52 protein-coding genes and 1 pseudogene (2 of these 53 running past the window's edge) are annotated in these 57671 nt (G+C 64.5%); 14 read left to right on the top strand and 39 right to left on the bottom strand.

All coding sequences use genetic code 11. The features are described from left to right. Together V3W47_RS08560 and V3W47_RS08565 are read right to left on the bottom strand one after the other, a co-directional pair. Window positions 1-2709: the 5' portion of a hypothetical protein gene (locus tag V3W47_RS08560; RefSeq protein ID WP_331824782.1), read on the bottom strand. It extends 180 nt beyond the left edge of the window; 2709 of the gene's 2889 nt are visible here — the first part of the coding sequence; its start codon is at window positions 2707-2709; its stop codon lies beyond the left edge, outside the window. 2 nt (window positions 2710-2711) lie between these two features. Beyond that, complete coding sequence (locus V3W47_RS08565; RefSeq protein ID WP_331824783.1) at window positions 2712-2921, bottom strand: hypothetical protein; 210 nt, start codon at window positions 2919-2921, stop codon at window positions 2712-2714. Window positions 2922-3322: 401 nt separating this feature from the next. Here V3W47_RS08565 and V3W47_RS08570 point away from each other — a divergent pair, with 401 nt between their 5' ends. Then, window positions 3323-5224: a hypothetical protein gene (locus tag V3W47_RS08570; RefSeq protein ID WP_331824784.1), complete on the top strand. Its 1902-nt coding sequence runs from the start codon at window positions 3323-3325 to the stop codon at window positions 5222-5224. A gap of 16 nt (window positions 5225-5240) precedes the next feature. On the opposite strand, the gene V3W47_RS08575 is transcribed toward V3W47_RS08570, so the two are convergent. The 25 genes and pseudogenes from V3W47_RS08575 to V3W47_RS08695 all read right to left on the bottom strand — a co-directional run bounded on the left by V3W47_RS08575 (window position 5241) and on the right by V3W47_RS08695 (window position 32207). Then, on the bottom strand, window positions 5241-5513 hold the full coding sequence (locus tag V3W47_RS08575; RefSeq protein ID WP_331824785.1) for a hypothetical protein: 273 nt from the start codon (window positions 5511-5513) through the stop codon (window positions 5241-5243). Between the two features lie 20 nt (window positions 5514-5533). Beyond that, window positions 5534-6622, bottom strand: a complete 1089-nt coding sequence (locus tag V3W47_RS08580) for a type III polyketide synthase (protein WP_331824786.1) — start codon at window positions 6620-6622, stop codon at window positions 5534-5536. 180 nt (window positions 6623-6802) lie between these two features. Further along, window positions 6803-7474: a single stranded DNA-binding domain-containing protein gene (locus V3W47_RS08585; RefSeq protein ID WP_331824787.1), complete on the bottom strand. Its 672-nt coding sequence runs from the start codon at window positions 7472-7474 to the stop codon at window positions 6803-6805. A 123-nt stretch (window positions 7475-7597) separates the two neighbouring features. Further along, entirely contained in the window at window positions 7598-8479 is an 882-nt protein-coding gene (locus tag V3W47_RS08590; protein ID WP_331824788.1) for a hypothetical protein, read from the bottom strand. 785 nt (window positions 8480-9264) lie between these two features. Continuing rightward, complete coding sequence (locus V3W47_RS08595) at window positions 9265-9759, bottom strand: hypothetical protein (protein ID WP_331824789.1); 495 nt, start codon at window positions 9757-9759, stop codon at window positions 9265-9267. A 60-nt stretch (window positions 9760-9819) separates the two neighbouring features. After that, the gene (locus tag V3W47_RS08600) at window positions 9820-10149 is read right to left on the bottom strand and encodes a hypothetical protein (protein ID WP_331824790.1); all 330 of its coding nucleotides are present in this window, start codon (window positions 10147-10149) and stop codon (window positions 9820-9822) included. A gap of 246 nt (window positions 10150-10395) precedes the next feature. After that, window positions 10396-11448 carry a tyrosine-type recombinase/integrase gene (locus tag V3W47_RS08605; RefSeq protein ID WP_331824791.1) on the bottom strand — a complete coding sequence of 351 codons (1053 nt, stop codon included), beginning with the start codon at window positions 11446-11448 and terminating at the stop codon, window positions 10396-10398. Between the two features lie 404 nt (window positions 11449-11852). Then, window positions 11853-12416: a hypothetical protein gene (locus tag V3W47_RS08610; RefSeq protein WP_331824792.1), complete on the bottom strand. Its 564-nt coding sequence runs from the start codon at window positions 12414-12416 to the stop codon at window positions 11853-11855. Window positions 12417-12579: 163 nt separating this feature from the next. Beyond that, a complete protein-coding gene (locus tag V3W47_RS08615) occupies window positions 12580-13362 on the bottom strand; it encodes a CAP domain-containing protein (protein ID WP_331824793.1) in 783 nt (260 codons plus the stop codon). After that, window positions 13359-13946, bottom strand: a complete 588-nt coding sequence (locus V3W47_RS08620; protein ID WP_331824794.1) for a thermonuclease family protein — start codon at window positions 13944-13946, stop codon at window positions 13359-13361. The genes V3W47_RS08615 and V3W47_RS08620 overlap by 4 nt, the downstream gene beginning before the upstream one ends. Window positions 13947-14103: 157 nt before the next feature. Further along, window positions 14104-15246, bottom strand: coding sequence for a hypothetical protein (locus V3W47_RS08625; RefSeq protein WP_331824795.1), 1143 nt, complete (start codon window positions 15244-15246; stop codon window positions 14104-14106). Then, entirely contained in the window at window positions 15218-16603 is a 1386-nt protein-coding gene (locus tag V3W47_RS08630) for a type IIL restriction-modification enzyme MmeI (RefSeq protein ID WP_331824858.1), read from the bottom strand. The genes V3W47_RS08625 and V3W47_RS08630 overlap by 29 nt, the downstream gene beginning before the upstream one ends. Window positions 16604-16612: 9 nt before the next feature. Beyond that, a pseudogene (locus V3W47_RS08635) lies at window positions 16613-18676 on the bottom strand (DNA methyltransferase); the annotation flags it as partial. 107 nt (window positions 18677-18783) lie between these two features. Continuing rightward, window positions 18784-19650, bottom strand: a complete 867-nt coding sequence (locus tag V3W47_RS08640) for a hypothetical protein (RefSeq protein WP_331824796.1) — start codon at window positions 19648-19650, stop codon at window positions 18784-18786. A 178-nt stretch (window positions 19651-19828) separates the two neighbouring features. Beyond that, a complete protein-coding gene (locus tag V3W47_RS08645; RefSeq protein ID WP_442877213.1) occupies window positions 19829-20791 on the bottom strand; it encodes an IS4 family transposase in 963 nt (320 codons plus the stop codon). A gap of 325 nt (window positions 20792-21116) precedes the next feature. After that, a complete protein-coding gene (locus V3W47_RS08650; RefSeq protein WP_331824798.1) occupies window positions 21117-23900 on the bottom strand; it encodes a hypothetical protein in 2784 nt (927 codons plus the stop codon). Next, entirely contained in the window at window positions 23890-24834 is a 945-nt protein-coding gene (locus V3W47_RS08655; protein WP_331824799.1) for an SIR2 family protein, read from the bottom strand. The genes V3W47_RS08650 and V3W47_RS08655 overlap by 11 nt, the downstream gene beginning before the upstream one ends. Before the next feature lie 200 nt (window positions 24835-25034). Further along, window positions 25035-25790 (bottom strand): DUF6710 family protein, encoded by a 756-nt coding sequence (locus V3W47_RS08660; RefSeq protein ID WP_331824800.1) that lies wholly within the window; start codon window positions 25788-25790, stop codon window positions 25035-25037. A gap of 201 nt (window positions 25791-25991) precedes the next feature. After that, window positions 25992-27149 carry a beta/alpha barrel domain-containing protein gene (locus tag V3W47_RS08665; RefSeq protein WP_331824801.1) on the bottom strand — a complete coding sequence of 386 codons (1158 nt, stop codon included), beginning with the start codon at window positions 27147-27149 and terminating at the stop codon, window positions 25992-25994. A 463-nt stretch (window positions 27150-27612) separates the two neighbouring features. Further along, window positions 27613-28014: a DUF2227 family putative metal-binding protein gene (locus V3W47_RS08670; RefSeq protein ID WP_331824802.1), complete on the bottom strand. Its 402-nt coding sequence runs from the start codon at window positions 28012-28014 to the stop codon at window positions 27613-27615. A gap of 3 nt (window positions 28015-28017) precedes the next feature. Beyond that, window positions 28018-29070, bottom strand: coding sequence for an acyltransferase family protein (locus V3W47_RS08675; protein WP_331824803.1), 1053 nt, complete (start codon window positions 29068-29070; stop codon window positions 28018-28020). Further along, entirely contained in the window at window positions 29067-30041 is a 975-nt protein-coding gene (locus tag V3W47_RS08680; RefSeq protein ID WP_331824804.1) for a hypothetical protein, read from the bottom strand. The genes V3W47_RS08675 and V3W47_RS08680 overlap by 4 nt, the downstream gene beginning before the upstream one ends. Further along, on the bottom strand, window positions 29978-30817 hold the full coding sequence (locus V3W47_RS08685) for a hypothetical protein (RefSeq protein WP_331824805.1): 840 nt from the start codon (window positions 30815-30817) through the stop codon (window positions 29978-29980). The genes V3W47_RS08680 and V3W47_RS08685 overlap by 64 nt, the downstream gene beginning before the upstream one ends. After that, the gene (locus tag V3W47_RS08690; protein WP_331824806.1) at window positions 30810-31199 is read right to left on the bottom strand and encodes a hypothetical protein; all 390 of its coding nucleotides are present in this window, start codon (window positions 31197-31199) and stop codon (window positions 30810-30812) included. The genes V3W47_RS08685 and V3W47_RS08690 overlap by 8 nt, the downstream gene beginning before the upstream one ends. Before the next feature lie 189 nt (window positions 31200-31388). Next, window positions 31389-32207, bottom strand: a complete 819-nt coding sequence (locus V3W47_RS08695; RefSeq protein WP_331824807.1) for an Abi family protein — start codon at window positions 32205-32207, stop codon at window positions 31389-31391. A 425-nt stretch (window positions 32208-32632) separates the two neighbouring features. On the opposite strand from V3W47_RS08695, the gene V3W47_RS19685 reads away from it, so the two are divergent. From V3W47_RS19685 to V3W47_RS08705, 3 genes are all read left to right on the top strand, one after another. Beyond that, complete coding sequence (locus V3W47_RS19685) at window positions 32633-33403, top strand: metallophosphoesterase family protein (RefSeq protein WP_442877212.1); 771 nt, start codon at window positions 32633-32635, stop codon at window positions 33401-33403. Between the two features lie 61 nt (window positions 33404-33464). After that, window positions 33465-34319 carry a site-specific integrase gene (locus tag V3W47_RS08700; RefSeq protein WP_331824808.1) on the top strand — a complete coding sequence of 285 codons (855 nt, stop codon included), beginning with the start codon at window positions 33465-33467 and terminating at the stop codon, window positions 34317-34319. Between the two features lie 169 nt (window positions 34320-34488). After that, window positions 34489-34614 carry a hypothetical protein gene (locus V3W47_RS08705; protein ID WP_331824809.1) on the top strand — a complete coding sequence of 42 codons (126 nt, stop codon included), beginning with the start codon at window positions 34489-34491 and terminating at the stop codon, window positions 34612-34614. Window positions 34615-34838: 224 nt separating this feature from the next. Here V3W47_RS08705 and V3W47_RS08710 read toward each other — a convergent pair whose 3' ends face one another. The 8 genes from V3W47_RS08710 to V3W47_RS08745 all read right to left on the bottom strand — a co-directional run bounded on the left by V3W47_RS08710 (window position 34839) and on the right by V3W47_RS08745 (window position 47560). Beyond that, window positions 34839-35711 carry an HNH endonuclease gene (locus V3W47_RS08710; RefSeq protein ID WP_331824810.1) on the bottom strand — a complete coding sequence of 291 codons (873 nt, stop codon included), beginning with the start codon at window positions 35709-35711 and terminating at the stop codon, window positions 34839-34841. A 26-nt stretch (window positions 35712-35737) separates the two neighbouring features. Next, the gene (drmB, locus tag V3W47_RS08715; protein WP_331824811.1) at window positions 35738-37618 is read right to left on the bottom strand and encodes a DrmB family protein; all 1881 of its coding nucleotides are present in this window, start codon (window positions 37616-37618) and stop codon (window positions 35738-35740) included. Then, window positions 37608-41504: a helicase-related protein gene (locus V3W47_RS08720; RefSeq protein ID WP_331824812.1), complete on the bottom strand. Its 3897-nt coding sequence runs from the start codon at window positions 41502-41504 to the stop codon at window positions 37608-37610. Before V3W47_RS08720 ends, drmB begins: the two co-directional genes overlap by 11 nt. Then, entirely contained in the window at window positions 41501-43117 is a 1617-nt protein-coding gene (locus V3W47_RS08725; RefSeq protein ID WP_331824813.1) for a DISARM anti-phage system protein DrmE domain-containing protein, read from the bottom strand. The genes V3W47_RS08720 and V3W47_RS08725 overlap by 4 nt, the downstream gene beginning before the upstream one ends. Further along, the gene (locus V3W47_RS08730) at window positions 43114-44103 is read right to left on the bottom strand and encodes a hypothetical protein (RefSeq protein WP_331824814.1); all 990 of its coding nucleotides are present in this window, start codon (window positions 44101-44103) and stop codon (window positions 43114-43116) included. The genes V3W47_RS08725 and V3W47_RS08730 overlap by 4 nt, the downstream gene beginning before the upstream one ends. 85 nt (window positions 44104-44188) lie before the next feature. Beyond that, window positions 44189-45505: a DNA cytosine methyltransferase gene (locus tag V3W47_RS08735; protein ID WP_331824815.1), complete on the bottom strand. Its 1317-nt coding sequence runs from the start codon at window positions 45503-45505 to the stop codon at window positions 44189-44191. Window positions 45506-45571: 66 nt separating this feature from the next. Next, the gene (locus tag V3W47_RS08740; RefSeq protein WP_331824816.1) at window positions 45572-45889 is read right to left on the bottom strand and encodes a hypothetical protein; all 318 of its coding nucleotides are present in this window, start codon (window positions 45887-45889) and stop codon (window positions 45572-45574) included. 450 nt (window positions 45890-46339) lie between these two features. Then, entirely contained in the window at window positions 46340-47560 is a 1221-nt protein-coding gene (locus V3W47_RS08745) for a DUF3732 domain-containing protein (protein ID WP_331824817.1), read from the bottom strand. 90 nt (window positions 47561-47650) lie between these two features. On the opposite strand from V3W47_RS08745, the gene V3W47_RS08750 reads away from it, so the two are divergent. Beyond that, complete coding sequence (locus V3W47_RS08750) at window positions 47651-47932, top strand: hypothetical protein (protein ID WP_331824818.1); 282 nt, start codon at window positions 47651-47653, stop codon at window positions 47930-47932. Window positions 47933-48205: 273 nt separating this feature from the next. Then, complete coding sequence (locus tag V3W47_RS08755) at window positions 48206-48478, top strand: hypothetical protein (protein WP_331824819.1); 273 nt, start codon at window positions 48206-48208, stop codon at window positions 48476-48478. 93 nt (window positions 48479-48571) lie between these two features. On the opposite strand, the gene V3W47_RS08760 is transcribed toward V3W47_RS08755, so the two are convergent. Both V3W47_RS08760 and V3W47_RS08765 read right to left on the bottom strand, forming a co-directional pair. After that, window positions 48572-49753, bottom strand: coding sequence for a ZIP family metal transporter (locus tag V3W47_RS08760; protein ID WP_331824820.1), 1182 nt, complete (start codon window positions 49751-49753; stop codon window positions 48572-48574). Then, window positions 49750-50901: a multicopper oxidase domain-containing protein gene (locus tag V3W47_RS08765; RefSeq protein ID WP_331824821.1), complete on the bottom strand. Its 1152-nt coding sequence runs from the start codon at window positions 50899-50901 to the stop codon at window positions 49750-49752. The genes V3W47_RS08760 and V3W47_RS08765 overlap by 4 nt, the downstream gene beginning before the upstream one ends. A 246-nt stretch (window positions 50902-51147) precedes the next feature. On the opposite strand from V3W47_RS08765, the gene V3W47_RS08770 reads away from it, so the two are divergent. The 8 genes from V3W47_RS08770 to V3W47_RS08805 all read left to right on the top strand — a co-directional run bounded on the left by V3W47_RS08770 (window position 51148) and on the right by V3W47_RS08805 (window position 55892). Beyond that, window positions 51148-51813, top strand: a complete 666-nt coding sequence (locus V3W47_RS08770; RefSeq protein WP_331824822.1) for a metal-dependent transcriptional regulator — start codon at window positions 51148-51150, stop codon at window positions 51811-51813. 179 nt (window positions 51814-51992) lie between these two features. Then, the gene (locus V3W47_RS08775; RefSeq protein WP_331824859.1) at window positions 51993-52370 is read left to right on the top strand and encodes a (2Fe-2S)-binding protein; all 378 of its coding nucleotides are present in this window, start codon (window positions 51993-51995) and stop codon (window positions 52368-52370) included. 283 nt (window positions 52371-52653) lie between these two features. Continuing rightward, a complete protein-coding gene (locus tag V3W47_RS08780) occupies window positions 52654-53274 on the top strand; it encodes a DoxX family protein (RefSeq protein WP_331824823.1) in 621 nt (206 codons plus the stop codon). Window positions 53275-53395: 121 nt separating this feature from the next. Further along, entirely contained in the window at window positions 53396-54340 is a 945-nt protein-coding gene (locus V3W47_RS08785) for an aldo/keto reductase (RefSeq protein ID WP_331824824.1), read from the top strand. Then, window positions 54337-54549, top strand: coding sequence for an SDR family NAD(P)-dependent oxidoreductase (locus tag V3W47_RS08790; RefSeq protein WP_331824825.1), 213 nt, complete (start codon window positions 54337-54339; stop codon window positions 54547-54549). Before V3W47_RS08785 ends, V3W47_RS08790 begins: the two co-directional genes overlap by 4 nt. A 30-nt stretch (window positions 54550-54579) precedes the next feature. Then, window positions 54580-55101, top strand: coding sequence for a winged helix-turn-helix domain-containing protein (locus tag V3W47_RS08795; RefSeq protein WP_331824826.1), 522 nt, complete (start codon window positions 54580-54582; stop codon window positions 55099-55101). Beyond that, entirely contained in the window at window positions 55098-55607 is a 510-nt protein-coding gene (locus V3W47_RS08800; RefSeq protein WP_331824827.1) for an IS630 family transposase, read from the top strand. Before V3W47_RS08795 ends, V3W47_RS08800 begins: the two co-directional genes overlap by 4 nt. Continuing rightward, window positions 55608-55892 carry an SDR family NAD(P)-dependent oxidoreductase gene (locus V3W47_RS08805; RefSeq protein WP_331824828.1) on the top strand — a complete coding sequence of 95 codons (285 nt, stop codon included), beginning with the start codon at window positions 55608-55610 and terminating at the stop codon, window positions 55890-55892. 93 nt (window positions 55893-55985) lie between these two features. On the opposite strand, the gene V3W47_RS08810 is transcribed toward V3W47_RS08805, so the two are convergent. After that, window positions 55986-56879, bottom strand: a complete 894-nt coding sequence (locus tag V3W47_RS08810; RefSeq protein ID WP_331824829.1) for a C39 family peptidase — start codon at window positions 56877-56879, stop codon at window positions 55986-55988. A 164-nt stretch (window positions 56880-57043) separates the two neighbouring features. Continuing rightward, a protein-coding gene (locus V3W47_RS08815) for a peptidoglycan D,D-transpeptidase FtsI family protein (protein ID WP_331824830.1) crosses the window boundary here: on the bottom strand, window positions 57044-57671 show its end. 725 nt of this gene lie beyond the right edge of the window; 628 of the gene's 1353 nt are visible here — the last part of the coding sequence; its start codon lies off the right edge, out of view; its stop codon occupies window positions 57044-57046.

Genomic DNA, 57671 nt, shown 5'->3' on the forward strand with positions numbered 1-57671 from the left:
CAGCACCCCATAAGCGGCGCACAGGACGCTCGGGATCTCCGTCTCCCGCAGGTCGGCGGCCCAGGCGTTGTCGATTCCCGGCAGGAAGTCTGTGGCCTGGCCGAGGAGCTTGCGAATGGCGAGGATATTTCCCGTCCGGGTGGCTCGCCGCAGCTCGTCGATGTCGGTGCGGACCTCGAACTCGTCGTTGTACTTGTACCGGCGGGTGCCGTCCTGCACGACTGGGGCCTGGAGACCGGTGGCCTTGGTCAGCGACTGGCGCACGGTGGACAGTGCGTTGCGGTGGTCGCCTTTTCTCTCGCCGATCAGGATGCGTTGCAGCTCGCTGGCCGTGGCCGGGGGAACAAGGGCCATCAGGGCCATCAGTTCCTGGGCGCGGGTGACGTTGCTGCCGATCAGTGGCAGCGGCTCGCCGTCGAGCGTGACCGTCAGAGCCCCCAGCGTCCTGATGTAGAGCCGGTGCCGCTGATCCTGCACCTGGGCGAACGCCAACTCCTGAAGTTCCGGCACGAACCAACCCTGCCGCACGGCCTCACGGAGGACCGGGCGCATGACGGCGAGATCGGGGGAAAGGTAGCAGCGGCTTTGCTGCTTGCGGTGGAGTTCCATGAAGGCGCGAATGTGTCCCTCGGTCAGCGTGTCCTGTTCATAGGCAATCAGGGCACAGTACAGGTCGGCCCGGGCTGCCCATTCGCCAATCTCACCAGCATTCGTGGGTACGGCCCGGAAGTGCGGGACAGCCTCCTCCATATGTCCTTGTGCGTAGGCGCGTTGCCCCTGCTGGAACCGGATCAGCCCGGCCAGCGTGGAATTCTCTTTTAGTTGCGGGTGCAGTTCCAGCAGGCTCTCGGCGAGCCCGAGGTGACGGTCAGCATCCACATGTTGGAATTGGGCACGCAAGGCCTCCGAGAGGAGAAGTTCAGCCAGGTACTGCCGGTCGGGGCGGCCACTGATGCGCGCGCGCTCTACCGACTTCATGAAGTACCCTGCGGCCTCCTCAGTCTTGCCTTCCTTCAAGCACACGCGGCCCAAAGCGAAGTACACCGACGTGAGGGACCGCGCCTGCTGCTCCTCGGCAATGTTCAAAGCGCGCCCCAGCAACTCTTTCGCCAGCGTCAGTTCGTCTCTCGCTGTATGGAGGATGGCCGCATTCAGCAGCGGGATGGGCAGCCGGCCCACCATGCCCAGACGCTCGAAGATCAGGTGGGCCTTCTTCACGGCGTTCATCGCCTCGTCCACCTTCGAGAGGCGCAGGTACGAGACGTTGAGCCCGATCATGGCGATGCCCAACGCTTTTTCCGCGTTGTGCCGCTCAGCGAGCCGCGCCGCTTCGAGCAGGAGGTCGAGCCCTTGCTCGGAGTGGCCTACCTCGCGCAGAATGTTGCCCTCAGTCGACAGCAATTCCAGTCGCTGCTCGACGCTGTACTGCTCCAGGTGTTCTTTGGCCTCGCCGATCAACCCCTTTGCGTCGAGCAGGCGCGCCTGGAGGAACAGGCCGTGGGCGAGAGCCGGCAGCACCTGGACGCGAGTCTCTGGCCTTTGGGCAAGCATCTGGAGGTACGTCATTCCCGCCTGAAGTTGTTCGGTCTCGATGTGTGCGAGGCCGTAATGTAGCGCGAGGACGGGTGACCGGGTGACGACCTCTTTCGGGAGCTTGTCCAACACCTGGCGCATTACCAGGAACTGGCCGCGGCTCATGAGGGTCGGCACGGCCCGCTCCGCCATTTGTGTCGCTTCGTCGGTCAAACCGACGTTCAGCAGCAATTGGAAGGCGTGCAGGGGGCGCTCGCTCGCAAGCGCACGCTCGGCCGCCTGACGGTAAGCCTGTTGCCATTCTTTCTCGTCCCGGCGCAGGTGCTCCTCGAGTACCCCCAGGACTACCTCGTGGGGGTTGAACCCACCCTGGCAGTTTTGCAGCAGTGGCCACCGCGCCATGAGCAGGGTGCCCAGCCAGTTGTCCGGAGCCTGCAATCTCAGGGACTGTGGGAGGTAGTCGGTCCAGGTGTCGTACGGGGCCAGGTGCGTCAGGACCCGCTGGAGGTCACGCGGCAGGGCCCGCAGCAGGCCTCTGATCAGCTCGGCGGCCGACTGCCCGTACGCGCCGGTGACGGCCAGCGCGACGCCAAGCGGCCAGCCGTGCAGTTGCTGAAGTGTGGCCGGATCGAGTGCATGGGGCGCGCCCGCCGTCAGTAGGCGCAGTTCGTCGTCGTCGAAGGCCAACTGCTCTGGGCCAATGACCCTGACATGCCCGGTGGCCACCAGGTACGGCACCTCGAAGGAGTCGAGCGTGCGCCCCGCAATGATCACGCGGTGCTGTGCCGGGAGCGTCCGAATCAACTCCACCAGCCACGCCTCGCTGTCCGCGCGCAGACGTTCGGCGTGGTCGACCAGGAACAGGGCGGGGGGCAACTTGTCCAGTGCCTTGGAGGCCCGTTTGGCAGGCAGCGTCTGCTCACCGTTGCCCTCGTGGAGTTCCCGCGCGACATCAGGATGCGCGCCAGAGAGCGCTTCGGCAATTTCCCCGACCAGGCTGTGGGCATCCCCCTCGATCTCACGCAGATCGAGGCAGAGGCAGAGCTTGGCCGCGTCAGCGGCTTGGACCATCAGGATGGTCTTGCCGTAACCCGACGGACCGAGCAGCAAGACCACACGCGGTGGATCTTGTTGCCAGAGTGCGCTCAGGAGACGCTCGCGTGGGACCAGCTTCATAGCTAGGTTCTCGGCCACCCGCAGTCGCCCCAGGCATGTCCAGCGGGTACATCCCGCACGGCGAACGCGCCACCGACCAGACCGGAGAACAGCAGGGCGAAGAGCATCATTCCCACATACCCAACGCCGATCAGGGCGGCCAGTCCGGCAGCAGCCAGGGCGAGCAGCGTTGCCAGGACGTACCGGGTGAAGTCCAGAGCGACAAGCGTCAAGATCGTCAAGAGCAGTGTGAGGCGAGCGGCGCGAGAGGCAGGTCTCCAACGAGCCAGCAGCGCACGCCAGCCGCCCCAGGGGCGAAACAGCGGCCGCAACGCTGACGTGAGCGTGGATAGAGCCATGTCCTAGAGTTTAGGGAGTGTGCTGTTACCGCTGTTACCATGCGCCAGGACGCGTTTTTGAGCTTGAGCCTATCGCAGGGTAGGGCTTCTGTCTAGCCAAACCTATAGGGGCAGCCGCATTGCCAGAGTCTACCGCGATACCCATCTCTGACCGCGTCCACCAAGCGAAAAATTGTGCATTATCCCCGAATACGGCGCACGCGTCTCCTGCTAGGCTCAGCGACATCCCGCTCTGCTTTCGTCTCTCTGTCGTTGCCCCTCGAAGAGGTGAGCGTATGCGCTTTGAACAGAGTCTAGAACATCAACTAGAGCTTCTGGATTTTGATTATGGCAAAGTCATTCAGCAAATTAAGGCAAGGGAATTAAAGGGGCCACTTACCGTGGAAGAGGTAGGGCTTATGGGCATTAGTCAGTTTCGCCTGGGCCTCTTTCGAGAAGCCAAGCAATCGTTAGGGTATGCAGCTGACCATGGGAATACAGAGTGCGCGATTGAACTGTGTGGTTGCCGATTCGCCCTTTTTGAGTTTACAGAAGCTCTTGAGACGCTGCACCTGTTGCGCTCCGATTGCCACGGTTTTTTACATGGCATGGTCCTGAGGTGGACTGCAATCTTAGAGTGCTTTATGGGCAATGCCACTTACGGTGTTGGTTTGCTCACGCGGGCCTACCGTGAGTTTCAGGCTGTGGGGAATAAGCGGGGAATGCAAATCGCCGCGAACATGCTCGGCGCGACCCTGCTTCTCTCCGGTGACTATCAAAAAGCAGAATATTATATTAAGCACAGTTTTGATCTGTCCGATCCCAGCAAAGAGCAGGCTCTTTGGGTAGACACCAGCCTCAAGCTTTTCATGGTGTACGCTTACACTGACCGTGTTGCTGAGGCGGGACGCACGCTGCATGAGATGCGCCGGTACGTCGCCCACGTGAGCAACCGGGCGAGCTCCTACTTTGGACTCACGCTCAAGCTGTGCGAGACCGTCATGAGCCGCTTAACAGGAAATCGCCTGACCTTTGCGACGAACCTCGTCAAGCTGCAAATGATCTTGAGCGACAAGTCACAGCGGCATGTTGAAGGCTTGGTATGGGTCGGTCCCCTGCTCCTCGACTCGATCAGCAAAATGGGGCAGCACGGCATAGCTCACAAGCTGATTGACAAGATGCTGCCCGACCCGAGCCTGCGCCCGACCAGCGTGCGAATCATCGAGGCGGTGATTTGGCTGCGTAAGGGCGGCTATATCGCCGCGATCAACAAGCTGGAACAAACGCTGGAGGCTGCCCGGGAGGGTGGGCAGCGCCTAGAGGTCATCCGTTGCCATCTGTACCTGGCCGACGCCTTCTACAAGGCGGGTGCCCCTGCACTCGCTGTCCCGCACTTGGCCGAAGGGCTCTCTGCCCTGATCCGGTGGGGAGGGAACTTCATCGTTTACGACGATCTGGACACTATGAAAAGCGTCCTGCTGTACGGACAGTCTCAGCCGGAGACGGCCGAACTGCTTCGGGTGATCCGGGGCAAGGCGCCTGCACCGCCTCAGGACCAGGCCCTGTACCTCCGCACCCTTGGCCGCATGGAAATCAAGGGGAAGGGACAGGCCATGAAATGGCGCCTGGACGAGAGGGAAGTGCTCCTCATCCTGGCCTATCTCACCTTGCGGCCAAACGAAACCATTGAACAGATCGCCGAGTCGGCCCTGTCGGAGAAGTGGTTGGAGTCCCCGGAGACGGCGAAGGTCTACGTGCGGCAGGTCATCATGCTGCTGCGCCAGCAGTTCGGCAAGGATCAGCTTTTGGCCTCGCAGGAGCGTAAAAACACCCCGGCCCGCTACCGCCTTTCCGACAATCTCAACCTGAAACTGGACGTGGATGCCGCTTATGAGGCGCTGGCACGGGGTGATCTGGAGGGCATGTTCGAGCTGTATCAGGGACCTTTCGCCGCCCGAAGTGATTCCGCCTTCGCCCGCGAGGTCAACGACAAGCTTGAGGGGGCGGTGTACCAGGCCCTGCTGTCGGCTGCGAACGCAGCGCAGGACGCGGAGGCGTTCGCCACCGTGGGCCGCTGGGTACGGCAGATGATTAGTCTCGTGCCCGAGAACCCGGAAGTCGCTGAGCTGGCGAGGCGCCTTGACAAGCAACTGGCGCCGCTCGCGGAGGCGAGCGGCGCCCTGGACAAGATTATATAGCAGTGGCCTGGCAGCCTTACACCCGTGTGATCGCCACGCTGTCGTCATAAATTCGCGGGCTTACACCCTCCTCCACGACCAGATGCACCCAGTCCATGAGGGCATAATCCGTCAGCCACTGTTTGAAGGCCTTCGGAAAGGCTGCCTCGGAGTACACCGAGAACTGGCGGCGGCCGTCGTGCTCTTGGATGGGAAACGGCTGCAAGTTCGCCTCGACCGCCTTGGCATAGGCGGCCTCCAGCGCGGACAGGTCGCCATCTGTGGATTGATAGGCCAGGATGAGGTGCATAGGCAAGGGTACTCCTTTGTTTACCAGCGGATGATAACGCCCTCGGCGGCAAATCCCGGCCCCAGGGCAAGCAGGACCGAGTTGGTGCCCGGCTGCACCTTCCCCTGCTGGAGCAGGTGTTGGAGCACGAACAGTACCGTGGGGCTCGACATGTTGCCGTAGTGGCGCAGGATGTGGGCCGACGCCTCGATGCTCGGTCCATCGGCCTGTAGCGCCTCCTCGTAGGCGGTGAGAACCTTCGCCCCTCCCGGGTGGAGGACCCACATGCCCACGTCTTCCTGAGTCATGCCGTGCTCGGCCAGGCCGTCCCGAATCAGGCTCCCCAGTTCGCCCCGGAGGAGGGTGGGGATACTGCTGGCGAAACGCACCCGCAGGCCCTCCGGCACCACGTCCCAGCCCATCACGTCATAGGACTCGGGCAGCAACCGCGAGAACCCGCCCACGATCTCCGGGCCTTCCTCATGCCCCAGCACCACGGCCGCCGCACCGTCGGCAAATAGACTCGACGCCACCACGTTGCTCGTGCTGTGATCTAGCGCGTTGAACGTGAGGCTGCACAACTCGACCGCGACGACCAGCACACACCCCTTCGGCCGCAGGGTTGCCATCTCGGCACCGCGCGCCAGGCCCGCTGCACCGCCCGCACAGCCGAGGCCCCACACCGGCAGGCGGGTAGCCGACAGCGGCAGGCCGAGGCGCTGAATCAGGTGTGCCTCGGGGCTGGGCGTGGCGATCCCGCTGCTGGTCACGACGACGACCGCCTGAACCTGCCCCGGCTCGACGCCCGCCGCCGCGAGAGCCTTACGCGAGGCCTCCTCCGCCAGGTCTAGGGCCAACTCGTGCCACTGGGCATTCCGCTCGTCAAAGGGGCGGCTGGTCGTGTACCACTCCACGTCGTTTGCCCAATGCCGCTTTTCGATGCCGGTATTGTCGTAAATCCTAAGCAGCCGTTCCCTGGAGGCGTCAGAGAGTCCGGTGAAGTGGGTGCGGGCACGGTCGCGGACGCTGCTTTGCGAGATGGCGTGGCCTGGAACAGCCGTACCGACGCCGAGGATGTGCGCGTGCATAGCGGCAGTATGGACTCTCCTTAAGGGGGTGACTGAAAGCAATGCAACTCACCCCGGCCCCCGGACGGAGGCTCCCTAGCTCCTGTTGAAAGAGGAAAAACAGTTAGAAGAAAGGATTGGACGATTTTCGCCGACACCAGCTATGGAGGGCCAGCACGGTGGATCTGTTCCCATTGCAGAACTTGGCAGAGACGATCCTCCAAGCAAGATGTTCGAGCAAACCTAGGCACCCGGCCGGTGTACTTGGCTGGCATACATCCAGCTCGCCTCCACCACGGTAAAGGTGTGGCGCCCCCCTGCGGGCAGCGTCTTCACACGGTTCCACAGGCGCCCCCTGACGATCACGCGCTGACCCCGGCCGATGTCGTGGGCGGCCAGCGGACCGTACGAGCACACGTCCACCCAGTGGACCGCCTCCCGCACCTGATCGGGAACGGCGAGACTCACGCTCATCAGCTCGGTGTTGTTCTCGATCAGGCCACGCTGCGCTGCTCCTCCGGCCCGGCCGGACACCAGGACCTGCTGGTAGCCGCTGCGTAACCGGTAGCCCCCGCCACTATCCTGGACAAGGTCGGCCGCTGGCCGCTCGATCCGGAGCACGCATGACACCTTCACCTCCACCCTGGATTTGTGGGTGATCGAGTTCTTCGTCTGCCACAGACGGCCGGTCGCGGTCACCGCCGCTCCTTTGAGAAGGTTCCCGACGTAGGGGGAATTCCGTTCAATCAAGCAGCGCTGGTAAAAGGCCATCTCGCGGACGTTCCCGTCGGAGAAACAGACCAGTTCTTCACCCGCCACGACGAACGCGAGGCAGTCCCCGCGAGGTTCGGGCGACCGTGCCACACACCCGATCAGGTCCACAACACTTCCGAATTCAGCATGGGGGGAGGGCATGGCTGCACGGTACGGTGCGGGTGGTTCCCCTGACGGCAAAAAGAAAACCCTTCAAGCTGAACCAATCGGTTCGGGCTCAAAGGGCCGTGAAAGCAACAACGCTGCTTTCACTCACTGACGCCGTCAGTGATTCGCGAAACGCCACGGCAGGTGCGTGGTTCCGACATACTCGCCAGGCAGCTTGGGGTGATGCCAGGCCATCTCCTCAGCGACGCGTTGGTCACTGTCGGGGAGGAAGTACGCGCGAGCCTGGAGGGTCGTGCCGTGAACCTGCAATGCCGCCCGAAGCTGGAAGGCAAGTGCGCGGTTGTAGGAACGTTCCAGGTTCTCTGCCAGCTCCATGATGTCACCGGGATCGGTGGGATCATACGCGTCCGCGAAACCAAATTCCTTGGCCTCACGAAGTGCGCTGGTGAAGAGGTTCATGGGCACGAGCGATTCTTCGTCGTGTCCGGTCACCAAATCACCCCCCGCGTGGTGGTCCGTGAGCTGAACTGAACCCAGAGAGTCCAACCAATCCAGCGCACGTTCCGAACGAGGATCGACCCGGAAGTCTTCGACGTGCAGCTCGCGCACTCTCGGAGAGAGGCGATCTGCTGCGGTCAGGCGAACCTCCCGCGTCTTGAACGAAACTGTCAGGGCGGGTGTGCCGACTGGTCCCAGCGCTTCGCTCCGTTCTGCCGCAAGAATGCGGACAGTCTGGAACACGGCGTTTCTTACCTTTTCGAGGTAAGCGTTGCCCTGCGCGAAGGGAACAGCTCCACGGAGTGCGCCCCGCGTGTTCGGCGCGTTCATCTGACGCTTGATCAGGCCCTCCATCCACTGACTCACCGCCGGGTTCTCCAGAGCGATGTCCGTGACGGCGTGGGTAAACACGCGGTCGGGATGGTGCTCTTTGACCCCAAGCTTCCAAACGAGCAGGGCCAGAGGTCGGAGAGAACTCCCCTCAGCCAGCAGGAAATCCTGAAAGGCCTTGAGGACGAGCAGCGGGCGGAGCAGCGTCATGGTACTGGACATGGGTGGGTCCTTTCCGCGCGGTCGAGGTGGCCTCAACCGCGCAAACGGTGAGGGCACGACAACGTGCGGAGAGGCTGCGTTTAGGGGTCGCCGGAGGAACAATCAGTCGAAACGGTGTTCGTCGAACTCGGCGAGTTGGTACTCTGTCTGGGCTTCAGCCAGCCCCTCCAGACACTCCTCGCAAAGGTTCGAACCCCTCCGCCCCGGTTGACCGCACCGCTCACATCGGAAGTGATGGTGCGCGTACAGGAACTCGCAGGCACGGGAATCAGACAGGTAGAGCTGAAAAGCATCGGGCGCGGGCAACGTCTTGGGACCGGCCTAGGCTCCTCTTCGAGCTTCCCGGTGGGAAACTCGGTGCTCTGCATCATCCGTGGGCAGAAGGGCCGGGGTACGGGTCACACGACAACGACCTCGAACTCCAGTCCGTAGACCGAGACGCGGGTGGCGGTCGAACCCGTCACCGCTGACCACGTGGAGATGCTTCGCCTGGACCCGAACCCTGGCTCCTGGACACGTCAGTGTCCACGACCAGATCGACCAAACGCAAAACAACACCTTTCTGCCTCGGCGTCTCACGCCGCCGAGGGCGTGTGAGACGCTTGGGTTGAAGGTGCCGAATGACTCTGCCGAGTCAGCAGACCAGCCAGGCTGGTTCAGAGAACACCGGGGTGAAGGTGGATTGCCCTCGGTTCAGTGTTCCCTCAGTATACGAAAGTCTGGTTTGCTCCGTCGAGCCTGTTCTCGGTGGTGAGCCCGGGGCCCTCTGCGGTTCAGGTGCTCAGCAACCGCTCGACGCGCGTCGCGGCGATCACGAGGGTGCCGTCAACGTGCCTCAGCTTGCCGATCACCTGTACGCCGTGTTCGAGCTGAAGAGAGCCGAGCCAAGGCAGGTGTTGCGGCGCCGTCAGGGCCAGCGTGGAGGGCAGGTCCGCCGCCTCGACACTGAGCCGGACCCGCAATTCGCCCTGGCGCTCCTCCGGCCAGCCGGACACCCGACCAGAGACGTTGAACATGTTGAGTGAGGGGGTGCCGGGCATCACCAGGTCGAAGGCGGAGGCCACCAGCAGCCCGCCATGTACGTGGCCGACCTGTACGAACACATGGCACTCCGGCACGACCTGCCGCCTGGCCTTATTCGCCAGCTCGTGCGTTACCAACACGTCGAGAACAGAGTCGCCCACATCGAGGGAAAAAACGAGGCCGCCAGGCGACGTCAGCACTTGCGGCGCCGACGTGACCTGGCCGATCAGTGATCCATGCAGCATGAACCGACTGTAGGGGGGGAGTGGTTGCAGCCTGCCGGACTGGCGGCGCGGAAAGGGTGTTTACCGCCGGTACGTGCGCCAGAGCACCAGGCTGGACGCGCCCAGGAACGCCAGCACGCTGACGTTCGAGACGACGCACAGGCTGCCGGTGACCAGAGATACGGCTGCGCCCCCGAGCAGGGCCAGCAGGCCGAGCGCGAGAACCGCCACGACCCCCTGAACCTCCGTGGCGACCGGGACAAAGGCCGCGAACAGCAGCAGCATGGCAAGCGGCACCAGGGCAGGCTGGGTCACCGCGAGCAGGGCCAGCAGCGCCAGTGCGGCGACGGGCAGAATCAGGCGCGTCTGCGCCTTCGCGAGAGCAGGACGCCGGAATCCGGTGATCAGCATAGGTCCCTCCTGGGAGTCAGAACTTGCCGGACCAGCCTAGGGGTGGGTGCAGGAGGTTGGCCTTCTCATTATTGCCCTCCCGTCCTGCGTAAAGTGTGGCAGTGGTGAACGTCCGGGAGAACCGAAGGATGTGCGCTCGCGTGGAAGCCTGGGCCTCGTGGAGGCCGATTGACCTGTACAGGTCAATTCCTGCTGCCAGGAGGAATGTGTGACCAGGTTCGATCAGCTTCTCGCCTGAGACCTGGCTCAATCCGCCCGTTCGGCCGCTTCCAGCGCTTCGAGCCGCACGTCCGCGTCGAGCTTGGCGTAGATCGCGCTGGTCGTCACTGAGGCGTGTCCCAGTACGTCCGAGACCACGTGCAGATCGCGGGTGGCCCGGTACAGCCGTGTCCCCGCCGTTCGCCGCAACGTGTGTGCCCCCCACAGGTCCGGCGGCAGGCCCAGGTGCTGGAAATAGCCGTTGACGATGCTCCGCAAGCCCGCCGTCGTGAGCTGCCTTCCCAGGTGCCCGCGATGAAAGGACACGATCAGGGCGGGCTGGTCGCCGGGAAGGTCACCCGCGAGGACCAAGGCCCGGCGCATCTGGAGCCAGGCCTCCAACACCTGTCCTGCTCCCGGAGGCAGGGGGATGCGCCGGGCCTTGCCCCCCTTGCCGTGGGTGACCTGCACCTCGCGCTGCCCAAGTTGCACGTCGCCCACCTGCAAGGTCACGATCTCCTGCGCGCGCAGGCCCAGGGTGGCCCCCAGAACCAGGATCGCGCGGTCGCGGGCGGCCGTGGCCGGGTCCTGCTTCCCTTCCGGAGCGGCAAGGAGGGCCCGGTACTGGGACGGCGACAGGGCGCGCTTCTTCATGTGGGCCGGGGTGGGGTCACGCGGCGCGGGCACCGCCAGCGCCGGGTTCTCGCGCACGGCGCCCGCCCAGACCAGTGCCCGGTAGAGGGCCCGCACGCCGTACAGGTAGGTGGCCACACTGCCCAGGGTCAATCCAGTCCTCTTCCCGTCCAGTCGCAGTCGCTCACGGGTATGGATGACGTAGGCTTCGAGGTCGTCCGGGGTCAGGTTCTGCACACTCAGGCGCGGAGACTGTGGCGGGCCGGTGAACGCCAGGAAGTCGCGCACGGCCACCCCGTAGTTTCTGAGGGTCTGGGGGCTGACTCCACCGGCCCGCCGCGACTTCACCCGCAGGTGGTGTCCCAGCAGATCGAGCAAGGCCTCGGCGTCCTGGGCCTGGGCCGCTCTCAGCGCCTCGCGCCGACGGTTCTCGGGGTTGGCCCACTTCGAGGCGAGGACGAGAGTCACAGGGGAGCCAGGAGGCGCGGCCGGTCGGGGTCCTGGACCAGGATGAGGGGCGCCGTCGCCAACCGACGTTCCTGGAGTTGAAGCAGGAGGTCCCAGTGAAATTCCGGCACAGGTCGCGGGCTGAGCACGCCGCATGATACTTGCGTTTATGTCCCTAAGCACAAGTAGAGGAGAGCATGACCCGGCATTGCTGCCCGCCCTTCCTCTTGTCCGCCCTGCTGTCAGGAGAGGAAGGGCGGCCAAGAACCAGGATTCATCTACCGGGGGGGTGAGCTCATCCTCGCCCCGCGTGATCCTGAGACCCGGCAAGCTGCACCGGAGTGGCGGACCCCCCGTCCCCCCCTTCAGCCACCGGCGTGTCGTTGGGCTGATCTCACGCTGCGTGGTCAGCTTGCGGGGAGAAATCAAGGTCCTGGTGTGACGGTGGCTGTGCAGACGTATTTCCCGGCATTCAACTTGCAGTGGGTGAGGCTCACGGTATAGGCCTTCCCCCCCACGACAGCCTGCGTCGTCCCGAGGTTCACGGCGGCTCCGGCTGGAACAGGGGTGGTCGAAGGTCCAGGAACCGAGGGGTTCCGGACAGGAATGTTTTCCCAGGGGATGTTCTCTATCGTCAAAACCCGCAGGGAGGTCGTGGTTGTGGGAATGGCGAACAGGACCGACACCTTGACCGGCACATTGCGGTACATGGAGATGAAGCCTGTTCTGCTGTCCAAGGTGCCACCGGCGGCGGCAACTTTGCTGGCCTTGAGCGTCTTGCCGTCCGTCGTCGTGGTCTCGAACAGATCCGTATTGAACTGAAGCTGGTTCTGATCTTCCTGAAGGGTGTACGTCAGATCACACCGAACTCCGGTGCTGACCGAATAGCAGGCCCCAAGTTGATATTGCCCATGTCCACCCTGCCAGGACTGGGCGTTCCCCACAGTGGCGCCGACCAGCAGCGCGACCATCCCCATTCGGCTTTTCATGTGCCGCCTATGGTAAGAGATGAATGGGGTGGGTGCGCGGACACGGCTCCCATCCACCACCGCACGGCGAGCGGAGAGCTTTCCAGTTCACCGTGCTGCCGACCAGGCGTGAGTGCTTCGCGCAGCAGCTCGGCGCTCGCTCAGGCCTGGCCGTGCTCCCGGGTCACGGCCGCCCGAACAGTTGCACCCAGTGAATGCCGTGGTTGCTCTGCTCGCTCGCCCAATACGCCCCGCCCATCACCTGCCACGCGGGGTCGAGCATGTTCCGGCAGTGCCCTGGGCTGGTCAGCAACCTCGCGACGGCCAGCTCCGCCGTGTTGCCTCCGTGCTGGAGGTTCTCCCCTACCCCGCCTCGAAAACCTGCCTGCGCCGCCCGATTCTCCGGGGCGCTGCCCGTGTAGGGGTCGACGTGGCCGGTGAAGTTCAGGGTCGCCAGGCGCTGGGCGTAGAGTTGCGCGGCCGCGAACAGCCGGTCGTCCCATATCAGCGGTGGAGCTGGTGGGGAGCGGACTCCGCCGCAGTTCGCGCCTCTCGCCCGGGCGGCGTTGGTGGCGGCGAGGAGCTGGCGGCCCTCAGCGGCGGCTCCTCGCAGGCCGGGAGGAATCTTCGGGTCGGCCACCACTAGGGCGTACCCACGCCCGTGGGGGGCGAGGCCGTAGGCGATCAGCCCCTGGTACGTGCCGCAGCGTTCCCGCACGGCCTGGAGGAAGGCCCCTGGCTGACCGTTCACCCGCAGGCCCTGCATCTGCTGGTAGGCGTACCCCGCCTCGGCCGCCGATGGCTTCACGGCGCCGTGCCGGGTGTAGGCCTGAGCGACGCGGTCGAGGTGGGCGCTGCGGGTGAGGGTCAGGCCGCACGAGGCGAAGGTCTGCTCCAGGGCAGGGCGGATGGACTGTGCGCCCGCGTCTCCCGTCAGGATGAGGAGGGGAATCAGGACCCGCTTCATTCGCACGCCACCCCGTCGCCATCCTGGTCCAGGTGCGGGCCGTAGCCGGGCTGCCCGCGATGCAAGGGCGTGACTCCAGCGGCGCGGGCGGCGGCGCAGGTGCGGTAAGACACGCTGCTGGAGGGGACTGGAGACCCGGCTACCCGTGGGGTACCGGCGCTCGGTGGGTTGCCCGGATTGCGCCGGTACTCCCACGGGTTCTGGTAGGTGCCCGCGTGCAGCCCCCTGCGGGCAGCCTTCGCCTTGATCTCCGCGTCGCGGTAGACCCCGCCGCCGTACTGGAGGTACGGCAACGCCCAGCCCTGCTCGACCAGCCAGCGGTTCACCTCCACTCCACCGACGGCACAAACTCCGACCATGCGGCCGTAGCGGTCGGTGTCCTGCCGCTGGCAGGTCACGTTGCGCCCCCGGAGGAAATCGGCGAGGGCGAAGGCCGCTTCTCGTCCGCAGGCGTACCGGATGCCGCCTCGCACGCAGTGCTGGCTGGATTCCGGGGCATCTACCCCGAAAAGACGGATCTTCGTGTCTCTGATCTGAAGGGTGTCGCCGTCGGTGACGGTCGGCACGCCGGAGATGGAGGCCACGGGCCCGGCCCAGGCAGTGGTCGTCAGAAGCAGGAGTAGGAACCGGTGCCGCATCATGTGACCCTACACGAGGGGTACGGGTCCCGGCGGCGAAGTTGTTCTCGTCGCTCGGGCGACAGGGTACCTGGACCAGCCATTCTCTCGGGACGTGGGACGCCTACTTGCCGGGTCGGGCTCGGGGCAGGCTCTCGTCGAACCAGGTGACGAGCTGGGGCAGCAATCCCGGTCGGAAGGCGTCGCGCACGGGCAGGACGTGCAACACGCCGTGCCGGGCGTAGTACACGCCGAGCCGCCGCACAGGAAGGTCACTGCCCCGAATCCCTGCCAGGCGGTCGAGGACCAAGTACGCGCTGAGCTGTTGTAGGTACTCCCCGCGCAGCCGCAGGTGCCGGGTGGCCTTTACCTCGATCAATATGTCGTCCACGAGTAGGTCCGCGTCCGCTCCCCCGAAACGTCCTGCCGCCGGGAAGTGGGGATTCAGGATCAGTTGCTGCTCCGCCCGGAACGCCTCCAGCGGTACCGCCCGCACCAGGGCCAGCACGTCCCGCCACGCCTCCGCCGGGACGAAACCTGCTAGGCCCTGGAAGAGGCCCGTGCGGGCGACCACCTCGTAGGAGGCCAGCACCACTGCGGCCCGGGCGTGCCGCTCCCCGAAGGGCAGGCCGTCCACGACTTCCCCAAGGGTGTGTTCCGCCTCGTCCACGGCGGCCAGCACCTGATCCCGGTTCATCTGGAAGGCCGCGTACCGGGCCACAAGCGGGCCCCGTGTGGGCAGCACCTCGGGGTGCAGGCCCTGTACCACGAAGCGCAGGGCATAGTCGAAGGCGGTGCCGACCAGGCCGGGGTCGGCGCCGAGCGGCGGGCACACCAGGGGCGCGTCGGGGGGGTGCGGCAGGGGCTGAGCCAAGGCCACCCGGATAGCCTGCCGGGCCTCCGGGGTGTGGCGGAGGTAGGCGCTCAGGCTGCCGAAGGGTGGACGGGCCGGGGGTGTCAGTGGCGGTGGCAGACAGGTGCGGTCGGGACGCGGCCTCGGGGATGAGGGCCGGTAGACCACCTGCCCCCCGGCGGCCCCGGCCGCGGCCAGGAGGGACGAGACACTGTGTTCAGCGTGTGCCAGGGTCGTGATCAGAGCACGGTAGGGCAGCAGGTCAAGTTCGTGGTCGACCAGAATCCATTCCGGCGCCCAGCTCGACGTATCGAGCCGGTAGGTGACGACGCTGCCGTGGGGCAGTTGGAAGATCGCCTGGATGGGTACCTGGTGCGGTCGGCCGTCACGCGGCGTAGCGCACCCCCGTTCCATCCGCCGCCGTCAGCCTCACCTGACCCAGCATCACCAACGTGGCGATGATTTCCTCGACCTGATTCGCCTTCGCGCCGCTGAACGCGCCGATAACCTCTCCGGCCGTGAGGGGCTGCCCCGCCTGCTGGAGGTGCTGCCGCACCGCCTGGACCTGAGCGGGCAAACTGGCCGGGAAGCGGATCTGCGGCGCCGCTTTTGCGGCAGTGGCGGCCACCGTGATCCCCAATCCACCCTGGGCACTCCGCTTGGGGTCCTGGTAGTCCGGGCGCAGGTAACGGACAGTGCCCGCCCGTTCTTCCAGGGTTCGGGCGGCATTGAGCGCGGCGAGGTTGGCCAGGATGTTCTGTTGGCCCAGGTCCGCAGGCCAGCCGTAAGCCGCTGCCACTGCCGTGTCCAGCTCGTCGTGCAGCTCCTTCAGGACGGTCACGAGGCCCTGATCGTGGGTTCGCTGCTCTCCGGCATCGAGCGGTTCCCCGCTTCTCAGTTTGGCGAGGACGTTGTACAGCCCAGTAATGGTGAGCGCCGGGTACAGCACCTGGCGTGCCTTCCGGTGGTCATCCATGTTCTGCGCAAGTTCCCGAATGCGGGCTTTCTGCACCTCGCTCGCGTCCGGGAAGGGGAACGTCTCGAAACAGGTCGTCTTGTTGTAGCGGGGCCGGTCCTCCAGGGTGCCCCCCTGCGCCAGCGACCACAGCACGTGAGACCGGCTGCTCAGCACGCCGAGCATGTACGCGTCGTCGAAGCCGAACGTCACCAGGGTGCTGTCTGGGATCACGCTGGCGTCGATGAACTGGAACACCTGGTGCTTCGCGGTCTCCAACGTCACCACGTACCGGCTCAGCCCCGCCGTGAACGCCCGGAAGACGGGGCGGGAGTGGCCCAGCACCCACCAGAACTCGCGGAAGAGGGAGTTGTTGTTCTGCTGGCGCAGGTCGTACACGTGGTTGCGTAGATACTGGTACAGCTCGGGAAATCCCGTCCGCACCTGTTCTTCCGAAAGGCCGTAGAAGTCGATCACGTGCTTCCCTCGCGTACGGCTCATCAGATCCCGCCCGTTCAGGTAGGGCCGGACGTGCCGCGTCACCTCCAGGTTCGTCTTCGCGCCGAAGGCCTCGGCCTGCTCCTCGGTAATCAGGAAGCCCGCCCCGATGGTTTTCATGCCCACGGCGCAGAGCCTCCCGTTGGCCTTCAGGGGTTGCGCGTTGGTGAGGTTCACCCCTACCTGAAGGTTCGGGTAGATCACGCCGGTCACGCTGCGGGTCTCCCCCACCAGCGTGTCCCCTTCCCCCGCCTCCTCCAGCTCGCGGGTCACGGTCACCAGCTCGCCGCTCGTCTTCCCCGCCTCACCGACGGTCATGGCGACTCGGACCGCAGCACCGTCAGTGGCGTCCACCCAGGGGTGGTCGGGAATGGCGAACACCAGCGACAGGGGGGCATCTTGATTCTGGAGGTGACCTTCAATCGCTCGGCGGTTGTAGGTCTGTGAGATGGAATTGGTGGTGATCAGCCCGAAGCGCTTCACCTCTCCCGCCCGCACGAGCTGCGCCGCCCGGTCCCACCAGCGCAGCACGAAGTCGGTGGCCTGCGGCACCTGCGGCCAGGCGGCCTGCAAGGCGTCCACGTAGCCGTCCCCCAGGACCTCGCGCATCCGCTTGGAGCCGAGAAACGGGGGATTCCCCACGATGAAGTCCGCCTGCGGCCAGGGTGCCGGGCGCGGGTTGAGGTACTCCTCGTCCTGCCGGGTGGCCGTCTCATCGGGAACCGCCTGGCCGGTCACCGGGTGGAGCCTGTACGTCATGCCGTCCCAGCGGGTGACGGGTTCGCCCGTGCTGGTGACCCTGGGACGCTTGCCATCGTAGGAGAGAACCGCGTCTCCCTGCCGAATGTTGTGGAAGGCTTGCAGGATCGGCTCCGGCGGGCTGGCCTTCCCGTGCTCGCGGGCGTAGAGCTGGAGGTACCCGATCCATAACACGAGTTCGGCCACGCTCGCGGCCCTGGGGTTGAGTTCCAGGCCCAGGAACTGTTCCGGGTTCACGCCGATGAGGGGGGCAGGTCCACCCAGGGCGACCAGGGTCTACACCACCTCGGCTTCGAGGCGCTTCATCAGCTCCATGCTGACGTAGAGGAAGTTGCCCGTGCCGCAGGCGGGGTCGAGCACCCTCGTCTCCTGAAGCTGCCCCAGGAAGCGCTCGACCAGGGTACGGGCCTTCCTGCGGGCGATGTCACTGCCCCCGCCCTTGTCGAGGGTGTTCTGCACCTCGACCTGGGTGGTCCGCCAGGTCTCGCGCAGGGGGGCGATGACGGTCTGGTTGACCAGACGCTCCACGTAGGCGCGCGGCGTGTAGTGCGCGCCCAGCTTGTGCCGCTCTTTCGGATTAAGCGCGCGCTCGACCAGGGTGCCGAAGATGCTGGGTTCGACCTGGCTCCAGTCGTGCTCGGCCGCCTGAGTGAGCAACTCCAATTGCCCCTCGGTGACGGGCAGGACCTCCATGCCCTCGAAGAGCCCGCCGTTGAAGTGCAGGACCCGCTCCTGCAAGGCCACGCTGTACCCGCCCGTCGCCATCTTGCTCCACAGTTCCTCGACGGTGGGCACGAAGGCTTCCGGCCTCCCGCGCAGGGTTTCGAGGGTCCGGCGGAACTTGTAGTCGGGGATCAGGCCGACATCCTCGGCGAACATGGTGAAGATCATGCGGGTGAGGAAGGCGCTCACCCGCTCGGAGGTTAGCGGCTTGCCCTGTATGTCGACTTGCTGCTCCAGGCTGCGACTGAGAATCGCCAGAGTTTCGGCGACCTGCCGAGTGACCCTCGCCGCGTGACGGCTGGGGTCGAGGCTGAGAGGATCAAGCCAAATGGCGCGGAGCCGCTCGCGCACCTCCTCCCGGCGCAGGTCGTCGAGCAGGATGCGGTGGGTCCGGGCCTCCGGGAAGGGCAGGTAGGCGCCGCCCGTGCGGGTGAACTCGGCGTAGACCTCGAGGGCGTGCCCGACGTCCACCACCAGGATGAAGGGGGGCCGACCCTCGGCGGCGGGCAGCAGACGCACGTAGCGCTCAGCCTGCTCACGGGCGCGGCGCATGAAGGTGTCCCAGCCGGCGGTACCTCGGGTGCCGTGTCCCTTCTTCCTCGTCTTCTTCCCGCTGGAGGCGAGCAGGACTTCTTCCTCGGCAACCTCCTTTTCCACGCCCTGTTTCGCCTCCAGGACGAAGCAGCCCCGGCGGTAGAGGTCAATGCGCCGAACGGTGCGCGGGCCCTCGTCGTGGGCTTCGCACACGTTGCGCTCCAGTACGTAGGCGTTGTCCCGGTCGTCGGGCCGGGTCGGTTCGGGTTCCGGCACATCCAGGACGCGGCACAGTTCACTGAGGAACTGACCGTAGTTGGCGCGCTCGGCCCCACCGGACCCGGCCCAGCGCTGGATGAAGGTGTCCACGTTCATGCTCGGATCGAAGTCTGGCACATGGGGGAGCGCTTGTCAGGCAAACATTCCTCAGCAAGGGACTTTGTCACACTCCCGGATGGAAATGCCGACCTTGCCACAGGAGTTCAAGGTGCAGGCTTGATGGTGTTTCCCGGCCTGGCCGGGGTCAGGAGGGTGCGTTTCAGGTGGACTGGCAAGGCCAGCGACTCGACGCTGTTCCCGTCCTCGACCAGGGCGATGGTGCTGAGGGCTGCCAGGTAAGCGTGGGGAAGGTGAGAGCCGACCATCGCCAGTCCCATGAAATGAACGAGGGAAACACGCCGTTCAGTGCGGGTGCCGTTAATGCGCTCTCCGAGAATTACCTCCGCCCGTGCGCGGTCCAACGTCAGGTCGCTGTGGGCGATGGCGTTGCGAACCGGCCGGTCAATCAACCGGAAGTACACGAAGAAGGCACCATCCTCCCCGCCGGTAAGTTGCTCGAACAGGTCCAATTTCTCGTTCAGGGTTTTCCCCAGTGTGCTCGGCTTCCATGGGTGGCCGTTGGCAACCTGCCAGCAGATGATCAAGAAGCCCAACAGGCCGCTGAGGAACTCAGCAGAGGCGAGTGTGACGGCCTTTGCTGCGACCCAGGTACTGACGACGTTCTGGGAGGTAGTCGTGCTTTTGAGGGCATGGCTGGCTTCGACCAGGGTGCGCCAGCGTTCCAACAATCGGGAGTTCGGCGCACCTGGCACGTCCTGCATCCAAGAGTGGAAGAGGGTGGCGGCCAGCTGCGGGTCCCTGGCCTTCACTCCGCGGTAGGCGAGCAAGATGCCAAGGATGAAGAGGTCGAGTACGCCACGCAGTTCTGGCAAGTCCGTTCGGTCCTCGTATACGTCCTGCACGAGTTGCAACATACGGGCACGGTCGCCCAGACCTGCGTAGCGATCCACATTTGACTCAACCAACATCTCGCGCAACTCGTTGAGCAAACGAAAATCCTCTTGATTCACGAGTGGTCCTTTATAGCTAGAGTAGAAAAGGTGGTGCCGACAAGCTCTTGAGCGATAATGCTGGTAACTGTTCGGTTGGCTCTGAATAAGGCGTACCAAGTCGGTGAGATAAATGGTACTGAGTGCGGAGCACGGTGCCTTTTAAGGAAGTCGGTGCTCTGTACCGGACATCTTTCCTTTAAACCCCGTCTGGCATGGGAAATGGAGTCCTCAGCAGCTTGATCAGGCAGGGCAACTCGGGCAGCATCCAGCGCAGCGCATTGCAAAGACGTTCCACGCCGTACCGCACAAGGCTCATGGCCGGGCGACCATGAGCCTTCACCTTGACTGGTACCTGTGCCTGGAGCCACACGCCCACCCGCAGGCAGCTCACCCACGCCAGGATGACCAGCCCGAAGAGACGTTCTAACCGTTCAGGGCGAGTGATGCCCGTGCGCTCCAGGTCAAAGCCGCGGACCTTGAGGCTCGCGAAGGTGCACTCCACGGACCAGCGCGCCCGGTACAGAACACAGGTGTCCCATACGCTGAAATCCGTTGCGATGGCCACCAGGTCCCCTGCAGGGGACCTGGTGGCGACGACTTGCATCACCTCACCGTAGACGTTGGCCCGTTCAGCCAGGCACCGCACTTCCCCAACGTTCAGATCACCGAACCACTCGTCCACGCGCAACTCGTCGATGACGGCGTTTTTTCGGATGCGGATGGCCCGTTTGATTTTCTTTCGCCTCAGAAAGCGGAACCATTCACCGCCGATGAATTCTCGGTCGGCGACCAGACCCTTCCAGCGGGACGCTGGAAGGGCCTTCAGGAGACGCGACACCAGCTGAATACACTTCAAGGTGCCGCTGTTGCCGTCGTGATCCAGGGCGGTCCAGACGAGCGGCACCGTGTATCCGTGCAACACGACGCCCAGCACCAGGAGATTCAGCGGTGCATCCCCGCGTTCCCAGGTGGTGCGATCCATACTGAGCAACAATTTCCCTGGGGGCAGCAGGGCCAACAGGAAAGCGAGGAAGACCGGCTCTGTAAGCTGAGGATCCCGGCAGCCCCGCTCCACCCGGCGTTTCTTCGCCTCAATCGAGCTCGCTCCGGGCAGGTGGGTGCACAGGTCACTCTGATTCACGCTTCGGGCCGTGACCATGGCGAAGATGAGATCGACGACACGCTGCAGCGTGTCGTGGCGAAGGAAAGGCACGCAGGCTTTGAAGTGGCGGGTCAGTTCGGTACGCTGAAGATCGGCGGGTTTTGGAGTCGTCACACACCCAAAACACCGCCGATTGTCGTGCCGGTTCGCAACCTGTCACACGTTTAGGAATTTTCCGTCCAGCACAGCTCTAGCCTGAAGATGTCCGGTACAGAGGATCCTTGCCTGACGACCAAGGGGAATTCTTAGCTTTTCATGGGGCAAACCTTTTCAGATGACACCTTACCTGTAGAAATTGGACCACTTCTCTGCGAACCGTCCTTCAAGTTCGATAATAGGGTCGAAATTCGTTAATTACTCCTAGGCCCATAATCGCTTCTACTAGTGAGTTTACCGCTTGATCCAACTCACTAGATCGTTGCTTTAGAAGCATATCTAGTATAGGACGAAAATTTAGAACTTCATGCAAGTACATGTTTTTCTGCCCAACGAAATAACGCAGGATCGTCAAAACTTCAACTGGGTACGTCGGAGCAATCTGCGTCAGACACTCGATCACTTGTGGTTGACCCTCCACCAGTGCTTCTGCGGCGATGGTCTGAAGCTCGTGGAGGGCCCACGTCTCATCGAACTTGCCGCTCGCGTACCACCAGCCGAATGGACGAAGCAGTATCTGCCGATCTGCGGGGCGCCTTTGCAACAGGGTGTCTCGAACGAACTGCCAGAGCTGCCGGGCCAAGCTCAGCGGTCCCTCGTCAACCTGCTCTTCTCGCTCCAACGTGCGACCGAGCGAACTCAACGCCTCCCCGACGGTTTCGGCGGGTGCGCGTTCCAGGAAAGTTTCAAGCAGCGCGTCCTGCTCACCGAATTGCAACACCCCCCGGACGAAAAAGATCATCAGGTGCGACCCGAAAGCCCTCTGCGTGTCTTTGCCTGTCGGCCAGCCGGGGCTGTCGGTCGCCATTTGCCGCGCATAGCGGACATAGGCGGGCCGCATCTCTCTAAAAAGCGCGCTGGAGTACTGGCTGTGCTCCAGATAGGTACTCCAGGCCGCGCCTCCCAGATGAGGCGGCGCGTCCAGGATCAACGGCCTCCAAAAGGCGGTGAACCACTCCCGTTCACGGTCGTGCAAGTAGGCGAGGAAAGGCGCAGGCGCAGCGAAGACGGCACTGGACTGTTCCATCCGGTAGTGCTCAAGCAGCGCCGTCCTGAGTCGCTCCAGAGCTGCTTGCCGGAGGTCTGGCTCTATCTCCTGCTCGTCGATGACCCAGGCCATGACCGCAACCAACGCGTGAATGGCCTGCCCGCGGGTAACGTTGATCGAGCGGGAGTAAGCGTCTCCGTAACGCTCCACGCCCGGGTCTTCCACGTCAGAGAGGGGATCATGGTCGGACAGCAGTAGGATCAACGCCTCGACGATGGGCAGCACCTGCGTTCGCCCCTGCTGGCGTGTGGCCCCGTCTTTGAGCAGGATGATCTCGATCAGGGTGCAGAGCTGGCCGCGCAGACGGGATCTTTCCCCCCGGTCTTTACGCCCCTCGATGACCGTGAGTGTCTCCAAACAGGGGGTCCACTCGACACCTGCCAGTTCCTCCTTCCGGTTCAGCAAGCCGGACAAGATGCTGCCCAGGTAGGGTGCAGGTAACTCTGCCCAGAGCGGCAGGTGCTCGTAGTAAAACCGGGGGCGGAGGCCCACATCTTGAGCCAGCCGGTGGGCGACGCCTTCGAGCCGATCTTCCTCTCGATCAAAAGCCTGACCGGTGGGCGGTGCAGGGCGCCGGAGGAGGCGCTGGAGTTCGGGAGCGCTCAGGCCCTGAAATGCATCTGGAGCCAGCGTGGAATGGGAGCCCTCCACGACCTGGATCGTGCTGATGCTGGGTTCCGGCACTTCGCCAAATTGTTTGTCGAGCTGTGCACGGCGCTCCAGCACGGGCGGCGGGAGGTTTGGTCCTAATTTATGGAGTTGTCTCCACTGCCGACGTGCCAACGCCTCCGTGTTCTCCTCGTGGAGAGCGGGGTCCAGACGCCTCCACCCGTAGGTGACCGTGCCTTGTTCCAGCCAAGCCAACAGTTGCGTTAACACCTGAGTCTGTTGCCGACCGGGTAAGCGCTTGAGTTGCCGCTCACATGCCGCCGTGTACTCCATCTCATAGGTGGGTTCGTCGAAGGCCTGGCGGTCTAGAAGGGCTTGCTGAACCCAGGTTCGCGGTACGTCGTCCACTTGTCCCAGCCAGTACAGGCGCAGCCGTTTGAAGATGCTGTAAGGCTGCCAGCTCAGGGCGGTCCAAAGTTGCTGCCACCAGGGACGGAAAGCAGGATCGACCATCAGGGCGACCAGGGCATCGATCAGGGCGTTGTCTGGCCGTCCGAGGTCGAAACGTTCTCGGTGATCCAGATGAGGACGGTACACCCGGTAGTGATCGGCTTCACTACCGTCGAGAAGCTGGCGGAGTGTGGCGAATTTGGCAAGGGACACACAAAGCACGTCGCCGTACCAGCGTTCCTGATGCAGAAGGGTACGATGTTCCTCTAAAAAGTGTGCGTAGTGATAGAAATCGAGGTGGGTTTCAATTTGACCGAAGGCTGACTCCTCGTGCGCTACGCTTTCCAGCCAGGGCTCCAGGAACGAAGCTGTGAAGGTTGCTTTTAACGGTGTGGGGGCTCCTTGAATCAAAAGATCTTGCGTTAGATGCAGCCAGGAGAACGCCGCCAGGGAATCATGTTCTTGGGCAATCCAAGCTTGAAGCGTGGGCACTAGGCTCCACAGCACGTCATGAGGAAGGTTGCGCGCCACCTCGAGGGCCTGGTGTTTGTTGTGTTCCGAGATCGAGGCTTGTCGCAGTAACAAAGCGACGGGCCAGGGGTGCTGCGCTGCAATCTTACCCAGATAGATGAGGCGACTTGAATAAGCGGCAAGATCGTGGAAGAAACCGTGCTCATCTAGCGGAGCGAGCCAGTCTTCATGTGTTAAACGAGAAAAGAAATATTGATCTAAGTGGGGATTTTCAAGCGCCGCCTTTAAAGTTCTCAGATCTTCTTTAGACGGTTGAGGAGTTCCCAAAAAAGCATCCAATTGTGCCAGAAATGGATAGAGTTCAGCCGTCATACGTAATCCTCTCCTCTTCAATAGTAGGATTATTTTTATTGGCCTCCCTAAACCATTCGTCTATCAAAGTGGACAGGCGATGATGCTTGTCACTGGAATCATACCATACGGGAACAACTCCAATATTTTCTAATCTTTCCTCGATTTGTTGAACGTATGAAACATCTAGAATAGTCTTCTTAGAACCCTTAGTCTTAACTTCGCTGAAATCCAATCCCATCAGTGCATATCTAGAAGGCTTGTTAAAGGCTCCGGACGAACTCTTCGAGTATTTATCTTCCAGCTCCTTTATCTTAAGAAGTATTGTGTAAATAAATGGGTCATCAAAGCTAAAACCCATGAACACAACGTTTCGACCTTTGAAGTACGCCATTAAAAAGTTTTCTACGGTCCCAGTAGGACCGTAATATTGCTCATACTCATCCTCGGAGAGGATGACGCAGAAACTCGCTGCTGTTGCGCCCTCTAGCAGGCCGTGAATGTGAAAAATAGTTTTAGGGTTTCCGGCCAGATCATGCTCGTTGATGTCTGGCAAAGCTTTTACTGAGAAATATTGGTGTGAGAGGGCATCACGAATAGCCCCTGTGTAGTTGGTCGTTACCACAGTGGAAAGTGGGAGGAGGTGCAACTTAGTCACGGCCTTCTGAATTAAGTTATCCCAATCCTTAAACCTATCCAGAATAATTCTTTTATACTCTGTCTCGTTAGCTTCTTTTGCTACCCTTGCCTGCTGTGGGCAGTTCAACGATCCTGTAGGTAGTGTGGCATGGCAGGCAACAAGCAGTTCCTTTATCAGGTCGGACCACAAGGGGGAGAGTCCATAGTCTAGACCGGCACCTATAAATAGGCCGGGTGATTCTGAATAAATACACTTCTGAACGTTAACTTGCCGCTGGGAATAGAGTTTGGCGAATCCATCGAGCGTCACGGACACCCCACCAGCATACTCCAGTGGTCTACAGGCCAAGAGTATGGGCTCGTAGGGACCTGTGTACCCGTGAGCTTGCTCCTTCACCCGACGACAGCCGTCCCAGCTCGAAAATGTCCAGCAGATCAGGTCCCCCCGAATGTCTGCTTCCATTTGTGGCGCGAGTTGATGGTGCTGCGCAGGCCCCAGGAACCGTCCGGCGGGTCCTAGTCCTCGAGGTGCACCCGTGCGCCGTACGTCCCACCCTGCTCGATCAGCAGCGGACCCAGACCGATCAGGGCCAGGATGGGCCAGGCCGCGCTGGCGAGGACCACTCTCTCCGGGTCCTCCGTTCGAACCAGTCCTTTCTTGGTCAGGCGAACGTGCTCCAGCAAGGGCGTCCAGTCTGAGATCTGGGTGGTTTTCAATTCGCCGTCACCCCAGAACATACCGGAGGCGGCGCTGTGGTTCCCTTTGCCCACACAGTAGATGCCCCAGGGCAGGTACACCGTTCCGCTCTGGTCCGGTTGTTGCCGCCATTGATAGTTCCGTCGACCCCACTCCATGCCGTAACGCAACAGAGCCCGTCCGAGGCGGTCGGTGTGCCAGGGTGCCGTGATCGACAGGCCATCGGCCAGCCGAACCACAGCCTCCCCCCGTCGGTCCCGAATCAGATCGTGGAGGGCACGTACGTGCGGATTGAGGCGGGAGTGAGACCGGAACAGCGCCTTGAAGGGATCGCTGTCCTGGGCATCGGCGTGTCTCCCAACCAACACCTCCGCCATTCGTTCGGCTTGGAACTGCTGCACGCAGATCTTGACCATCGATTGGAGGGCCATTCGCCGCTGTTCCGGACTGGCCTCCCGCCCTTCGCGCAGCATCTCCCGGGCGAATTGGACGACCTTGAGGGCGGTTCGCGCCGCTTCCTGCTGGGCAAGAGCTTCTTCGGTGGGCTCGGTAGGCCGCCCCTTCGGGTAGACCACGGCTTCAAACAGGCTGGAGGACAGGCCACTGAGTGCCCTCCAGCCTTGTCGGACGCGCCACACCGTTCCATTCTTTCTGCCGACGCCCCCACACGCAAGAGCCGCTCAGGCTGGTTGTGCCGTTCGAGTCAGGTCGACACCGTTGTCCACGGTGAGGGGGCGGGGAGTGCTCGTCTGGGCCAGACATGTGTTCCATGCCCTTCAGATCAGGGCAACCCAGTCGGGACGCGCGGGCGGCGGGCCGGGATCACGCACGTTGACCAGCCGCAGCAACTGTCCCTCGTCGGGCGCCCTTCGCCACTCCACATCCCGCTCCACGTCATACGGTCGCCGGTTGCGCCAGGCCACATACTCCTGCAAGGTCTGCACCCGCAGTTCCCCCTCTGGCATGATGCGCAGAACGTGGTCCTCCACCCGGTACCAGCCGGGGGCCACCTGAAGCCGTACCACCTCGTGGGGGGACGAGGTGAAGCTGCTCAGGAGCTGCTGGATCAGCTCACGCAGCTCCGTGTTGTACCGCTGCGCCGCCTCATGGGCCCGGTCCTCGACGATGGGCCGGGCAAGCACCCCTGACCAGTGGGACACGTGAAGCTGGCCGACCGTCCAGCGCGCCAGCAGAGCGCGAGCCCGTCCCCCCAGCTCCACCGCGCGGTGAATCGGCACCGCCTCGCCGGGAATCAGCGGCTGGTCGAGGTGTTGGAGTCTCTGGGCGACCGCCTCCACGTCGAGGACTTCGCGGGCGCGGGTCTGGAAGGCCGCCAGCACCTCCGGCAGGCGACCTCCCAGGGAAATCCAGCCGTGGTCTTCGTCCAGCCTCAGGCCGTGCGTCTCGGCAAAGCGTCGCAGCGGCGTCAGGTCCTCTGCGTCGGGCAGGAAGAGCGCGGGCAAGCTGTCCTGTCCGGCCGTCTCCTGTGGGCTGACCTCGAACTGGTCACTCTGGAGCCAGGTGTCGCCCGACCACAGCAGCACCCGCAGGTGGCCCTCCTCGGGGACGGCGAGGGCGGGCAGGGTGAGGAGTTGGCCCTGCACCTCGAAGGTGAGCGTGTCCGGGACGCCGATCCGCTCCAGCAACTCCTCCCGGGTCATCTGCCAGGGCTGGTCGTGGGGCAAGGGACGCAACACCCGCTCACGCAGGTCGTCCGCGAGCGTCTCGGCAATGGCCTGGCTGCGGAACAGGTCAAAAGCGAGCAGGTGCGCGGCATAGGTCAGGTGGTCCTGCTCGCCCCAGGACACCACGCGGGGCACGTCCTCGGGCAGCTCGTAGCGGTAGTCGGGAAAGAGCGGTCGGCCGTCCCGCTGGAGATAACGCGGCTGGCTCAGGTGCCCGGAATAGGTTGGGTTGGGGGAGACTTCCGGCATAGCCAAAGGGTAGAGCGTTTGCCCCGACGCGATCAGGAGATGCGGGTGCAGGAGCCTCGCCTGCACGACTCCAGAACTGTCTGGAGCCTTCAGCGGACGGCACAATGCCCCCGATGGGGGCGTCTTCGCTGGCGTCCTGGCGTGCTCGCCTGTGCTGGTGCGGGGAGCAGGGGCGCGTCTCCTTGGCCGCGTGCCCCTGCCCGTCCAGTGGCCGTCCGGCACCCGGCGTTCCGACGGCTGAGCCCCTGCCTGGGCCGCAGCTCACGGCGGCCTCGGGCTCTGGTGTCTCAGCGTGCCCCGCCCGAGGGGAATCGGTCAACCCGCCACCTGGCCGAGCCAGACTTCGACCTGACCGAAGGCTGGGATCACAGCCGCCGCCAGCTCAGGGGAATGCGGTCGGCCAGCAGGTGCAGGACCTGCGCGATCCAGTATCCGAGCAGCGCGCACAGCAGGATGGAGCCGTTCAGCCACCCGGCAGGGACCTGGACCAGTTCCCCACTGTCCAGGGCAGGCCCGTCAGCCGCCAGCCGACACGCACGCTGAGGAAGAACAGCCCCAGCATGAAGGCGAGGTACACGATCCGGATCAGGGGTCCCCGGAGATACGTGTGGCTGACGCCGCGGTGACGGCTCACCTTGAGCAGAGGCCACCAGAGCAGCTCGAAGGGTCCCCAGGCGCGCCGGGCATCGGTCCGCACCCGGGCCATGTCGAGGTCAGGGGTGATGAACACGGTGCCGATCACGGTACCGGCCAGAAAGGCCACCACGACGGGATCACCCAGCGGAACACCGAGCCGCTCGGCGACGGCCGTGACAGACGAGACGACGATGGTGTTGATCAGGGTATGGGTGCGTCCGTTGGGCATAGGTCAAGGCGCAGCCAGGGGATGAGGACGTGGTGCACGGCGCAGGACGTTCAGCAGGGGCCGCTCCACCCAGCGCTGCGTGACGGCGGCCATCAGCAGGCACAGCGGCACGGCGAGCAGTCCGCAGGCGCTGAGGTTCAACCCGGCGCGTGTTCCCAGGACGCTCAGCGCCAGCAGCACCGGGAAGTGGACCGCGTACAGGCTGTAGCTGACCTCACCGAGCCACTGCACGGGCGGCGCTTCCAGGAACCGACGGGCGCCGCCGCCCATGATCGTCAGGATCACCAGGGCCGCGCCGGGGGCGGTGAGGTAGCGTGTAACAACCTCGTCGCTTCCGGTGACGTGACGTTGCAGCAGCACGGCCAGCCCGGCGAGCAGGGCCGGGACCACGGCCCACCTCGGCAACGTCCAGCGCTGGGCGGCCAGCACCGATCCCAGGAAGAACAGCGGAAAGTACGCCGCCTGCACCCAGCCGAGCGTGGCCGCGACCAGGCACAGGAACCAGACCACGGGCAGCGTCCAAGGCCAGCGGGCCAGGCGAGTGAACAGCGGCATCAGCAGGGCGACCTGCATCTCGACGATCAATGTCCACAGCGGCGGGTTGAGGTGGTTGGCGTTGAGGGCGGGAAAGCTGAGGGTCAGCGCGCCCAGCAGGTCCTGGGGCGTGAGCGGCGCGCGAAGGTCGCGCGTGATCAGCACGCTGAAGTCGTCGGAGGCGTGGCTTGCAGCGAAGCGTGTTAGCACGGCGAGCCCCACTGCCAGGTAGGCCAGCGGGGCCAGCCGCACCACCCGCCGGGCCAGGTAGGGCCGCACGGCCGGGCGGCGCAGTAGGCTTCTGGCCACGACGTACCCGCTCAGGACGAAAAACAGGTCCACGGCAGGTGCCCCCAGGTACCAGAGGGTGAACTCGGCCGGGGTCGGCAGGCGAGGTCCCCAAGGCACGTAGGTCAACGTGGCGACGTGGCTGAACACCACAGCGAGGGCGGCCAGACCGCGCACGCCGTCCAGGCCCGGCGACCGCAACAGGGGGAACTGGCCGCTGTAGGGGGAACTCATGCGTGGACCTCCGGGCGTTCCAAGGGGATGACGTCGTCAGGGTCGGCCCACGGCTGAGTCCGGAAGCGCCATACCCGGGGCACTTCCGTCCGCGCGAAGCGGCGCGAACGTCGAAGGGCAGCTTTGAGACTGGACTCCTCCACCTCCGGCGCGTCCGGCAGCGTGCGGTAGGCGCGAAACAGCAGGTCTTCCTCCCACGCGGTCTGTCCGGCCCGGGTCAGCACCTCGGCCAGTGCGGCCAGCCACTCCCCGCTCGTCCAGGCCACGGTATGCCCGGCGTAGTCCCCGTTCCGGGTGCGCCACACCCGCGTCGCGGGCCACACGACGGCCAGCAGCGCTTCATCCAGACCCAGCACGGCCGCCGCCTCACCGGCTGTCAGGACCCGTCCGGCGGGGAGGGTGACGCTTCGCAACCGAGACGGGGCCGCACCCCGGTACAGCGCCCAGAGGCCGGGTGCCAGACGGACCGTGCGCACCTCGGGTTGGTCGAGCGCGCGCGTCCCCTCGACCAGCAGCGCCCAGGCATGTTCGATGTCCGGCCGCACCTGGACCACGCGCGGCCGGGCGGCCAAGGCCCAGAGTTCCGCTCGCCAGGCTTGATGGCGGGTGTGCGCCCGCAGTTGCTGCCAGGCCCGTCCCTCGATCTGCCGCACGCGGTCCGGCGAGCGCTGCCAGCGGGCGGCCGTGACCGCCAGCGGTTCGCGGCGTGAACGGGCGAGCAGGGCGTCCCAGCCGCGCGGCACGGTCACGCGCGCCTCGGCCGCCCGGACGATCTCCTCCAAGTTCAGCGGCACCTCCTCACCGGAAGGCCACCTGTCCGGGCGCAGGCCGTCCAGCGCGTCCTGCCAGGACGTGGGCAGAGCGGAGGGCCTCGCTAGGAGGACGCTCCGACCGTGGTCGCGCCGGATCATGGGCGGGCCGCCAGAGAGGCCGGAGTGTCGGGGCCCATCCGCGCCAGCTCGTCCAGGCACAGCACGTCGTGCGTCTCGATCTCCAGGGAGAGGTCCGTCACGTCCAGACCATGCCGGGCGCCGAGCATCGCCGCCATCTGCGAGGCGGTGGGACGCAGCCCGAAGGTCCGGCCGACCGCCTCGGCGAACACCTCCAGCAGCGCCCTCACGCAGCGGCGCAATTCGACCTGCGTCACTTCCGGAGGGCAGAGGACCACCGCGCTCCGCCCCCAGGTCTCGCCCGGCGTGTCCAGCAAACGGACGGGGCGCAGGTGGGTGTCCTCCCAGGCCCAGTCCGGCACCTCGAACACGTAGGTGCAACTCCTCTCGCCGCTCACCATCGTCAGGTCCCAGGGGCCGACCGTGGTGTGCAGGACCCGCAAGCCGGACCAGGGCTCTCCCACGGTCCACAGGGGAGGATGGTCGTGCTTCTCCTGCTTCAAGACCCTGCCCAGCACCTTCTCTCGCAGAGCACGGTTGGCGGCGACCGCGCCCGTCCGGCTGTCCTGGAGGCTGGCGAGCAGGGTGAGCCAACCGCGGTGCACGGTCGGCAGCCCCGGTTCGGGTGGAGCGAGCTGGAGAAAGCCGTCGCTCCAGAGTTGCTGGTACGCCGCGTCCAGATCAGGTCCCGGGGCCTGGGCCAGGGGACGTACCTCTGGCGGCAGGCAGAGCAGGAGTGTCGCTCCGTCGTGGACCGGTTCCCTCGCCGAGAGAAAGCGTTGCACCCGTTCCCGTCCACCCTCCAACCGGCGCCGCTCCCAGGCCCTCACGCCCGGCGCACGGGTCACCTCAGACACGGCGCTCCTCTCCCCTGCGCCGGTCGAGCACGGCTTGGCCGAGTGGGGTGAGTTCGCGCGTGTGGGTCCACCAGCCGCGGCGCTTGAACAGCCACACCTCGTCGGGGGCGGGCCGGTACTTCCCGGCGGTCACCTCGGCCAGGACCCTGGCCAGGGCCAATTCTCGGCGGCGACTCAGGGCGGGTCCGGTGAGGCTGAGGGTGAAGACCAGCCCCAGAGCCGCCCCGCCCAGACCCAGCACGAGGACAGTCACCGGCAGGCTGGAGAGGGGTAACTGCCCACGCGCGATCAGCGTCAGGACGAGGCCGAACACGAGGAGGGCGGCCGCGAGGGCGAGGACGAGCCACAAGCAGCCACGCCGCAGGCTGGGGAGAGAGGCCATACGGGCAGTGTCGGTGCGGCCTGGTTCCCTCCAACTCAGATTCCGACTTCAGCCGTCTCCGAGCAAAGAAGCGTGAGCAACCTACACCTGAATCAGCCCTATGAGGGGCAACAACAAAAGGCGCAAGAAACCCGCGAACCCAATTGCATGTTCACCCCTCCAGCCCTACTCCGGGAAGGAACCAGGACCTCACGTCCACTCCGACTGACGCTCCCACCCCACCCGGAACCCCAACCGCGAGACTTCTTCCAGGCTGTATCCGGCCACGACCCCCTTCAATTCGTCCGTCCAGGGGCACCCCGGATCGAGCGCCTGCGTGAGGCGGTGAAGGGCGTACAGCCGCGGCGCGAGGCGGAGGGCATTCGTATCCCGGGGGTCGAACGAGTGTTCCAGCAACCTCCGGCGGACCCGTTTGTTGTCCGCGACGCCCATGGTGGCAAACACCCGGTCGTACAGGCGGGACTGATGGGCACAGACGTTGCGGACCACCGTCAGGGCGTGCAGCCAGGAGGCGAAGGTGCTGGCGCGGATGCCGGTGGGAGCCGCGATACCGTCCTTGTCCTCCTGCGACCTCAGGGCCGTGAAAAGCTTGGACCAGCCGCCTAGGCTCATGGTCTCCGCAATCATCCAGATCGGCGGCGGGGCATCCAGGTCATACCGTTCTCGGTAGTGACCGACGAACAGCTCCGGCATCTGGGTGAACTCCTCTGTGACCCTTTGCAGAAACTCGGCGTGGTCGAAGAAGTCGTTCGGCTCGTGGAAGTGCCCCGGGTCGGCGTACCACCGCAGCCCATACCGTTCGAGCATGTATTGAACAATGGCCTGCCGGATGCCGACCTCAACGGTCTGCATGGCCTTCAACACGTGCAGCCGGAGACCTTCGTCCAGGACCATCAGGCGTTCCACGTCAGCGAAGCTGGTTCCCGGCGCGTATCCCGTCGGGGTCTTGTAGGGCAGCAGGAAGCCTTTGAGGCGGTACAGGCCGACCCGCCGGAGCGAGTTGGGCATACTCAGCGTCCGGGATGAGGAGGCCCTTGTCCTGGAGGTGCTGGACCTGTTCTGACAGGGTGAGGGGCGTCTTGGTGTACACCGGCTTCATGTGCGGCTCCCAGGGTACCGACGTCGTCCAGAGCGGGCAAGAAAAAAGACCCTAGCCTCTCCCATTGCTGGGCGCTTGGGTACTCGTTGCGTGTATATTAGCAGCCATAAACACCCATGTCAACAAAAGGCTGTCGGGTTCAGGCTTTTATCTTGACTGAGGGCAAGGAAAAGGGCTGACAGATCACGCGCAACGCGCCTGTTTGTCCTCATTTAACGGTCAGGATGTGAATTGGGGTGGGGAGCTGGCGCGGCCATTTTTTGCAGCCACCACTTAACCACCGTTAATAGACATCCCCCTCCTACTTTCCCCCTTCCTGCCCCAGCCCCGGCTTATGCTGCACTGTACCCATGGCATCGCAGCAGGACATTTCTCATCAGCCGCTTTCGCCGATATCGGCCTGATCCTCCATCCCGATGATGTCGGGAAACCTCGGGTCCTCCATCAGCTCACACCTGTAGTAGCTGCTCGAGGACACTGGGACAGCGCAGCGCAAACTTCCCGAGCGGCCAAGCCTGAGCATTCAAACGCACAGGGTTTTCCTGTGGCACAGTCATTTCGCTCGGCGAGCCGACGAGATGGAGTTGTGAAAAGGGGACGCATGGGACACCTGATGGCTCACGCTCAGGCCGCAGGCGCCAGCATCGTGGTGTATGGGCACACACACATTCCTATGGTGACGTTGTACCAAGGGGTTTGGGTTATCAATCCGAGCGCTCTCGCGTCCGGAACTGTGGCCCATATGCGTCTTACGCCAGGGGTCCCGCCTGAAGTCACCCATTGGGGTCTGGGTGAGACTCCGCGGTCGGTCAATGTCTCCCTGGATTGGTCAGCTGGTTTTACGGCTGCGCTTCGCCGCTACAGCTCCAGCATCCTGGATGCTGACCTCGGACGTGTCGAAGCGGCCGTTCGTCAGACGTTCTCGCCTGACGTGCCTCATGCCGAGCAACTCAACGCGGCGTACCTCAGGGTGGCTCACCAGATGTGGGCGGGTGAAGTTCCATTGATTTCTTGGCACATGCTGGAGCGGGAGCTGAGGGTCAATCCTTTGATTGCTCAGGTGCTGAATCAGCACCTGGGGCGGAGGTTGGGAGGGGAGGGGTAGGTGGAGGATGGTCGGAGCTAGTGGTCTGTCTATTAACGGTGATTAACTGGTAGGGTGAGGCATGGATCTTCTCGACGAACGCGCCACCAAGATTCGAGATGCCCTGACCCAATCTCGCCTCGACGAACTTCTCCCTCACGTCCGCGACCAGTTGCCTGTTCCCCCGAATACCGCATTCACGCTGCTGAGCCTGATCTTCAAACAGGCCGCCACAGATGGGATCGATCTGCTCTGTCCCCCAGGGGACTTCCACTCCTGGCTGCTCCAGGTCGCTCGTCTCAATCACCGTGGTCCAGACGCAAAACCCAACACCATTCGCCTGCGCCTCTCCCTGCTCAGCAACATCTACAACCAAGCCATCCAGGTTGGGGTCCTGACCCACAACCCACTGGACGGCATCCAGCGCCCCCCCAACGAACGCGCTGGGGCTCCCCTTATCACCCGCGAACAAGTTGCGGCCCTGCACCGCGTCACCCGGAGCGACCCTGCGCTGCATGCCGCCCTGGTGCTGATCGACGAACACGCCTACCGCGTCCGCGAGCTACTGCTCTTACAGTGGGACGACTTCGACATGGCCACCGGCGTCGCCCTGCGGCCCCATACGGTCACTCGCCTAAGCGACGCGGCACTCCAAGCGCTGCAAGCCCTACATCGGGAGGCAGGGGGCCTGTTCGCCCGCGGTAAGGTCTTCCCCTACAAGATCGAGCGCGACCTGCGAGCCGCCCTGCACTCGGCTTGCCGCAAAGCCGGAGTCCCGTATGCCCCTCCCGGTGACCTGCGCCGCGCCTCCCTGCGGGACCACGTGCACTCCACCCACAGCGCGGGCTTCAGCGCCCAGGGGGGTAACACCAACCTGGAGAGAGCGACACGCCTTGCCCAGGGATTGGCCACAGCACTCGAGAGAGAGCCGAGCTGAAAGGGGCATAAGGACCGAACGCTGTCCTAAAGCGCTTTGCATCAGTGGTAGTCGCAAGCGTGATTCAAAGGGACCATGGATCCGAGCCTACCGGCTCAGGTGATGGCGTATCCACGGTCTGGTCTCCACACTACAGCTGGACTACTTTGCCATCGGTGAGGGCCTCCAGATGCAGTTCCTGGTGACGGCGGCCTCTAACGAGGATGAGGCACGCGAGCGCTTCTGGGACATCTTCTGGCGTGGCGAGCCGATGGACCATGACCATTTCGGCGGGGGGCTGAAGGTTCAACCGTGAGTGGACCGCGAGTGGCTGGCCGCATGGCTCTCGGAACGCTTCCTGGACCAGCTGGAGACTAGACCGGGAGGCTGAACCTAAGACTGGAAGCGGTGGTGGCGGTGTCAGTGCGGCGCCTGCCGATGGAACCCGCGTCTTTTGAATCGCGGGTACTGGCGCGGGTCGACGAGGGCGGCTATCGGCAGTGCAGGGCTGGGCCTGAATTTCTCCCCCTGGGCCGTTCCTCAAGCGGAACGGCCCATCCCCATGGTCTCGGGCCATAACCGACGGTCCCCCGGCAGAATCAGCGGCTGCCCATGGGCCAACTCCAATCGGCCCCCTGGTCCCTCAAGTCGCAGGTCATCCAGTGGCCCCCGGCGCTCCAGGCGCCACAAGCCGTCTTCGAGGGTGAAGCCCAGCGCCCCCGCGTCAAAGAGTCGGTGGACCGTAGGCGTCAGCGCCAGACCGTTCCGGACACCGTCGCTGCCACCATCCTTCACCGGGACCAGGTGCGCCGCGTCGAGCAGGGCGTGCGAGAGGCTGGGTGGGGCCGACCACCCGGTGACCGCGCAGCGCCACCCATACGCGGAGAGCACCCGCAGCCGGAAGCCCCGTTCCCTGACTAGCCGCTCGACCAGGACGCGCTGGCGTGCCACGCGCTCCACGGGGGTGACCTCCAGCGCCAGCGGGAGTAGACCCGCTGCAGCCAGGACCGCGCAGAAGTCTGCCCAGGCCAGGGAGCGCACCGACATTCCGCGCTGCGCTGGCCCCCGCAGTTCTCGCGGCACGCCACGCAGCAGGGTCTCGAAGACCTGCCCGCCCTCTTCCTGCGCCACCGGACGCGGCAGTGGAATCAACCCGCCGTCGTAGCGGACCCGCCACTCCTGCTGCCCATTCCGCCCCTTCCCAGTGGGCTCTGGCGGCGTGGACAGCAGCGCCCAGGCCACGTAGGCCATCCGCCCGCTGCCATGGCGCGGCTCATAGATCAGGGCCAGCATAGGCTGCCCGGCTTCAAGGGGAGCCAGCGCAGCGCGGTAGCGCGCTGGGTAGATGTAAGTGTCCTCGCTATCTCCGTAGGCGTTATCCGTCACCCGGATGGTCAGGAGCACGCAAGGCACCTCTCCAGGGAGGACCCAGGGCGAACTCATCGCAACAACAGGTCAGCGAAAAAGCCCAGCTCGGGTTGCTCGGGTGTTCCCACCACCAGGCCCCGGTCCAGGAAGCGGTTGAACAGCTCACAGGCGGTCTCTGGCACCAGCCCACAGCTGTGGCAGACCGCAAGGTTGAGCGACCCCGGTCCCTGCCCACCATGGTCGCCGGCTTCCATGCACACTGGGTCGGCCGAGCACCACGACGCGTTCATGATGGCCTGCTGGAACATGGCCGTGAAGTTCGCGCCCTTCCCCATACGCACCAGGCCGCCTAAGGTGCCGTCGGCATCGCCCTCCGCGGTGTAGATCAGGATGCCCGCCATGCGTGTCCGCGCGTCTGAGGAGGCGTATAGCCGCTCGCGCAATGTGGCCGAGCTGTACCCGCAGGAGAAGGTCAATTGGTTCATCAGCAGGTGCGAGAGCGTATGCAGCAGGACAAGGCGCGGTGTGGGAGGCGTCCGGGTCCCCACGGCGCGCTCAGCCAACTTCGCGATCCGGTTGTGCACGGCGGGCCGTGTCTCCCACTCCTGCAGCCTGTCCTCATCAAGCGAGAGATAAATTCCCTCGCCGTACACCACCTGGGCTGGCAACCACGCCTCTTCTGGGGAAGGCGGATTCACCCACATCAGCCGCTGGCGCTCCTCAAAATGATCCTGGTTCGGGGGGTTCACGCGCGCGAAGCCGTTCAGGACCCGCGTCTCCTTGATCTTCTCGGCCAAGGTGACGCAGGCAAGATAAGGCGCGAGGCCCGGGTACTCTCTCAGGTCCTGAACCTGGGTGCTGAGGTCATCGCCCTGACGGTCCGTGCGCAGGGCCAGGTGCTCCTCATGCCGGAAGACCGTCTCGTCGGAGAACTGCTCCTCTGCACCACCTGACGCCTCTGCCTGGGGGTTGAGCAGCAAGTGCACCGCTTTCCCCAGCACGTCCCGGCCGTACTGGTCTTCCAGGGTAGGGCTCCCCGCCAGCAGCTGACGCACGACCACATCGACCTTCATGTCCTCGTCCAGCGGAGTGTGTGCGAGAGAGGACAGCATCGTCTGGACCGACGTCCGGATCTGCTCCAGTAGCTCAGCGGGCACGCTGCCACTGCCTATAGGCAGGAAAATGGCACTCTGCACGTCGGCGTAGTAGACATTCAGGGCATTGCGCAGGGAGCCCTGCACGGGGCTGCCGCACGCCTCACCGATGGCACTGCCCGTCCAGGCCCGCTGCCCATGGCAGAGAAAAGGGGTGTCGCTCAACTGCTGGGTGAGCACCGTGTTGCCGTCTTCACCGCCAGAGGTCACCCCGGAGAGGTTGCGCCCGGCGCCGCATTCGCACTTGATGAACTTGCTGGCCAGGGTTGCGCCAGGCATACTCACCAGCCGCATGGGCTTGGTGCAGCTCGGGCGGTGGCTGCGGTGTACCCACTCGCGCCAGGGAAACTCCATCAGATGGCCCTGCTGACAGACCGCCACGATCGGCACCTGCACCATACGGCCGAACCAGCCGCGCTTCTCGCAGCTTTCGCACTTGGGCACGCGGCTGTCCGTGGGTTCGGTCTGCTTCATCAGCCCGCACTTACGGCAGGAATACCAGGTTGGGAACTTAAGAAAAGGCACAGTGAGGTAGGCGTTGGGCACGCCCTGACCCTCCTCCGATGTCCGCCAGTCCGGAGGGAGCCGGAAGTGGCTGACGCCCAACCGCTGCTGCAGGCGCCACTCTTCCACCCGGAATTCCTGCAGCGCTTCCGGGGACGGGTCAGAACCCGTCTCGCGCCGGTACCAGTAGTCGAGGGCCCCGGTCACCATTGAGGTGCCGTTCTTGGCCACGATCATGGCACCGACCCCGAAGGGGGCGATCAGCTGGCCGCGGCGAATGGGATTATTGCTCACGGGTCTGTCCTTCTTGAATACGCCGCATGCCGTCGTTGTCCGGCAAGCGGGTGATTTGCGCCTCGCAGTTCGCATCCACGTTGCGCATAGACTGGGGGGTCATCCAAGTCATCCGCCGCGCTGCGGGGTTGACGTGCTGTCCCGCGGGAGTGAGCAAGCCAGGGTGGTCGATGCCCGCTGAGCCAGTCACCTGGTACTTGTCCTTCTGCAGGAAAGCCCACTCCTGCTGGATCTTGCCCAGCATCTCCTCAACGCGCTCCTTTTCGGCTGCGTCCACTTTGTCCACCCGGTCCAGAATCAACCGCTCAAAAGCCTCGCCGAGCTCCTCGGGGTAGGTCTTGGGGGACTTCGCGGGGCCGCTCTCGCTCATCTCGCCCCTCTGGCGCACGAAGGCCACCAGCGCCGCGCGCAGGCCCCGGTCCAGGGCCCGCGGAGAGAACGGCGTCACGCTGGTAGGCTCTACCTGGGCGTAAAGCTGCTCGTGGTAGCTGCGGAATTTCTCAAAGTGGCTGCGGTCGCGCGCCTTGGAGGCGTTGTAAAGCATGACCACCACGCCAGGGCGCTCCCACCACTTGCGCCCCACCCGGCCCGACACCTGGATGTACTGCGACGTGGTCTTGGGCTGGCCCACAATCGCCATCAGCGACAGACGCCCGATATCCACGCCCACCTCGATGATGTTCGATGCCAGGCAGACATCCACCGGCTGCTGGCGATCTGGGTTGTCGGTCGTGACCTCCAGGTCCCGGATCGCCTGTGGCACCTCCTCGGTATCCAGGCGACCGGTGAGCTCCTTGACGTTCCAGGCGCTGCGCACAGTCCCCTTGTCCAGCTTGTAGCGCTCCTGAATGATCTTCATGTAGTCGGGAATGTCGCTCTGGAACAGGGTGACAGTGGTGCCCAGCTCGCGCAGCGAGTTGAAGAACGTCAGCAGCGTCCACCACGGGTCCTGATTGCCGAGGTTGAGCGTCTTGGGGAATTGCAGCAGAGCGCTGAAGGTGCGCACCTGGGTGGTCTGCATGGACCCATGGCCAGGGCCATTGACCCCGACGTAGAGCCGCCCGCGCTGCAGCGTCTTTCCGTCCTTTTCCCGGGCGTACTGGGCGAAGAAGGAGTCGGAGACGTCCAGCCCCGGAGGCGGGAACAGCTCCGTGCGGGGGCGCGCGTAGAGAGCCCCCACCTGCTCCCGGTAGGCACGAATGGTGGCCGTCGAGCACACCAGCTTCGGCTTGATCGCGCGGCCGTTGCGATCATCGGTGCAGAGGTCTTCTAGCACGCCTTCAAAGAGGCCGGTCATGGACCCCAGCGGACCAGCGATCAGGTGCAGCTCGTCCTGAATGATCAGGCCTGGCGGGGACACCTCGCGGCGGCCATCAAGGCCGATGCCAAAGATTGAGCGCGCCTCAGGGCGCCAGGCAAGCATCGCGAACTTGTCGACCGTCCCGATGATCAGCGAGGGCCGATGCTCGTAGATGTCCTCGTCGATGACATAGATCGGCAGATCTTCCGAGAAGTCGCACTGCGCATCGGGGCAGTGCAGGGAGACCGTGGTGCCACGGTCTTCGTATCCCAGGGTGGAGACTTGCGCCCGGCTCTCCTTGCCTCGGGACCTGCCCCGGCTGTGTCGGCCTCTGCGGCCGCGCCCATCTTCCTCAGCCTCTAGCGGCGCAGCGTGCTCGAAGGGTCCCATTTGCGCGCCGCACCAGGGGCACTTGGTCAGCAGGAAGGGGTTGGACTCGCCCGTCCCCTTCACGATCTTACCCAGGGTCTTCAGCGCGTCTTCGCGGCGGTTGGGCGTCGTGCCGCCCCCCACCCAGATGCCAGCGCTGAACGGTGCTTCCCCAAGCGCCTGGGTGTGTCGCTGGCGCAAGTACTCCATGGCACAAATCAGCGCCGTGGCGCGCTGGAACTGCTGCGCCGTGAGGAGGCGCAGGGTGTAGCGCATCAGCACATGCACGCCCGAGTCCTGGGGATCTTGCAGGCGCCGCATGAACAGCGCGAAGGCGGTCAGGCCAAGGTAGGCTTCTGTCTTGCCGCCGCCGGTGGGGAACCAAATCAGCTCCACCACGTCGCGGTCATCGTGTTCCCCCTGGGCCGCCGACTCCACCGAGAGCAGCAGGAAGGCGATCTGAAAGGCGCGCCAGTTGCCGCGGCCCTCCCCTGCGGCTACCTCGACCGGAGGGTATACGCCACTGATGCTGCTGCGGTCGTCGGCAGCGTTGTAGGTCGCCAGACGCGGCTTCAGGTCGCCGCGAATCTGCTGCAGCAGGATGGCGTGGTTCGCCCACTTGAAGGCCTGCATCGCGGTGGCGTCCCCGACCAGGTAGTCCCGGCCCCGCTGCATGCGCTTCAGCGCCCGCTTACAGGCTTCTAGATGCGCCTGGGCCGTGGGCTGGTGGATCGCAGGCAGGGAGGGGATCTCGGCTTCGCGCAGCCCGATCCAGTCTTCGTAGCCGTCACAGATCTGCTGCAGGCTGTCTTCGATGTCGAAGCCAGGCTTGAGGCCAGCCAGCCCCAGCATGGGCACTTCGATGGTCTCTTCCCGCTCCCCCCCATCGCGGGTGACCTTTCTCTTGATGTCGGGGGTGATGCTGGGGAGTTCCTGGACGGGCAGGCACTCAGCGCGCAGTGCGGCGGCGCGCTCCGTAGAGGCGGTCACCCAGTCGGCGGCGCAGCCGTGGCCTGTGGCGAAAATGGGCGTATTGCGGTACAGCAGGGCGTTCGACTTTTCCTCATCACCGACCTGGGGCGGCTTGGGGTAAGGCAGGATGGTCGCCTGCACCTCGCCGTCTTGTTCGAACTGAAGCTCGAAATAGCTCTGGAACAGGGAGCGCTGGTCCGGGTGGTCCTCGCCCGGAGTGCGGTTGACCAAGTTCACCGTCACTAGGCGCTGGTTCCCGCTCGCTGGACCGTAGGGCCGGGCCAGGATCTCGACGGTGAGCCGCAGCCCTTCCAGACCGGAGGAGCGGGCAGGCGCGAGCACCAGGAATTTCCCCTGAGAGGCGAGCAGTTCAGCCCCTGAGACCTCGTACTCCGCTTCCAGCTGAACGCGAGCCCAGAGGGTGTCTTTCACTCGCTTGCCGGTGGCTGGTCCCTGAGCCGCGGTAGCGGGGGCAGGCGCCTCATCGGCCGGAGCCGCGGCGGGGGTGGTCTCAGAGGGCGAGTCCGTCTGCTCAGAGGGTGTGGGCTGGGCAGCCTCGGTGGCCACAGCCTCAGGTGCTGCTTGCGCCGACTTGAGTTCCGCGGCTGCCTTGCCTTCCCGCTGAACGGCGACCGGACGGTAGCGGCCATTGACGGCCATACCTTCAAAAGCGTGCCCCTCGGGAAGGACAGCTGGCAATCTAACTTTCAGCACGCTGCCCTCAGGGATCTCGGCCAGGAAGCTCACTGCCATGCCGCTGGGGCGGTAGCCATTCGCGCCGGAGATGTCGAATGTCTCCTCGGGATTGCTGGCGACCTCGCGTAACCCTAGCACCCGCTCAACCTTTTCCTTCACAGCTTCGTTCTGCTTGATCTGTGCGGCGGGGCCCTCGGGATCCGGTGTACCTTCGGGCGCCTCGGCGGTCTCAGCGGAGGCGAAGTCAGCCTGATTGATGGCGTCCACGTCGCGGCGCGCCTCCTGGCTGGCCTGGAGGCCGGAGCCCCCTTGTGCGGTTGGGGCAGGATGCAGAACCCCCACGCCGTAGCGCTTGGTGGGCGTGTCCTGGCTGATGATCTCCTGCTGCGACCCTTCCTCGGTCCAGGGACCGTGCATCTCCTGAATGGTCTTGAAGACAGGCAGCTTGGACAGATTCAGGGACTTGGCCCCCGGCACCGGGTCTGGCCCCACGAGCTCGCGGCGCAGGGCAGCGAGCAGCAAGGTGCGGTTGCGGACGTGTGCGTTCATTCGTACTCCTGCTCTTCCAGGGAGATGGGCCGACCCAGCCGGCGGGGAGTCACCCAGGCCTCCTGCTCAGAGATGCCTACCACGCTGTATGCCGTGAAAGTCCCGCCGCCTTCGCTGACCGGGAGGGTGAAGAGCTGTAGACCCTCGCGCTCCAGGGCAGTCAGGTCTGTCCCAGCAATAGCGGCGCGGATCATCTGGCTGATGCGCTGCCCGGCCGAGTGCTGGGCAAAGCGGAGGCGTTCGGCGGCCTGGGCGATCTCGTCGGTGCGGGCTTCCATGCCGCAGAACGCGACCAGAGCGCGGAAGTCCTCGTCACGCTGCGGACGCAGGTTGTCGTCTGTCTCCCAGTGCCGCACGTTCCCGACGCTCGCCTTGACGGCGCCGAGGTCGCGCAGCCGCCGCACGGCCTTTTCATAGGTCACGCAGCGGAAGACCTGCTGGCGCACCACCTTCTTCCATTCCTGGTGCGTCTGACGCGCGCGGACGCCCTCGCTTCCCAGCAACTGGCCCGCGAGGGTATCGAGCAGGTTGCCCGCGCCCTCGGTGCGCAGCAGAACATAGTCGCCAGGCTGAAGCTCATGAACCTTCAGCCGTTCCACCCGGTGCTTGCCCGGCTCATCGGGATCCAGGTGGAGCCCCAACACCGTCTCTTCCTCCTCGCACGCGAACCACACGCCCACAAAGCCCTGCAGGGCGTAAAGCCGGGCAGGAACGGCGTCCCGGGCCTCTTCGTCGTCGCCGGGTTCCAGCCGTTCGCGGGCCAGGAGCCGTTGCCAGTCCAGCGTGGGGAGGTGAAGTGCGATGGGTTCCTCGGCTGGGTCTTCCATGCCCTCAGGTGCCGTGCTCGAAGCCAGCTCCGGCGCAGAGGCCGTCACGAAGCTGGTGCCGGGCAGGCTCCGCTGGTTGAAGGGGAAGGCGGCCGGGTACTCAGCGTCATCCCAGACCCAGTGGTACTGCACCAGGTCGATCTGGGGCGAGCGCGGCGCGGTAAAGCACCACTCCGGGAACCAGCGGCTGCTCCCCAGGAAAATCTGCCTCGACACCATCCGTTCCCCCTGGAAAGCGAGAGGAGTGCTGACCCGCAGATTCAGCTGCTCTGCTTCCACCAGCGCTTCGACCGCGCGTACCACCCGGGTGTCCGCCAGGATCAGGGTGTGGTCGCTTGAACGCCGCAGCCAGAATTCCTGGTGGGTATACCGGGTGATTTGCGTGGTGAGCCAGGCCCACAGAGGGGTGGTCGGTTCGGCGTGCAGGGTGTCCAGACTGGCCCGAATGCGTAGAACCACCTCGGCCAAGTTGGGGTAGAGCCGGGGGTAGCGTGAGATCGCCTCAGCGAGGAGCTCGGCCGCCTGATGGGGCCACAGCAGAGGGTGGTCGAAGGGCAGTGGCGTCGACGCGCTGAGAAAGCTAAAGCGCCGTAGGCGCCGCAAGAGGGGGCCGCAGGTGTCCTCCCGTTGCTCGAGTTCCACCAGAAAGCCCAGGTGCCGGATATCTCGGTGCACCTGCCGCAGCACCGGGTGGTCAATCTGGTGTCGCAGGCGCTGGGCCTGATCGGGGCAGGTGTACAACTGATGGACCTGGAAGAGGGTGGTGCGCAGCGGTTCGCCCGTCATCGGCTCCTCCGAAAGGCGAGGCCCTCTATGCCGGGCGGCACCGGGAACGTGAGATGGTGCCCAGCGCGCATCTTGAACGCCTGGTCAACAACACTGACCGCCTCGTCGAACCTCCGGTCCGTGCGGCTGAGCAGCACCAGATGGTGCTGGCGGCGCAGCGGATGGCGCCAGCGCAGGTAGGCGCCCGCGCCGTCGAAGATCACGACGGGGAAAGCCTGCAAATGCTGCAGGTGCGCCGCGTCGGCGTCGTTGGGGTCGGTGTTCGCAGGCAGCACGTCGCTGCTGAAGACCCTGCCTTCTGCCTGCCAGCGGCGAACCCGCAGCACACAGTCGACGGTCCCACTCAGGCGAGGGGCACCGGGAGTGGCGCCAGGGAGCTGGAGTTCCAGGGCTGCCTCGCGCCGCAGCAGACTATCTTGCCCAACGATCAGGCAGTCATGCCGATCATGGAACAGGTACTGCTCAGCCTCGCAGCCTTCCAGCATCTGGGCGAGCCAGGGATCATTGAAGGCCAACGCCTTGGCCCGCTTTGGCGTGCCAGCCCGCTGAATCACCAATTCCTGGAGCAGCTGTTCAGGCACTTGCGTGGTGCCGTTCCTGCGCGTCTGAATGACCAGATAGCGGTGCCCATTGAGCTCGCGCCGGCCGATGACAGGAGCGATGGTGGCCTTTGCCTGATCTTTTTGGCGATAGCGCACCTGGACCTCACCGGTCATCACCCAGATTTCTTCGAACTGGTTAACGGCGGAGGTGCTGAGCTGACGGCGGGCGTGGACGGTGCCCAGGGCTGCAAAGACAGCCGCGAGGGTCCGAGTGGGGAGAGAGACGGCCAGGGTAATCGGCGGCTTAACAGGCTGCGTAGCCACAAGGTTCCCCGCGTCCATGAAGCTCTGTGCCCAGCTGGGAAGCGCCATCACTCGCCCCTTGGCTGGGTTGATCATCAGGGGCGGGCGATTTGGCACTCGCAAATTATCTTGAGCAGTCACGCTGAACGTCCTCCAGAAGCGTTGGCGTCAGCGTAGCGCCACGCTCCTCGGTCCCCTGCCGCAAATGTGGCCTCCAGGCTCGGATTCAGGTAGGCACCCACTGGGGGGCATCCACCTGTCCCGCTTGGGGGGAGAACGCCAGGTCTTCGCCGGGGGCCGGGGTATCTTGGGCCTGCTGTGGTGCCAGCGCCACCAATTGCCGCTTGACCGTGCAGGCAATGCCGCGGGACATCAGAAAGGGCACGCCATTGCCCACGGTCTTGAACATATTCGACAGGCTCATGTCCGCGGGAAGCTCAAAGTCCCCGGGCATAGACTGAATGGCCAGCGCCTCTGCGACGCTCAGTCGGCGGGACTCGCTGGGATGCAGATGCACTTCGTTATTCCCGTAAGCGGCAGTCGCCGCGTAGCGCCAGCGGTGCAGGCGCTTGAAGGACTTGCGACTGACGTCGCCCTCGGGCACCTGCTGCATGCGCGTCAGCCCCTGGCGTGGCTGGAAGCGCTGGCGAGCGTTGGGGTGCTGCTCAACTTCGTTCTGACGGAACCAGTGATCGACGGTCAGGTTCGCTGGCAACCCAGCCGGGCAGGAACGGCTACTGCCTTCAAGGAACGGCTCGGTGGTGGGCCACGGCAGCTTCTTGATCTCGGCAGCCTTCTGCCCGATCTCCGCCTGCCAGAGTGAAGCGTCTAGGCGCCGCAGGCGCGGGACACGGAGACCCGCGCGCTGATACAGCGACTTGTGAAAGCCCACGATTACGACCCGCTCGCGGTCTTGCGCGACGCCATACTCCAGGGCATTCGCCAAGCGGGTGGCGAAGCGGTAGCCCGCGGCCGCCAGTTGCTCCTCAATCTCTTGCAGGTGCTCTGCGTGATTGCGCATCAAGCCCTTGACGTTCTCGAACACGAAGAAGTCCGGGCGGTGGGTGATGATCAGATCGACGTAGACCTGCGTGAGCCGCCCGTGGTCTCCGTCTTTGCCCCGGTGCTTGCCAGCATTGGAAAAATCGGGGCAGGGCGGCCCCCCGATAAAGCCCACGGGCTTCCCCAGCGACCGGGCCGCCGCGATTTGCCGCTTGAGCCAGGCGCGCGCCCTCGGCGCCTGGAACACTTCGATGCTGCCCTGGAGGTAGCCCAGTTTGGGGGCAGGAGTGGGCGGGTGCATCCGCTGGCGGCTGTGCTGGTAGGCGGCCAGGAAAGGCGCGTGGTACTCGTTGACCAGCACTGGAAGGAAGCCCTCGCGCTCAAAGCCCAGGTCCAGGAAGCCGGACCCGCTAAAGAAAGAAAAAATCAGGCTGTGGTGCTCTGGACCGACCTGGAGGCCTTGGAGCGACGCGTCAGGCGCGATGCCACACGCCTCCAGCGTTGGAATGGTCTGACTGGCCGGCCCTGGGGAACTCTGCACGTGTGGGGTCAGTATACGGTTAGCACTTGTCACACGGGCCACATATCCAGCACATGGGCGGGCGGGTCAGGACTGAAGCTTGCCGCCCTTCACGAACATGAAGTGCAGTTCGTCTCCATCGGGGTCCAGGATGCCCACCCAGAAGTTCTCGGCGTCCCGGGGGAAATCGGCCTCCCCGTCGGTGATGCCGACCTGGTGACCGCCCGTTCCCGGCAGCTCGGCGACGAGCATCATGCAGCCGCCCCCGGTGTCCCAGCCCTGGAAGGAGAGATTCTCGAGGGTCCGCGCCCAGCCTGGGAGGCCGAGCTGGCGCAGCGCCGCGTTCAGGCCGTCTGGTTCGAGCGCATAGGCGCGCTGGGCGATGTCCTGGGCGAGGGTGTCCATGGGACTAACTCTACCGGGGACGTGGGCTCAGAAAGCAGGTCGAGCGTCTCCTGCGCGAGCTTCATGGCTGGATCCTGGGCATCGCAGTTCCGTCCCGCCAGAGGCCCCACACCCGCCCCCCTCCCCATGCGCTACCGCCCCCGCTCGCCCCGCTGCTGGCCACCTGGCCATCGCTGGCGCCTGGGCGTGCGCCAACACCCGTGAGCAGTTCGCGCTCGGGGACTTTCAGGGTGAGCTGAGCAAGGCGGCCACGCGGGGCCTAACCACCTACAGCAAGATGACCATGCAGATGTTGGGCGACCGTGAGAAGAAAGAGGCGCTCGCTCGCCGCGCTGCTGCTGGAGCTTGTGTATGACGGGCTACAGGAGGGAGGAACGCCGCGCTAATTCTGACGTGGCAGAGGGAGGCCAGCCCCGGAATCCGGGGCTGGCCACTGTCTCGCGTGGAGCTTCAGCTACTTTCCTCCACGTATTCCGGCCAGTCCAGTGGGACCAGGTAGCCATCATGATCGGTCCAGCGTCCCTTGGTGGCCTGAACAAAACGGGGATCATCTGCGAAATAGGCATGCTCGAGAACTATCACCTGCAAGGATTCGCCTCGCTCCACTTCTTTGAACAACAGATCGAAGTAGTTCTTTAGGTGGGCCCGGTCCTTCGATTCGAGCGGGCCGTCCTCGCCGATGATGACGGCCTCTCTCTGCTCACCTGCCGGGTCAGGTGGGAAATAAGGACGGCTGAGCTGATCGAAGAGCAGCACGCCGGGCACCGGGCGTCCGCGCTCGGCAAAGTGACGGTGGAAGGCGAGCATGGTCGCCACGTGCAAGCTCAGGTAGTTCTCGTCCGCGCCAATGTCGCGCATCTCGAGACGTCTGGTGGGCGCGATGATGCCGAGGGTCAGGTCGCGCGCGTTGAAGCTGACCGACGCGCCTTTGTACAGCTCTTCGAAGGGCAGGCCCCGCAGGATCTCGGTCGCGATGAAGTTCAGCCGCATGGTCATGTCCTGGAGGGCCTCAAGCTTGCTTTGATGGCCCAGTTCCTGCTCCAGTTCCGTGATCCTGGTCCTGACCTTCTCGTCCTCCTCGGCGCTGATGGCGCTCTCTACCGGGCACTGCAGGTCGAGGTAGAACTTGATGGCTCCCCGCACTTCACCGCGCCGACGCTCCAGGTCCACCTGCTGGCGGGTGGCCTCGTCGCTGCGCGCGATCGCTTCGATCTGCCCATGGAGCTCCGTGAGCCGCCCGCGAAGGTCCGTGATCTGGTCTTTCCACTGCTGCACGTGACTGTCGAGCTTGGGGCGCTCGCGCTGCACCATCGACAGGTCGCGCCGAATCCGGTCATGAGCCGAATGGATGGCCTGCTCCACCGCCGTCGTGCTTTCCAGCGGACTGTTGCAGATCGGGCAGGGGTGATCTTCTTCGGCAGCTGGCAGCAAATTGACGACCTCTAGCCTGAGCTGCTGGCGCGTGGCCGTGTCCTGGAAGTCCTGCGAGGTCCCGATCATGGCTTGCGCGGCGCGCACCTGGCTGCGCAGCTCCGTGATCTGGCCCTCCACCCCTGCACGTTGGCTGTAAAGCTCGAGGAACGTTCCCGGATTCTCCCCGGCTGCGGCTCCCTCGGCCTCTCGCTCCAGGGCGCTTCTCAGCCCCACTGTAAGCTGCTCGGCGGTCTTCACCGCCTCCTCGGTGCGGATCAGATCGACGCTGCTCGCCTCCAGGAAGAGTTGCTGCGGTCCAGGACCGTTTCAACCCTCTCCCTGGAAGCGATGCAGGCCCTTCAGCCCCTCCTGACGCAAGCCGGAGGTCCCCTGCACGCCCCGGAACAGGCCGAGCGGGTCTTCTCCTACACCACCCCGGACGACCTGCGTTTGCAGATGTGGCGCACCTGCAAGAACGCCAACCTCCCCCACATCAGCCCCAGCGACCTGCGCAAGGCCGCGCTACGCGACCACCTGCCAGCCCGAGAAGGAACGGGCTACAGTCACCCTCAGGCACACAAGCGCGCCTTGAAATACGCGCAACAGGTCGCTGAAAAGGCCCAGGTGTAGCACAAGCACCTATCCGCTCCCCCTCCCGCCACCCTTGAGTTCTTCTGACGACCGGAAGTTGAGGTGCGGGTCAGCGGCACCACGGGTCAAAGTCCAGGGTTCCCAGAATCGGGCGTCGGTCACCCCTGCTTGTGTCGCTGTTGTTCACGCCCGACGATCCTTGGTTTGGGAAGGCATCGTCCGAAGAGGGAGGAATTACGGAGCGGAGGCCAGAATGCCTCCAGCTGCCAGGCTCGCGCTCACTGTCGCCGACAGCGCACAATGGGGTCAGCGATGCGCTCCTCTTTCGTCTTCACCATCGTCGCGCCGGAAGGTGCCTGGCACGCCCACTTCAACCTGGAGCCTGGCCGCTGCTACGGCCCGAGCGAAGTGCCGGTGAACCATGGAGCGGCGGCTCTGCGTTCCCCCCATACGCTGAGGGTGGAAGCCGCCACGCTGCCGTCAGAGGAAGAGTTTCGGGAGTTGGCGGCCCGGGCGGCCACGCGAACTGCCGATCCCTCACCAGACCCGCTGCGCCAACTGCTGAACCTGCTCATTCCGTTCTGAGCAGGTTCAGGGGTCACCCCCCGGCCCCGCAGCGTCTTGAGGACAAGCAGCGCCGGACCTCATACACGTCGTCCGGCGCTTCAGGTAGAGCGCTCAGAACTTCACGAGGAAGGCGGTGAAGTACATCAGCCCCACGCCCACCGTGAAGCCGCCCAAGTTCGACCAGTTCGCCACGGGGAGGCCGAGTCTGCCGGTGTTGCGCACCACCAGCCGCCCCACCTCCCAGACGACCTGAAGGATGGCCCCCAGGCCCAGCGCCAGGAAGATGGTCGCCAGCACCGGGTTGAACGCGAAGCCCCCGATCCAGGTGCCCAGGATGGCCGGTCCACCCGCCACCAGGGCGAGCAGGGCGAACTGCTTCAGGCCCGGGCTCCGCTTCACCAGCGGCGCGACGATCCCCACACCCTCGGTGATGTTGTGCAGCGTGAAGCCCAGAATCAGGAAGGTGCCCAGCGCCGCTTCCCCCAGCGCGAAGGCCGCCCCGATAGCCAGCCCCTCCCCGAGGTTATGCAGGCCGATGCCGACGGCGATGCGGTAGGACAGGCCGAGGGGGGCCTCGTCCTCCCGGCGCTTGCCCCCGACCGCCAGTAGGGCGCCCACGGCGATCAGGGCGATCAAAGCGACAGCGGGCGCGCCCTGCCAGAACGCGGGGAGTTCAGCTGCGAATTCCTGCGCGTCCAGCCAGGTGCCGATCGCGAGGTAGACCAGCAGGCCCACCGTCAAGGCCAGGATGAAGTTCATGGCGCGCCCACTCAGGCGGCGCATCCAGGGAAACCAGAGCATGCCCAGCACCACCGGCACGACGCCGACGTACAGTCCCACCAGCCCGAAGCGGGCGAAGAGACTGCTGTCCAGCCGGGGCGTGAGGGCCGCCACCGGGATCTCCGCCTCGAAGACGGTGCCGAGGTTGCTGAGAAGCGCCACCCGGTGCGCCTCGCCTTCCACCCAGGGGTAGGGGATGGTCAGCGTGGCCGACCCCAGCCGGGGAATCGGGCCGGGCGGCTCAGCGGTGAACGACCAGAAGGCGTCGTCCACCATGACCTGGGGGATGGTGATGGCCTGCGGGCCGTCGTTGACCAGCTGCACCTGAATCAGGCCGCGCTCGGGCAAGGTGACCCGCCCGATCTTGACCTGCTCGACCGGGGGACCCTGCAAGCTGCGCAGGCCGCCGCCCGTGGCGACCAGGTAGGCCAGCACGGCGCCCAGCAGCAGGATGGGGAGGATGGCGAGGCCCCAGAGGCTGCTCGCGGTGCCGGTGGGGGCGGGCGTGCTCATGCGCGCCTCCCGCCAGCTGTGCTGCCCCCCGTGGCCCGGCGGTCCCATCCGGCATCGACGCCTGCCTCGCGCAGGGCCGCCGCGTAGTTCACCGGCTCGACCACCTGAAAGGACCCCATCCAGCCCAGTTCGGTGAATTCACTGATGTGCGGGTGGAACATGAAGTTCCCGGGATACTTGTAGGTGAATTCCAGGATGCCGCGCTGGCCCTGCGCCTGCATGATGGTGTCCACGATACGGAGGGTCGGTTCCAGGGTGGTGCCGGTGTCGTAGTAGTTGAAGAAGTTGGCGTGCAGGTGAAACGAGTTGATCAGGTCGAACTCCAGGATATTGACCAGGTAGATGCGCACCAGCTCGCCTTTCTTGATCGGGATGGGCCGCCGCGCGAACTCGAAGCCGACGGTGTTCACGGCGTAGACCTCGTTGCCGCCGTCGAAGTTGGTGTCGAAGGCGTTTTGCACCATCACGAACTCGCGGGCCGGGGGGCGGCCGCCTTTGGGATCGACGATAAAGGCGCCGTACATGCCCTTGTGGATGTGCCGTTTCAGGCTGGTGGCGTGGCAGTGGTAGAGGTGGCAGCCGAAAGGTTCGGCGTCGAACTCGTAGACGAAGCGGCCGCCAGGGGGAATCTCCCCCGGTCCCGCGCCGGGCACGCCGTCCATCTCGGCGGGGTGGACGCCGTGGAAGTGAATGGTGTGCGGGTGACTGGTGTGGTTGTTGAAGGTGATGCGCAGCCGGTCCCCCTCGGTGCAGCGCAGGGTGGGGCCGGGCACCCGGCCGTTGTAGGTCCAGGCGGGGAAGAAGACGCCGGGCGCGATCTCGATGTCTTTTTCGAGGGCCGTCATGGTGTATTCGCGCAGGACCTGGCCGCTCGGCAGCCTGCTGACCTGGCCGGTGTCCCAGTCGGTGAGGACTTCCATGGGATCAAAGCCGTTGCGCGCGTGGTCGACCTTCCCGACCATCAGGTTGTTCCCGTGTCCAGCGTGGGCACCACCCTTGACGGGGGGTGTGGGCGTTGCTGGCGTATGGCCTGCCGGATGGGTGGCGGATTGACCGAGCGCGACGCTGCCGACCAGGGCCGCCGCGCTGCCCAGACCCGTCCGCAACACGTCCCGCCGGGACCGCAGAGAGCGTAGCCACGCACTCATGGCTGGCGCTTCCAAGTACCCATCAAGATAAAAATCATCTGAGACATAAACCTATTTTAGTCATGCCTAACAGCTTGTCAAGGTGAGACACAATCTAGGGTGAGGCGGAGCTTCAGCCGGGGCACGTTTCCAGTCTCCTCTCCAGGCAGCACATCGCTTCCCCTCCCCGAATTCCTCCGCTTGCTACGGGTAATTGTTCCGATCTGATCTCATCCACTCGAATTTAGTCTCGGCTAAACTTGCTCAATGACCCGTCTCCCACTCTCGTCCGCAGTCGAGGATTACCTCAAGCACCTGTACCTGCTCGGACAACGGGAGACGGTGAATACCCAAGCCCTTGCTGACGTCCTCGGCGTCACCCCCGCAAGCGTTACCGGGATGCTGCGGCGCCTGCATGAACAAGGTTTGGTGGAACACGCCCCCTACAAGGGCACGCGCCTGACTCCAGAGGGTGAAGCGGCCGCCCTCGAAGTCCTGCGCCACCACCGGCTACTGGAGCTGTACCTGCATCAAGCTTTGGGGTACCCGCTCGACGAGGTGCATGAGGAGGCCGAGCGCCTGGAACACGTCATCAGTGAAACGCTGGAGGCGCGTATGGCGGCTTGGCTCGGCCATCCCGCCTTCGATCCGCATGGCGACCCCATTCCTGGCCTGGACGGCTCTGTGCCCCGAAGGCCGGAAGTCACGCTCACCAGTCTGCCGATCGGCATGGTGGCGCGGATTGTGCGGGTCCCAGGGGACCCCGCACTGCTGAAGGTGCTGATGGAACGCGGCCTGACCCCCGGAAAGGACGTGAGGTTGGTGTCCCGCGATGACGTACTGGGCACCGTGACGGTGCAGGCGAAGGAGACCCTGGTGTTGGCCACGGCGGTGGCGCGTCAGCTTCTCGTGGACGCGCCCGTCCCTGCATGAGCAGTGCAAAGGTACACCTGGACGAACGCATGAACGCCGAAGCCTCGGGGCTCTCCCCGTGACAGGAGACGTACTCTCCTGGCATGACGAGTCCCGACTGCGGCGGCCCCGCGCCCAGACGCGCCAGCACCAACACTACCTGCCTCACGTGCGGCAGCGTTGGCTAGGCCGTCCCGCTCATCACGTTGAAGGCCCTCCTGACCCCAGCCGCCCTCGCCACCCTCGACCCGAAGGCAGAGCACCGCTTCTGTCCAGAGGCCGGATGCCAGACCGTGTACTTCAGTTCCACCCGAGCGTACGGTCAGGCTGACGTGAAGGTCGCCGTCTACCAGAAGGACATCCGCGCCACCACGCACGTCTGCTACTGCTTCGGCTCTACCCGCGCTGACCTCAAGCGTTCACACCGTGAAGGTCAGGCCGCACTTCTCCCGCAAGTGATCCGGGCACACATCCAGGCTGGACGCTGCGGTTGCAAGGTGAACAATCCTCAGGGCAGCTGCTGCCTAGGCAACGTCAACCGCGCACTCAAAGCTCTGCGGGAGGCCCATCAGCCCTGACACCACCGCGTTGCAGGCACCTCAGGATTGCGGCACGTCGCAAGCAGCACTGGCGCTCTTGAGCTTGTCATCAGCAGCGTTCGGGAGGCCATGCTCATGAGTCTTTGAGGCGGTATCAACTCAACCTGGGTCTTGGTTCGTTCCAGGCTTCAACCTCCCACAGCCGATTCTCCACAGACGTGAGCACACGCCAAACATCTGAAACCAGGCTGCCCGCATATGTCCACCTAGAACAGGGACGTCTGGAGGGCTGCTGGAAGCCCTATCCCTGCTGGAGGCCTGAATGAGCAACACCGAACCTGACACCTCTTCCCGCTCGGCAACGTCCCCTTTCCCCCTGGAAAGCCCGCCAGCCCGAGCCCGGCTGGGGGCACAGCTCAATGTGCTGGACGCCCGCCTGATCGGCTGGTGGGCCAGGCACGGCATTACCCTGCTGCGCCTCTCGCTCGGAGTGATTTTCCTGTGGTTCGGGGTGCAGAAGTTTTTTCCGGGCTTGAGCTCCGCAGAAGGGCTGGCCACCCAGACCATCTCCGTCCTGACCTTCGGCGTGCTGGCGCCGGATGTGAGCCTGCCCGTCCTGGCCAGCTGGGAGTGCGCGATTGGCCTGGGCCTGCTGACCGGCCGATTCCTGCGGGTGACGCTGGTGCTGCTGTTCGCGCAGATGGCCGGGACGTTCCTGCCGCTGATGTTTTTTCCGCACCAGACGTTCACGATCATTCCCTGGGTGCCGAACCTGGAAGGGCAGTACATCATCAAGAATCTGGTGCTGGTGTCCGCCGCACTGGTGGTCGGCGCCACCACACGTGGCGGCAAACTCATCGGGGATGCCAAAGCAGCCACCACGGCGGAACAGACGCAGGCGCTGCACCAGAGGTTCCGGCGCCGCTTTCACCGGGAGCCCTGAGCTTCAGAACCACGACCCGCTCTTGATGAAGACAGCTCCAGACGGGCTAAGGGTCCGGGCCTGTGGCGGCGTTTAGGGTAAAGCCACGCGAGTCCTGGTGGCGTTCGCGGAAAGGGGTTGCATGCATCACCGTCCGTTGGGCAAGACTGGTATTGAAGTTTCCGAGATCGGGTTCGGCGCCTGGGCCATCGGCGGCGACGCCTGGGGGCCGGTCGAGGATCAGGCCTCGCTGCGGGCGATGGAACGTGCCCTGGACCTCGGCGTCACCTTTATCGATACCGCCGACGTGTACGGGGACGGCCACAGCGAAACTCTCGTGGCGAAGGTCCTCAAAGGTCGCCGTGATCAGGTAGTCGTTGCGACCAAAGGTGGCCTGATGGGGCACCACCGCGACCCGAACCGCGAACCTGTTTATGACCGCCCCGAAAAGATCGTCCGCGCGTTCGAGGACAGCCTGCGCCGCCTGGGGACCGACTACATCGACGTGTACTTCGACCACATCTGGTGGAACGACCCCCGGGAGACAGAAGCGTTCATCACCGCCTTCGCCCACCTCAAACGGGAAGGGCTGGTGCGGGCGGTGGGGGTATCGACCGACGACTTCGACTACGTTCGGCAGTTCAACCGGGACGGCACCCTTGACGTCGTTCAGCTGGACTACAGTCTGCTCAACCGCCAGGCGGAGCAGCACATCCTGCCGTACTGTCAGGAGCAGGGGATCGGCGTAGTGGTGCGCGGCCCACTCTCGAAGGGGATGCTGACCGGGAAATTCACGTCTCAAACGCAGTTCCCCGAGGGAGATGTTCGCCACAACTGGCCGCAGGAAGACTGGTACGGGTCGCAGCTCGATCAGGTAGAACAACTGCGTGTTCTGTCGTCGCGGGAACGCTCTCTGGGTCAGCTGGCTTTGCGTTTCGTGCTGAACCACCCGGCGGTGTCCGTGGCCATCCCGGGGGCGAAGACGCCCGAGCAGGTGGAGCAGAACGTCGCTGCTTCCACCCGGTCCCTCCTTACGGAGGACGACGTCCTGTTGATCGAGACCGTCACTTCCGGAAGGTCCACATGATCCGGGGGCGCACGATTCCTGCGGAGGCCTTGGCCGGTCGGGTGGCACTGGTAACAGGAGCCAACAGTGGTTTGGGGCGAGCGACCGCTCTGGGTTTCATACGCGCGGGCGCAGCTGTGACGCTGCTGGCCCACAGTGAAGTGAACCTCCGGCGGGTCGCCAGGGAAGTCGAGGCGCCCGGGCGGCGTGTGCTCGTCTGTTCCAATTAAGTACACCGCATCTAGCTCATAGACTTAGGCATGGCCCGTCCTGTTCGGCGTATCGAAATTTCTCAAGACGACGACACTCGACTCCGGGAACTTGAGACCAGTCCACACACTCACCCGAAGGCCCGCCTTCGGGCGAGCATCTTGCGGCTTCACCGACAGGGCTGGAGCGTTCCCCAACTGTCAAAGCACTTTGGTCGCAATCGTCAGGCAATTCACAACGACCTGACTCGTTTCATCGAGCGCGGGATTCCTGGTTTAGCCGACGATTGCCCACCAGGACAACTCCCGCTGGTCACACCGGAGATAGAGCAGTTTCTGCATAAGAAACTGCAAGAACAGCGCTTCTGGAACGCTCCACTGCTGTGCGAGGAAATCGAGAAGCAGTTTCGGGTCGTGATTCGACCTCGCGCACTGGCGAATCATCTCCGACGGCTGGGGTACAGCTGGAAGCGGGCCAGATATTCACCTGCGAAGAAGCTCGACCGTGAAGTCGCACAGCAACATCAGGTTTCCCTGGAAACCTTAAAAAGGGGGCGTTGGACGGCAAGTTGACCTTGAAATACCTCGATCAGACTGGCCTTTCCCTGATGTTGTCCGTGGGCGCGACCTGGTTTCAGCGTGGCTCCGGGCAACAATTCGAGATTCCCACGCGGTGGGGATCGTCTGGACGGATCAACCTCATCGGCACCTACGGCTTGCACGGCAGTGAAGACGTTCTGGAAGTCCGCGAGTTGCCAGGGTCTTGCAACGGTGATCAGGTGATCGCTTACCTGGACACTTTGGCAGCGGACTGCGTTCCTGATCAGCTCACAGTCGTCGTGCTGGACAACGCTCCCTTTCACAAGGGAGCGAAGCTGAGGGAAAAGACCGCAGAGTGGGAGGAGAAGGGATTGTACCTGCGTTACCTCCCACCCTATGCGCCTTTTCTCAATCTCATTGAGGGAGTATGGCGCAAGCTCAAGGGCATCCTGATGCCGCGCCGCTGTTACACCTCGGTCACCGAACTTCGGGCGGCCCTTCTCACCGGGCTGAAGGTTCTGGGGGCAAGGTTTATCTAGATGCTAGATGCGGTGTACTTAACTTGTCAGACAGTCCGGCTGTCATGGCGGCCGTCAAGTAGGGCACAAAAGCCCTCGGGCGGCTGGACATCCTGGAACAATGCTGCCACCAACGTTCCTGGACCGGTGGTCCACCTCACTGTGGAGGACTGGGACCAGGTACCCAGTGTGGACCTGCGTGCACCATTTTTGTTCGCCAAGGCGGCGTTTCCCCACCTGCAGCGGGGAGGCGGCGGCACCATCGTCAATGTTTCCTCAGTGGCGGGCAAGCGCGGCTGGGCCTGAGGACGCCCAGCCCTTCTGACGTGCGCCCCCCAGGGTCTTTCACTCTGGGGGCATGCCCACTCCAGTTCCAGCCCTCTTTCCTTTCAAGCGAATCTATCCCCCCAGGGCGTTGTTCGCCAGATTCCGGAAACGTTGGAGTTCCTTGCTCGACGGGTACGCCTTCAGTGCACGCTGCGTCAGCGCCAGTGTCTTCTCGTGCTCGCCTGCCTGAGTCCACGCTTCAAACGCCTCCTGGCGGTACAGGTAGTAAAGGGTCGGCACCCCGAGTTGCACCGCCCGGTCAAACTGGCCCGCGGCCACCTTCACGTTCCCCAACCGCAGGTTGGCCTTGGCCAGCCCCCACCAGGCATATGGGTCATTCGGGCGGGCCTTGACGTCCTGCTCCCCGTGCAGCTTCGCGTGCTGCCAGTTCGCGGTCAGGTCAAAGTCCTCGCCGAGCGCTTCACGCACCAGGCCTTCCTTCGAGGGGGGGTACGCGACCAGGTACTCGCCGTTGTAGTAGTTCCACAGGTCCTGCATCTCCGCGGTCGACAGGTTCAGGGAGGGTCCCCGGAGAGGATCACTCACCAGGAAGCGTCCGGCGCTGTACCCGTAGACCGTGCGGAAGTGCGCGACATTGCTGCCCGCCTTCAAGCGCTGTTGCACCACCACGGGCAGGCCGCGGGACACCAGCTCGCGCAGCAGTTCTGCGTCCCCGGCGTAGCGGATGACGCTGCGCAGCCCGAAGCGGCCCAGGTAGGCGGCAAGTTCCAGACTGGTGACCTGCGGATCTCCCGGGGAGTCCTTCATGGCGCCCGCCGCCTGCGCTTGCGTGACCCGCGTTCCGTAGTAGCCGAGAAGGGTCAGCGAGGTCACGGGCGCGCAGTTGTCGGGCCCCTGGTACTCATGGCGAATGTTCTTCAACGTGACGCTCGCCGGTGCCGCAGCGGCTGATCCCCCCAGCACCGCGAACGCCAGCGAACAGATGAGGAGCGGTCGAATGGACATGAGTCATCTTGCTGGGCCTCTGTAAAGAACGTGTAAAACACCGCGCCCATCGCCTGAAGGTCCGCATCCGGACTGAGGGTGGAACCGTCTGGAGCAGGCGTGATGTGCAGGAGTACGCCTCGGCTGTCTGGACGGGTGCCTGGCTCCCGCGCTCCTCACCCTTGTCAGGGGGAGGGAGACCGCTCGGCCTGCGGGCCGACGGCGTACAGCGAGAGCAGGCTGGACATCACGTCCCGGAAGATCGGCGCGGCCAACTGCGAGCCCTGAAATTCGCGTTTGGCGCCGCGCACCATCACGGCGACCGTGAATCTCGGCTGGTCCGCCGGGAAGAACCCCGCGAAGGTGCTGGAAAACACCTCACCGCTGTACCGCCCGTCCACCACCACCTGGGCCGTCCCGGTTTTCCCGCCCACGTGGTAGCCCGGCAGTTCCGCCCGGGTCTGGATGCCCTCGTCGATCACGAAGTGCAGCATCTCCCGCATGCTGGCCGCCGTCGCCTCCCTCAGCACCGTCCGGGTCTCCGCTGGCGCGCCGAGGACCAGGCTGGGCGCCACGTACCGCCCGCCGTTCGCCATCACGTTGAAAGCGGCCGCCAGTTGCAAAGTCGTGACCGTCATGCCTTGACCGAAGGACATGGTCGCCTGGGACAGCGGCTCCCAGGCCTCAGGATCCCGCAGAAGCCCGTCCCCGGCAGGCAGTCCGACCTTTACCGGCTGCCCGAAGCCGTAGGCCGTGAAGTAGCGGTGCAGCAGCTGGGGCGGCACGTTCTCGACCAATCGCGTCATGCCGACG

The sequence above is a fragment of the Deinococcus sp. YIM 134068 genome (genome assembly GCF_036543075.1).
Classification (GTDB): domain Bacteria; phylum Deinococcota; class Deinococci; order Deinococcales; family Deinococcaceae; genus Deinococcus; species Deinococcus lichenicola.

Excerpts from the sequence above, each read along its gene's own strand:
- V3W47_RS08750 (WP_331824818.1), top strand. The coding sequence starts at position 47,651 with ATGCAGGCCCTTCAGCCCCTCCTGACGCAAGCCGGAGGTCCCCTGCAC.
- V3W47_RS08810 (WP_331824829.1), bottom strand. The coding sequence starts at position 56,879 with ATGTCCATTCGACCGCTCCTCATCTGTTCGCTGGCGTTCGCGGTGCTG.
- V3W47_RS08675 (WP_331824803.1), bottom strand. The coding sequence starts at position 29,070 with ATGAGTTCCCCCTACAGCGGCCAGTTCCCCCTGTTGCGGTCGCCGGGC.
- V3W47_RS08780 (WP_331824823.1), top strand. The coding sequence starts at position 52,654 with ATGAGCAACACCGAACCTGACACCTCTTCCCGCTCGGCAACGTCCCCT.
- V3W47_RS08600 (WP_331824790.1), bottom strand. The coding sequence starts at position 10,149 with ATGCTGATCACCGGATTCCGGCGTCCTGCTCTCGCGAAGGCGCAGACG.
- V3W47_RS08790 (WP_331824825.1), top strand. The coding sequence starts at position 54,337 with ATGATCCGGGGGCGCACGATTCCTGCGGAGGCCTTGGCCGGTCGGGTG.
- V3W47_RS08695 (WP_331824807.1), bottom strand. The coding sequence starts at position 32,207 with ATGCCCAACTCGCTCCGGCGGGTCGGCCTGTACCGCCTCAAAGGCTTC.
- V3W47_RS08630 (WP_331824858.1), bottom strand. The coding sequence starts at position 16,603 with ATGACCGTCGGTGAGGCGGGGAAGACGAGCGGCGAGCTGGTGACCGTG.
- V3W47_RS08690 (WP_331824806.1), bottom strand. The coding sequence starts at position 31,199 with ATGGCCTCTCTCCCCAGCCTGCGGCGTGGCTGCTTGTGGCTCGTCCTC.
- V3W47_RS08705 (WP_331824809.1), top strand. The coding sequence starts at position 34,489 with ATGCAGTTCCTGGTGACGGCGGCCTCTAACGAGGATGAGGCACGCGAG.
- V3W47_RS08765 (WP_331824821.1), bottom strand. The coding sequence starts at position 50,901 with ATGAGTGCGTGGCTACGCTCTCTGCGGTCCCGGCGGGACGTGTTGCGG.
- V3W47_RS08650 (WP_331824798.1), bottom strand. The coding sequence starts at position 23,900 with ATGACGGCTGAACTCTATCCATTTCTGGCACAATTGGATGCTTTTTTG.
- V3W47_RS08595 (WP_331824789.1), bottom strand. The coding sequence starts at position 9,759 with ATGCTGCATGGATCACTGATCGGCCAGGTCACGTCGGCGCCGCAAGTG.
- V3W47_RS08625 (WP_331824795.1), bottom strand. The coding sequence starts at position 15,246 with ATGGAACGGGGGTGCGCTACGCCGCGTGACGGCCGACCGCACCAGGTA.
- V3W47_RS08615 (WP_331824793.1), bottom strand. The coding sequence starts at position 13,362 with ATGAAGCGGGTCCTGATTCCCCTCCTCATCCTGACGGGAGACGCGGGC.
- V3W47_RS08700 (WP_331824808.1), top strand. The coding sequence starts at position 33,465 with ATGGATCTTCTCGACGAACGCGCCACCAAGATTCGAGATGCCCTGACC.
- V3W47_RS08805 (WP_331824828.1), top strand. The coding sequence starts at position 55,608 with ATGCTAGATGCGGTGTACTTAACTTGTCAGACAGTCCGGCTGTCATGG.
- V3W47_RS08575 (WP_331824785.1), bottom strand. The coding sequence starts at position 5,513 with ATGCACCTCATCCTGGCCTATCAATCCACAGATGGCGACCTGTCCGCG.
- V3W47_RS08755 (WP_331824819.1), top strand. The coding sequence starts at position 48,206 with ATGCGCTCCTCTTTCGTCTTCACCATCGTCGCGCCGGAAGGTGCCTGG.
- V3W47_RS08770 (WP_331824822.1), top strand. The coding sequence starts at position 51,148 with ATGACCCGTCTCCCACTCTCGTCCGCAGTCGAGGATTACCTCAAGCAC.
- V3W47_RS08740 (WP_331824816.1), bottom strand. The coding sequence starts at position 45,889 with ATGGACACCCTCGCCCAGGACATCGCCCAGCGCGCCTATGCGCTCGAA.
- V3W47_RS08645 (WP_442877213.1), bottom strand. The coding sequence starts at position 20,791 with ATGGTCACGGCCCGAAGCGTGAATCAGAGTGACCTGTGCACCCACCTG.
- V3W47_RS08570 (WP_331824784.1), top strand. The coding sequence starts at position 3,323 with ATGCGCTTTGAACAGAGTCTAGAACATCAACTAGAGCTTCTGGATTTT.
- V3W47_RS08590 (WP_331824788.1), bottom strand. The coding sequence starts at position 8,479 with ATGACGCTGCTCCGCCCGCTGCTCGTCCTCAAGGCCTTTCAGGATTTC.
- V3W47_RS08760 (WP_331824820.1), bottom strand. The coding sequence starts at position 49,753 with ATGAGCACGCCCGCCCCCACCGGCACCGCGAGCAGCCTCTGGGGCCTC.
- V3W47_RS08665 (WP_331824801.1), bottom strand. The coding sequence starts at position 27,149 with ATGCCGGAAGTCTCCCCCAACCCAACCTATTCCGGGCACCTGAGCCAG.
- V3W47_RS08720 (WP_331824812.1), bottom strand. The coding sequence starts at position 41,504 with ATGAACGCACACGTCCGCAACCGCACCTTGCTGCTCGCTGCCCTGCGC.
- V3W47_RS08785 (WP_331824824.1), top strand. The coding sequence starts at position 53,396 with ATGCATCACCGTCCGTTGGGCAAGACTGGTATTGAAGTTTCCGAGATC.
- V3W47_RS08585 (WP_331824787.1), bottom strand. The coding sequence starts at position 7,474 with ATGCCCTCCCCCCATGCTGAATTCGGAAGTGTTGTGGACCTGATCGGG.
- V3W47_RS08795 (WP_331824826.1), top strand. The coding sequence starts at position 54,580 with ATGGCCCGTCCTGTTCGGCGTATCGAAATTTCTCAAGACGACGACACT.
- V3W47_RS19685 (WP_442877212.1), top strand. The coding sequence starts at position 32,633 with ATGCTGCACTGTACCCATGGCATCGCAGCAGGACATTTCTCATCAGCC.
- V3W47_RS08610 (WP_331824792.1), bottom strand. The coding sequence starts at position 12,416 with ATGAAAAGCCGAATGGGGATGGTCGCGCTGCTGGTCGGCGCCACTGTG.
- V3W47_RS08670 (WP_331824802.1), bottom strand. The coding sequence starts at position 28,014 with ATGCCCAACGGACGCACCCATACCCTGATCAACACCATCGTCGTCTCG.
- V3W47_RS08725 (WP_331824813.1), bottom strand. The coding sequence starts at position 43,117 with ATGACGGGCGAACCGCTGCGCACCACCCTCTTCCAGGTCCATCAGTTG.